Source organism: Sporosarcina gallistercoris, assembly GCF_014836415.1.
Lineage (GTDB): Bacteria > Bacillota > Bacilli > Bacillales_A > Planococcaceae > Sporosarcina > Sporosarcina gallistercoris.
Genome location: NZ_JACSQY010000001.1, coordinates 461,371 through 519,041, shown reverse-complemented (window position 1 = coordinate 519,041; position 57,671 = coordinate 461,371). Strand labels below are relative to the sequence as shown.

Annotated in this window: 58 protein-coding genes, 1 pseudogene and 1 other annotated feature (2 of these 60 only partly in view); of the genes and pseudogenes, 56 read left to right on the top strand and 3 right to left on the bottom strand. The window is 45.2% G+C overall.

All coding sequences use genetic code 11. The annotated features are described in order from the left end of the window. Both rsmD and coaD read left to right on the top strand, forming a co-directional pair. Window positions 1-138, top strand: partial view of a 16S rRNA (guanine(966)-N(2))-methyltransferase RsmD gene (rsmD, locus tag H9659_RS02635; RefSeq protein ID WP_191688387.1) — the final stretch only. 411 nt of this gene lie to the left of the window's left edge; the window shows 138 of its 549 coding nt (coding positions 412-549); its start codon lies off the left edge, out of view; its stop codon occupies window positions 136-138. Window positions 139-147: 9 nt separating this feature from the next. After that, window positions 148-627, top strand: a complete 480-nt coding sequence (gene coaD / locus H9659_RS02630; protein WP_191688386.1) for a pantetheine-phosphate adenylyltransferase — start codon at window positions 148-150, stop codon at window positions 625-627. 140 nt (window positions 628-767) lie between these two features. On the opposite strand, the gene H9659_RS02625 is transcribed toward coaD, so the two are convergent. Continuing rightward, window positions 768-1,658, bottom strand: coding sequence for a hypothetical protein (locus H9659_RS02625; RefSeq protein ID WP_191688385.1), 891 nt, complete (start codon window positions 1,656-1,658; stop codon window positions 768-770). 159 nt (window positions 1,659-1,817) lie between these two features. On the opposite strand from H9659_RS02625, the gene H9659_RS02620 reads away from it, so the two are divergent. Next, complete coding sequence (locus tag H9659_RS02620) at window positions 1,818-2,867, top strand: SepM family pheromone-processing serine protease (RefSeq protein ID WP_318240681.1); 1,050 nt, start codon at window positions 1,818-1,820, stop codon at window positions 2,865-2,867. A gap of 1 nt (window position 2,868) precedes the next feature. Here the strand turns inward: H9659_RS02620 and H9659_RS02615 are convergent, their stop codons facing one another. After that, window positions 2,869-4,083: a nucleotidyltransferase gene (locus H9659_RS02615; protein WP_191688383.1), complete on the bottom strand. Its 1,215-nt coding sequence runs from the start codon at window positions 4,081-4,083 to the stop codon at window positions 2,869-2,871. A gap of 131 nt (window positions 4,084-4,214) precedes the next feature. On the opposite strand from H9659_RS02615, the gene H9659_RS02610 reads away from it, so the two are divergent. From H9659_RS02610 to pyrE, 42 genes and pseudogenes are all read left to right on the top strand, one after another. Continuing rightward, window positions 4,215-4,748 (top strand): YceD family protein, encoded by a 534-nt coding sequence (locus H9659_RS02610; protein WP_191688382.1) that lies wholly within the window; start codon window positions 4,215-4,217, stop codon window positions 4,746-4,748. 24 nt (window positions 4,749-4,772) lie between these two features. After that, complete coding sequence (rpmF, locus tag H9659_RS02605) at window positions 4,773-4,946, top strand: 50S ribosomal protein L32 (RefSeq protein WP_025785164.1); 174 nt, start codon at window positions 4,773-4,775, stop codon at window positions 4,944-4,946. Window positions 4,947-5,054: 108 nt separating this feature from the next. Continuing rightward, on the top strand, window positions 5,055-5,813 hold the full coding sequence (locus tag H9659_RS02600; protein ID WP_191688381.1) for an enoyl-CoA hydratase/isomerase family protein: 759 nt from the start codon (window positions 5,055-5,057) through the stop codon (window positions 5,811-5,813). 131 nt (window positions 5,814-5,944) lie between these two features. Further along, complete coding sequence (locus tag H9659_RS02595) at window positions 5,945-6,160, top strand: biotin/lipoyl-binding carrier protein (RefSeq protein WP_191688380.1); 216 nt, start codon at window positions 5,945-5,947, stop codon at window positions 6,158-6,160. Between the two features lie 25 nt (window positions 6,161-6,185). After that, complete coding sequence (locus tag H9659_RS02590; protein WP_191688379.1) at window positions 6,186-7,739, top strand: acyl-CoA carboxylase subunit beta; 1,554 nt, start codon at window positions 6,186-6,188, stop codon at window positions 7,737-7,739. A gap of 58 nt (window positions 7,740-7,797) precedes the next feature. After that, window positions 7,798-8,688, top strand: a complete 891-nt coding sequence (locus H9659_RS02585) for a ketopantoate reductase family protein (RefSeq protein ID WP_191688378.1) — start codon at window positions 7,798-7,800, stop codon at window positions 8,686-8,688. Continuing rightward, window positions 8,685-9,077, top strand: a complete 393-nt coding sequence (locus tag H9659_RS02580; RefSeq protein ID WP_191688377.1) for a DUF3397 family protein — start codon at window positions 8,685-8,687, stop codon at window positions 9,075-9,077. Before H9659_RS02585 ends, H9659_RS02580 begins: the two co-directional genes overlap by 4 nt. Window positions 9,078-9,162: 85 nt before the next feature. Further along, complete coding sequence (gene bshC, locus H9659_RS02575; RefSeq protein WP_191688376.1) at window positions 9,163-10,770, top strand: bacillithiol biosynthesis cysteine-adding enzyme BshC; 1,608 nt, start codon at window positions 9,163-9,165, stop codon at window positions 10,768-10,770. Between the two features lie 181 nt (window positions 10,771-10,951). After that, entirely contained in the window at window positions 10,952-11,383 is a 432-nt protein-coding gene (gene mraZ, locus H9659_RS02570; protein ID WP_125102006.1) for a division/cell wall cluster transcriptional repressor MraZ, read from the top strand. Between the two features lie 49 nt (window positions 11,384-11,432). Continuing rightward, window positions 11,433-12,365 carry a 16S rRNA (cytosine(1402)-N(4))-methyltransferase RsmH gene (gene rsmH, locus H9659_RS02565; protein WP_191688374.1) on the top strand — a complete coding sequence of 311 codons (933 nt, stop codon included), beginning with the start codon at window positions 11,433-11,435 and terminating at the stop codon, window positions 12,363-12,365. 17 nt (window positions 12,366-12,382) lie between these two features. After that, window positions 12,383-12,751, top strand: coding sequence for a cell division protein FtsL (ftsL, locus tag H9659_RS02560; RefSeq protein ID WP_191688372.1), 369 nt, complete (start codon window positions 12,383-12,385; stop codon window positions 12,749-12,751). A gap of 38 nt (window positions 12,752-12,789) precedes the next feature. Beyond that, entirely contained in the window at window positions 12,790-14,952 is a 2,163-nt protein-coding gene (locus tag H9659_RS02555) for a penicillin-binding protein (protein WP_191688371.1), read from the top strand. Between the two features lie 76 nt (window positions 14,953-15,028). Beyond that, entirely contained in the window at window positions 15,029-16,924 is a 1,896-nt protein-coding gene (locus H9659_RS02550; protein WP_191688529.1) for a stage V sporulation protein D, read from the top strand. Window positions 16,925-16,981: 57 nt separating this feature from the next. Next, complete coding sequence (gene mraY / locus H9659_RS02545) at window positions 16,982-17,953, top strand: phospho-N-acetylmuramoyl-pentapeptide-transferase (RefSeq protein ID WP_191688369.1); 972 nt, start codon at window positions 16,982-16,984, stop codon at window positions 17,951-17,953. Then, window positions 17,954-19,309, top strand: coding sequence for a UDP-N-acetylmuramoyl-L-alanine--D-glutamate ligase (gene murD, locus H9659_RS02540; RefSeq protein WP_191688367.1), 1,356 nt, complete (start codon window positions 17,954-17,956; stop codon window positions 19,307-19,309). Between the two features lie 78 nt (window positions 19,310-19,387). Then, entirely contained in the window at window positions 19,388-20,440 is a 1,053-nt protein-coding gene (gene ftsW / locus H9659_RS02535; protein WP_263618283.1) for a putative lipid II flippase FtsW, read from the top strand. Window positions 20,441-20,460: 20 nt separating this feature from the next. Then, window positions 20,461-21,276: a cell division protein FtsQ/DivIB gene (locus H9659_RS02530; RefSeq protein WP_191688363.1), complete on the top strand. Its 816-nt coding sequence runs from the start codon at window positions 20,461-20,463 to the stop codon at window positions 21,274-21,276. Further along, window positions 21,221-21,982, top strand: a complete 762-nt coding sequence (locus tag H9659_RS02525; protein WP_318240675.1) for a DUF881 domain-containing protein — start codon at window positions 21,221-21,223, stop codon at window positions 21,980-21,982. Before H9659_RS02530 ends, H9659_RS02525 begins: the two co-directional genes overlap by 56 nt. Window positions 21,983-22,011: 29 nt before the next feature. Further along, window positions 22,012-22,725, top strand: a complete 714-nt coding sequence (locus H9659_RS02520; RefSeq protein ID WP_191688361.1) for a DUF881 domain-containing protein — start codon at window positions 22,012-22,014, stop codon at window positions 22,723-22,725. A 2-nt stretch (window positions 22,726-22,727) separates the two neighbouring features. Continuing rightward, a complete protein-coding gene (locus H9659_RS02515) occupies window positions 22,728-23,099 on the top strand; it encodes a small basic family protein (protein WP_025785139.1) in 372 nt (123 codons plus the stop codon). Window positions 23,100-23,190: 91 nt separating this feature from the next. After that, on the top strand, window positions 23,191-24,468 hold the full coding sequence (gene ftsA / locus H9659_RS02510; protein ID WP_191688360.1) for a cell division protein FtsA: 1,278 nt from the start codon (window positions 23,191-23,193) through the stop codon (window positions 24,466-24,468). 43 nt (window positions 24,469-24,511) lie between these two features. After that, the gene (gene ftsZ, locus H9659_RS02505; protein WP_191688359.1) at window positions 24,512-25,690 is read left to right on the top strand and encodes a cell division protein FtsZ; all 1,179 of its coding nucleotides are present in this window, start codon (window positions 24,512-24,514) and stop codon (window positions 25,688-25,690) included. A gap of 149 nt (window positions 25,691-25,839) precedes the next feature. After that, window positions 25,840-26,700, top strand: coding sequence for a sigma-E processing peptidase SpoIIGA (locus H9659_RS02500; protein WP_191688358.1), 861 nt, complete (start codon window positions 25,840-25,842; stop codon window positions 26,698-26,700). Next, window positions 26,690-27,400 carry an RNA polymerase sporulation sigma factor SigE gene (sigE, locus tag H9659_RS02495; protein ID WP_191688357.1) on the top strand — a complete coding sequence of 237 codons (711 nt, stop codon included), beginning with the start codon at window positions 26,690-26,692 and terminating at the stop codon, window positions 27,398-27,400. Before H9659_RS02500 ends, sigE begins: the two co-directional genes overlap by 11 nt. A 93-nt stretch (window positions 27,401-27,493) precedes the next feature. Then, on the top strand, window positions 27,494-28,279 hold the full coding sequence (gene sigG / locus H9659_RS02490) for an RNA polymerase sporulation sigma factor SigG (RefSeq protein WP_191688355.1): 786 nt from the start codon (window positions 27,494-27,496) through the stop codon (window positions 28,277-28,279). 77 nt (window positions 28,280-28,356) lie between these two features. After that, window positions 28,357-28,602, top strand: coding sequence for a PRC-barrel domain-containing protein (locus tag H9659_RS02485; RefSeq protein ID WP_191688354.1), 246 nt, complete (start codon window positions 28,357-28,359; stop codon window positions 28,600-28,602). Between the two features lie 68 nt (window positions 28,603-28,670). Then, entirely contained in the window at window positions 28,671-29,363 is a 693-nt protein-coding gene (locus H9659_RS02480) for a YggS family pyridoxal phosphate-dependent enzyme (protein ID WP_191688353.1), read from the top strand. Between the two features lie 179 nt (window positions 29,364-29,542). Then, window positions 29,543-29,836, top strand: a pseudogene (locus tag H9659_RS15720) (cell division protein SepF); the annotation flags it as partial. Window positions 29,837-29,855: 19 nt separating this feature from the next. After that, window positions 29,856-30,140 carry a YggT family protein gene (locus H9659_RS02470; protein ID WP_191688351.1) on the top strand — a complete coding sequence of 95 codons (285 nt, stop codon included), beginning with the start codon at window positions 29,856-29,858 and terminating at the stop codon, window positions 30,138-30,140. A 75-nt stretch (window positions 30,141-30,215) separates the two neighbouring features. Then, window positions 30,216-30,992, top strand: coding sequence for a YlmH family RNA-binding protein (locus H9659_RS02465; protein WP_191688350.1), 777 nt, complete (start codon window positions 30,216-30,218; stop codon window positions 30,990-30,992). An 88-nt stretch (window positions 30,993-31,080) separates the two neighbouring features. Then, window positions 31,081-31,587, top strand: coding sequence for a DivIVA domain-containing protein (locus H9659_RS02460; protein WP_191688349.1), 507 nt, complete (start codon window positions 31,081-31,083; stop codon window positions 31,585-31,587). Between the two features lie 52 nt (window positions 31,588-31,639). Beyond that, window positions 31,640-31,856, top strand: a binding site (T-box leader). A gap of 236 nt (window positions 31,857-32,092) precedes the next feature. Continuing rightward, a complete protein-coding gene (gene ileS, locus H9659_RS02455; RefSeq protein ID WP_191688348.1) occupies window positions 32,093-34,849 on the top strand; it encodes an isoleucine--tRNA ligase in 2,757 nt (918 codons plus the stop codon). Window positions 34,850-34,984: 135 nt separating this feature from the next. Beyond that, on the top strand, window positions 34,985-35,464 hold the full coding sequence (gene lspA / locus H9659_RS02450) for a signal peptidase II (protein WP_191688347.1): 480 nt from the start codon (window positions 34,985-34,987) through the stop codon (window positions 35,462-35,464). Continuing rightward, window positions 35,464-36,378, top strand: coding sequence for an RluA family pseudouridine synthase (locus H9659_RS02445; protein ID WP_191688346.1), 915 nt, complete (start codon window positions 35,464-35,466; stop codon window positions 36,376-36,378). Before lspA ends, H9659_RS02445 begins: the two co-directional genes overlap by 1 nt. Before the next feature lie 267 nt (window positions 36,379-36,645). Beyond that, window positions 36,646-37,188 (top strand): bifunctional pyr operon transcriptional regulator/uracil phosphoribosyltransferase PyrR, encoded by a 543-nt coding sequence (pyrR, locus tag H9659_RS02440; RefSeq protein WP_191688345.1) that lies wholly within the window; start codon window positions 36,646-36,648, stop codon window positions 37,186-37,188. 25 nt (window positions 37,189-37,213) lie between these two features. Then, window positions 37,214-38,527, top strand: a complete 1,314-nt coding sequence (locus H9659_RS02435) for a uracil-xanthine permease family protein (RefSeq protein WP_191688344.1) — start codon at window positions 37,214-37,216, stop codon at window positions 38,525-38,527. A gap of 149 nt (window positions 38,528-38,676) precedes the next feature. Beyond that, window positions 38,677-39,588, top strand: coding sequence for an aspartate carbamoyltransferase catalytic subunit (locus H9659_RS02430; RefSeq protein ID WP_191688343.1), 912 nt, complete (start codon window positions 38,677-38,679; stop codon window positions 39,586-39,588). Further along, complete coding sequence (locus tag H9659_RS02425) at window positions 39,554-40,828, top strand: dihydroorotase (RefSeq protein ID WP_191688342.1); 1,275 nt, start codon at window positions 39,554-39,556, stop codon at window positions 40,826-40,828. Before H9659_RS02430 ends, H9659_RS02425 begins: the two co-directional genes overlap by 35 nt. Before the next feature lie 39 nt (window positions 40,829-40,867). Then, window positions 40,868-41,644, top strand: a complete 777-nt coding sequence (locus H9659_RS02420) for a dihydroorotate dehydrogenase electron transfer subunit (protein WP_191688341.1) — start codon at window positions 40,868-40,870, stop codon at window positions 41,642-41,644. Then, the gene (locus H9659_RS02415) at window positions 41,641-42,555 is read left to right on the top strand and encodes a dihydroorotate dehydrogenase (RefSeq protein ID WP_191688340.1); all 915 of its coding nucleotides are present in this window, start codon (window positions 41,641-41,643) and stop codon (window positions 42,553-42,555) included. Before H9659_RS02420 ends, H9659_RS02415 begins: the two co-directional genes overlap by 4 nt. Beyond that, window positions 42,552-43,265 (top strand): orotidine-5'-phosphate decarboxylase, encoded by a 714-nt coding sequence (gene pyrF, locus H9659_RS02410; protein ID WP_191688339.1) that lies wholly within the window; start codon window positions 42,552-42,554, stop codon window positions 43,263-43,265. The genes H9659_RS02415 and pyrF overlap by 4 nt, the downstream gene beginning before the upstream one ends. Beyond that, on the top strand, window positions 43,265-43,894 hold the full coding sequence (gene pyrE / locus H9659_RS02405; protein ID WP_191688338.1) for an orotate phosphoribosyltransferase: 630 nt from the start codon (window positions 43,265-43,267) through the stop codon (window positions 43,892-43,894). The genes pyrF and pyrE overlap by 1 nt, the downstream gene beginning before the upstream one ends. A gap of 350 nt (window positions 43,895-44,244) precedes the next feature. Here the strand turns inward: pyrE and H9659_RS02400 are convergent, their stop codons facing one another. Continuing rightward, window positions 44,245-45,936, bottom strand: coding sequence for an Rqc2 family fibronectin-binding protein (locus tag H9659_RS02400; protein ID WP_191688337.1), 1,692 nt, complete (start codon window positions 45,934-45,936; stop codon window positions 44,245-44,247). Window positions 45,937-46,072: 136 nt separating this feature from the next. On the opposite strand from H9659_RS02400, the gene gmk reads away from it, so the two are divergent. The 11 genes from gmk to rpe form a co-directional block, all read left to right on the top strand. Continuing rightward, the gene (gene gmk / locus H9659_RS02395) at window positions 46,073-46,690 is read left to right on the top strand and encodes a guanylate kinase (RefSeq protein WP_191688336.1); all 618 of its coding nucleotides are present in this window, start codon (window positions 46,073-46,075) and stop codon (window positions 46,688-46,690) included. A 4-nt stretch (window positions 46,691-46,694) separates the two neighbouring features. Then, the gene (gene rpoZ, locus H9659_RS02390; protein WP_191688335.1) at window positions 46,695-46,919 is read left to right on the top strand and encodes a DNA-directed RNA polymerase subunit omega; all 225 of its coding nucleotides are present in this window, start codon (window positions 46,695-46,697) and stop codon (window positions 46,917-46,919) included. A gap of 88 nt (window positions 46,920-47,007) precedes the next feature. Then, on the top strand, window positions 47,008-48,216 hold the full coding sequence (coaBC, locus tag H9659_RS02385) for a bifunctional phosphopantothenoylcysteine decarboxylase/phosphopantothenate--cysteine ligase CoaBC (protein ID WP_191688527.1): 1,209 nt from the start codon (window positions 47,008-47,010) through the stop codon (window positions 48,214-48,216). Beyond that, a complete protein-coding gene (gene priA / locus H9659_RS02380; protein ID WP_191688334.1) occupies window positions 48,213-50,624 on the top strand; it encodes a primosomal protein N' in 2,412 nt (803 codons plus the stop codon). The genes coaBC and priA overlap by 4 nt, the downstream gene beginning before the upstream one ends. A gap of 26 nt (window positions 50,625-50,650) precedes the next feature. Then, a complete protein-coding gene (gene def / locus H9659_RS02375; protein ID WP_191688333.1) occupies window positions 50,651-51,172 on the top strand; it encodes a peptide deformylase in 522 nt (173 codons plus the stop codon). Further along, window positions 51,165-52,106 carry a methionyl-tRNA formyltransferase gene (gene fmt / locus H9659_RS02370; RefSeq protein ID WP_191688332.1) on the top strand — a complete coding sequence of 314 codons (942 nt, stop codon included), beginning with the start codon at window positions 51,165-51,167 and terminating at the stop codon, window positions 52,104-52,106. The genes def and fmt overlap by 8 nt, the downstream gene beginning before the upstream one ends. Further along, a complete protein-coding gene (rsmB, locus tag H9659_RS02365; RefSeq protein ID WP_191688331.1) occupies window positions 52,103-53,461 on the top strand; it encodes a 16S rRNA (cytosine(967)-C(5))-methyltransferase RsmB in 1,359 nt (452 codons plus the stop codon). Before fmt ends, rsmB begins: the two co-directional genes overlap by 4 nt. Before the next feature lie 27 nt (window positions 53,462-53,488). Continuing rightward, complete coding sequence (locus tag H9659_RS02360) at window positions 53,489-54,247, top strand: Stp1/IreP family PP2C-type Ser/Thr phosphatase (protein WP_191688330.1); 759 nt, start codon at window positions 53,489-53,491, stop codon at window positions 54,245-54,247. Then, complete coding sequence (pknB, locus tag H9659_RS02355; RefSeq protein ID WP_191688329.1) at window positions 54,244-56,223, top strand: Stk1 family PASTA domain-containing Ser/Thr kinase; 1,980 nt, start codon at window positions 54,244-54,246, stop codon at window positions 56,221-56,223. The genes H9659_RS02360 and pknB overlap by 4 nt, the downstream gene beginning before the upstream one ends. A gap of 13 nt (window positions 56,224-56,236) precedes the next feature. Then, entirely contained in the window at window positions 56,237-57,118 is an 882-nt protein-coding gene (gene rsgA / locus H9659_RS02350) for a ribosome small subunit-dependent GTPase A (protein ID WP_191688328.1), read from the top strand. 5 nt (window positions 57,119-57,123) lie between these two features. After that, window positions 57,124-57,671: the 5' portion of a ribulose-phosphate 3-epimerase gene (gene rpe / locus H9659_RS02345; protein ID WP_191688327.1), read on the top strand. Its footprint extends 121 nt past the window's final position; only the first 548 of its 669 coding nucleotides appear in the window; its start codon is at window positions 57,124-57,126; its stop codon lies off the right edge, out of view.

Sequence of the window (57,671 nt, the reverse complement as noted above, 5' to 3'; positions counted from 1 at the left end):
ATGGAGTTGTTGACAGATCATGCGATCATCGTTTGTGAGCATGAAAAGCAACTCGCGCTTCCAACTTCGTACGGTGAGTTTGAAACGGTTGGGACAACGGTATATGGAGCCAGTGCAATCACTATTTACAAGAAATGAGGGTCTATCATGTCTAAAGTGGCAGTGGTGCCAGGAAGTTTTGATCCGCTGACGAATGGTCATCTCGATATCATTAAGCGCGCGGTAAAAATTTTCGACGAAGTCTACGTAGTGGTCATGAATAATTCATCTAAAAATCCGCTTTTCACGGTTGAAGAACGCCAACAGCTAATTGCTGAAGCGACTGCTGAGTATCCGTCTGTGAAAATCGATTCTTCTTCAGGTTTGCTCATCGATTATGCTAAAAGCATAAATGCCGCAGCAATCGTAAGAGGACTGCGTGCCGTATCGGATTTTGAATATGAAATGCAGATTACATCGATGAACCGCTTTTTGGATGAAGACATAGAGACATTCTTCGTCATGACGAAAAATCAGTATTCTTTCCTCAGTTCCAGCATCGTGAAAGAAGTGGCGAAATACGGCGGGGATGTCTCAACACTCGTTCCGGAGACGGTCAATCGGGCATTGAAAAAAGTGTATACATAACAAAAAAACAATGGGTGGCAGTTTTGGTAGCCTCCCATTGTTTTTTGTGCTGTGCCTATTTGGATGCTAATGAGGGTTTTGCACAAGCTTTCTGAGAACACTTTTCAATTTATAGGGAGGAGGAATGTCCTGATTCCCACTCATAGAATGATATAAAGGAACACAGGGACTGCCAATACGCTCCAGATGCGACCGATGACGTAGGGTTTAAGGGACAGTTCGGCTGTACGTGCAATGACGAATACTTGCATGTGGATACTTAAGCCATTGATGGAAAGAATGGCAGCGATTAAATACGGAAAGAGTGGGGAACCATAAAAATGCTGCGTGGCGGACTGGACACCTGACGTCATTTCAAACAACGAGAGGACAGCTGTTTTCACAATCCCCATTTCAACGGTTGCAGCGGCTTGAATGACGCTTGTCAGTACATTTCCAAGTGATGAAAAAAACACGACGGTCGTGGCGACTAAAATGATGATGGAAGAGCTTTCTTTGAATGCGTCCAACAAAGGTGCAGAACTAGGCGGTGCTACCGGCACATTGCTGATCACTGGATGCTTTGAACGTCTAGACGCCATTAACAGGAGAACGAATAGGAAAAAGAGAATATTCGCGACGTGAATGGCAATGAGCAACTTCCAGCCGGCCATTGTATTCCCGAAAAGTTCCAACCCTACATACCCGACGATGAACATCGGACCTGGTGCATGACATGCAGCTAGAAGAAGGCTGCTTTCGTAAGTGGAAAGTTGTCCGTTTCGTTTCATCTCACTCACCGTTACCGCTCCAACGGGAAACCCTCCGAATGATCCGAGCGTATACGCCTTCACGTAGCGCATCCAAGTAGGAGAAGAATTTTTTGACACGGGTAATTTTAAGAGCCATTGGGTTAGAATGATATAAGGGAGTAAATAGGGAAGCAATGCCTGTACGAACAATTTCACTCCTGTCTCTGCTCCATCGTGGGCAATTCCAGGCTGCAATATGAATAACGCAATGAGCGCCCAAATCATAATGACGTTGATCATGCTTTTTTTGCAAGTATAGATGGCATTGTTATCACGCTTGCTGCTCCTTTCTCTATTGTGTGACAAGCTCAAACAAAAAACATTGTGCCGCTCATTTTTCAGATGGTACACTTAACCATATGTTTTGTAGGTACAGGCTATTAATGGAGGTGTAGGAAAATTACATTTAAAAGAATAGGAATAACCGCTATACTTACAATTTTAATAGCTGTGTTCATGCTCTATCCCCTAGAAAGCTACGTATCCCAACCTGGTGGAGCGTATGAATTGTCACCCCTTGTCAAAGTGGAAGACGGTGACGAAGATGATGAGGGAACGTTCAGTCTTATGACAATCTCTGTTGGGAAAGCAACACCGGCAACTTATTTATGGACAAATGTTTCAGACAAGATGAAGTTACTTCCTGCGAACAAAGTGAGGCGTCATGGAGAGAGTGATGAAGAATACAATGTGCGGCAGTTGCGTTTAATGAGTGATTCGCAATTCAATGCAATTACGGTTGCTTTTGAAAAATCCGGAAAACCGGTGGACATCGATTTTGCTGGAATTTACATTCAACATGTCGTTGAGGGGAGTGCCTCAGACGGGAAATTAAAAGCGGGCGATCGCGTTGTCGGGGTTGATGGCAAACCACTGATTGAACCTGATCAGTTTGCGACGTATATTACGGATCAGCGTAAAGGTGATACGATTCAAGTCGAAGCTGAGCGGGATAAGAAAAAATTCACAACGGATATTACGTTAAAAGAAATTCCTGATGCACAAGGGAAAGTGGGACTCGGGATTCAGTTTTTGGAAGACCGCTCATTGAAGACGATTCCGAAAGTCAATTTCAATACTTCTGAAATTGGAGGTCCCTCTGCAGGTTTGATGTTTACGCTGGAGATTATAAACCAGCTAACGCCTGAAGACATTACGAAAGGGTATACTATCGCAGGAACCGGTGAAATGATGCCAGGCGGTACAGTCGGCCGTATCGGTGGAATCGATTTTAAAGTCATGGCTGCAGATCGAGACGGAATGGAAATTTTCTTTGCCCCGGATGATGAATTGCCTGAAGAGGTGAAAGCTGCGAATCCAGGCATAACGAGTAACTACGAGGAAGCTGTGGAAACCGCAAAAAAAATAGGCACGAAAATGAAAATCGTGCCCGTCAAAACGGTGGATGATGCTTTGAACTATTTAGACAAGCTGAAACCTAAAAAATGAATTAGCCTTTGCGGATCGGAGGAATCCGATAGTCGAGTCCGAGTGCTGGGTGGATCGGATCGATTCCGAAAGCATATAAATCCGATACTGAAGATGAGAAGTTTGCAGATGGACTATCAAAATTCGCGAGTCGGCTCACTACAGGAAGTTTCAGCTCTTCTTTCCTTTCTTTCAAATATGCTTGTCCGATGGAGGTCATTCCTAGAAGTCGTAAATGGTCTGGCGCCTGCATGGATGCCCGATTTCGGTAAGTGAATCCAGTGTAGATATGAGTGAGCATGCGTTGAATGCGTGTCCATGTATAACGTTTGGATTTTACAACCCCCATGAATTGCTGGAACGTATCTGATTGTTTTGCTGCCTTATACAGAAGGTTTTCAATTCCTTCCGTAACGTCAGCGATTGTGCTAAGCCGTTCAGGGCCATCGCGAAGAATCTGGAGCCTGAGAATTGGATAAAAGCCCTCCCAGCTGCCAAAAGATTTCCGCTTCGTAAGCCATTCGTTCAGAGATCTATAGACTGAATCAGGTACGAATTGTTGAATATGTTCAGTGCTCCGGCGTTCAAAAAATTCTTTGCGAATACCTGTAGCGCTTGCAATCGGAGTATCATGTACAACGTCATCATGGTATCCCGCACCGAGGCGGGGGAGCGTTGCAGGCTCCATGGAAGTTCCGATTTCCTTCGCCGCTTCCATGTAGTGGAAACCGAGAATGTTGTTCGGTAACGATAAATCTACAGTTTCATGTTCGGCTTTGGTTGTCCGAATGAGTGTGGAGTATGCCCGGTTCAATGCTTTTGGATAACTCATCCCTTGTTGAACGGATTCACGGATAAGATTATCGTACTCAGATCGAACTGAAGTGATCCGGCTGAGTGTTTCGGTAAATGGAGCGATTGTCCCGTTCTCACTTCCAAAGCAAAAACTGGAACAGCCGGCTGCATCTAACAGTTGAATGGCGCCGGCTGCGAACGAAGGTGCGTTTGAAGTGGCACGTTCATACGGTAACTCGAAAACGAGGTCCACTCCGTTTTCAAGTGCCATTTCTGTACGTGTCCATTTGTCGATTAGAGCAGGTTCACCCCGCTGCAGAAAGTTTCCGCTCATTACAGCGATCACCAGATCGGAATCGGTTTGGTCTTTTGCGGAAGTTGCGTGATACAAGTGTCCATTGTGGAAAGGATTATATTCTACGACAATGCCGACAGCTTTCATCGAAAATCACTCCTAGTTGAATAATTCTATTCGTTTAGTATAATGAACTAAGCGTTCAAGTGACAAGAAAATATCTTGACATCTTTTTTTATCCGCTATATAATCAAAAGTGTTGTCTTGAGGTGATAGGCATGAAATGGTCAATTCATCAATTGCGTAAGTTCAGGCAGGGAGCAATGCCGCTTGACGAAGTGGTTGATCTTGGATCTGTAAGGGAAAGAAACCCGGAAATCCGGGCGATTTCGCCTGTTCAGTTAACAGGTAGTTGTACCGTAGGTTCGAAAAAGATATCGTTTCACTTCCATTTGGAAGGCTCGTTGACATTGCCCTGTGCACGCACGTGGGAAGATGTCCATTTTCCGTTCTCTATTGAGACGGACGAGCAATTCAGTTGGGACGAAGACGTCTTGGCACTAGACGATGAAATCCATCCGATTACGGGGGATGTAGTCGATCCAATGCCGCTCTTTGAAGAACTCATTCTTTTGGAAGTACCATTGCAGGTTTACTGTGATGATGCGGATACCATGACGGAAGCCTCCGGCACGGGTTGGTCGTACACGACTGACGAAGAGTACAATGAACAAATAACAGAAGAACAGGATAAGAAGGCGGATCCTAGACTTGCAGGCTTAGCAAGATTTTTTGAATCCGATAACGACTAGTCGAAATTAAGGAGGTGCCCTCTAATGGCAGTACCAAAGAGAAGAACATCTAAAACCAAAAAGAACATGCGCCGTACACATTACAAGTTACAAGTACCTGGTATGACAACTTGTGAAAACTGTGGTGAAATGAAATTGGCACACCGCATCTGTAAGTCATGCGGTCAATACAAAGGGAAAGTCGTTGTAGGCGAATAAGCAAGATTCTGCCGCAACTCCCTGATAGCATTTGCTATCTAAAGACTACCGTGAGACCATGGCTCACGGTAGTCTTTTTTAATACAAAAAAATGGAGGAGGCTTTTTCATGCCATTCAACATTACATCCGTTAACGGAGTCGTTACGTTTACGATCAATCGTCCTGAAGTCCGGAATGCGGTGAATCATGAAGTGATCGAAGGTCTAGAACAATTCATCAACCTGATTGAGTCAGACCGTTCGGTAAGATGGGGAATCATCGCGTCTGAAGGAGGGAGAGCATTTTGTTCAGGAGGGGATCTGGGAGAATTCCACGCCTTAGAAACGTCCGCACAAGCACTTCCGATGCTTTCTCGTATGACGGAGTTACTTTACCGGCTTGCGACTTTACCTGCACCGACCATTGCGCTGATGGATGGGGCTGCGGTTGGAGGCGGTTGTGAAATTGCTGCTGCATGTGATTATCGATTGATGCAGTCGGGGGCGAAAGCAGGATTCGTCCAAGGGACTCTTGCAATCACCACCGGGTGGGGCGGTGCGTCGCTGCTATATGAAAAAGAGTTCGGACATAGTCAAGTAATTCAGCTATTGACGGAATCTCGTGTTCATACAGCGGAAGAACTGGTTGAATGGGGTTGGATCACGGATACATATAGCGGTGATAAGCAAGTCGCGCTAGATCGATTCCTTGCTAAATTCGCACATATTGAGTCTTCAGTGCTGCAGGCTTATAAAACGGTTGCCATCAGGAAGTGGAAACAATCTGACTTGAAGAGCAGGATGATGGACGAGTGCAAACACTGTTCAATCCTTTGGGAATCGCATGCGCATCATGAAGCTGTGCGTCGTTTTCGCGACCGCACCTAAATCACTTCGTTAATTGAATATTCAAAAGATGAACGAATAGTTGAAAACGGTTTCAATGTTCAGATAAACTAGTAAATAGATATATGAATATCATCTATCTGCAACATCCAAAAGTTGAGGAGGAAAACAATATGGCTCAAGTACTTTCTACAATGACAGGGACAGTTTTCACGATTGAAGTTGAAGTGGGGCAAGAAGTGAAAAAAGGGGATGTCGTTGTAATCCTTGAATCGATGAAGATGGAAATTCCTGTTGAGGCTGAAATGGATGGGAAAGTGGCATCGATCGCTGTGAAAGAAGAGGATTTTGTTGACGAAGGGGACCTCGTTCTTACGTTTGAAGGATAAGCGAATTAGCTAAGGGGGAGTTCACATGACAAACCACACGGAAGAACAGAAGGGGTATAATCATAAGCTTGAACAGCAGCTCGAGAAAATCTTTGCAGGCGGACACTCTAAATATCACGAAAAAGCTGCTCAACAAGGAAAACTTTTTGTGCGCAAGCGTCTCGAATTACTGTTTGATAACGGAGAATATACAGAAGATGGACGTTTCGCGAATTGTGAAGCAGGAGATTTACCGGCTGATGGTGTCATCACCGCAATGGGGAAAGTCGGTGGCCAAACAGTTTGCGTTATGGCGAATGATTCAACGATCAAAGCGGGTTCATGGGGATCCCGGACAGTAGAGAAAATCATCAGAATCCAAGAAACGGCTGAAATGCATCGCGTACCTATGTTATATTTGGTCGATTCTGCAGGTGCCCGCATTACGGATCAGTTGGATATGTTCCCGAATCGAAGAGGGGCAGGGAGGATTTTCCACAATCAAGTGAGATTGTCTGGGTTCATCCCGCAACTTTGCATTCTGTTCGGACCGTCAGCTGCTGGAGGTGCGTACATACCCGCTTTTTGTGATCTTGTCATCATGGTCAAAGGGAATGCGTCGATGTATTTAGGTTCTCCGAGAATGGCTGAGAAGGTCATTGGTCAGAAAGTGTCGTTAGAGGAAATGGGCGGTGCCGAAATGCATTGTTCGGTCAGTGGATGCGGGGATGTATTGGCAGAGGATGAAGAGGAAGCGATTGCTGAAGCAAAACGGTATCTTGCGTTCTTCCCGGCTAATTTTACTGAACCCGCCCCTGTAGCGGAAGCTGTGGCGGCAAAAGCAGGCCGTACATTAGAAGAAATCATTCCTGAAAATCAGAATGCGCCGTTCAATATGTATGAAGCGTTGGATGTATTGATTGACGAAGGCAGTTTCTTTGAAGTGAAAAAGAAATTCGCACCTGAACTGATTACGGGACTCGCGCGTATCGATGGCAAGTCCGTAGGGATTATTGCCAACCAGCCGAAAGCAAAAGGCGGGGTGCTGTTCGTAGATTCGGCAGATAAAGGGGCCAAATTCATCAACCTGTGTGATGCTTTTTCCATTCCGTTGCTATTTCTAGCGGACGTCCCGGGATTCATGATCGGAACGAAAGTGGAAAAAGAGGGGATTATCCGTCACGGAGCGAAACTGATCATGGCGATGAGTTCTGCAACAGTCCCGAAAATTTCGGTTGTCGTACGGAAGGCATATGGTGCTGGATTGTATGCAATGGCAGGTCCAGCCTTTGAGCCGGATGTTTGTATTGCATTACCAACTGCACAAATTGCAGTGATGGGGCCGGAAGCGGCCGTGAATGCAGTGTATTCAAACAAAATTGAAGCGATTGAAGATCCGAAAGAACGCCGAGAGTATGTACAGGAAAAGCAGCAGGAATACAAAGAAGAGATCGATATCTATCGATTAGCGTCAGAAATGATTATCGATGAAATCGTGAAACCTTCTGATTTGCGAACCGTTCTGGCTGCACGTTTCGAGCTGTACAGTACGAAGAGTATCCCGCAGCCTCCTCGGAAGCACCCGGTTTACCCGGTTTAAGTGAAAAGAGAGCCGTCCGCCTATTGGGCGGACTTTTCTCGTGAAAGGAGGGAGGAGAATGGAAGTTGTCATTGCGGGAGCAGGAGCGATGGGGCTATTAATCGGTACATACTTGGCGGAAGCGGGGATATCCGTGTCGTTCTTTACAAGAAGGGAAGAACAAGCTATTGAACTACGAAATCATGGCGTGACGAGAGTACAGGATGGCAGTGACGGCACTTTTCAAGTTCATGCATTTTCGAATCTGGAACTTGCACCACAGCATGCTTTATGGATCCTTGCTGTAAAATCGAGGGATCTGAGTGATGTAGTGAACCGACTTGAAAACTCTGTCCGACCTGTTCATCTGATGTTCGTTCAAAATGGACTTCGCCACTATGACTTAGGAAGAGCAACTTCTATATCTTCCGTTTCAATTGCGTCCCTGACCCATGGTGCTCGGAAGATTGACGATCGAACTGTTGTCCACAATGGAGTCGGTATCATGAGTATTGCGGCACTCAAAGGGGACCAAATATGTCCCTCTCACCTCTTCATAGCGGATTCACCGTTTTTTCCGATGGCACAAGCACATGATGGGCTTCAAATGCTGCTGAAAAAGGCACTGATCAACTGCTGTATTAATCCGTTGACAGCGATTTTGGAGTTGAAGAATGGCGAGCTGCTCACTCTTCAATGGGCACATCATCTTATGCGGAAAATCTACAATGAATTGGCAGCTGGTTATCCAGAAGCGGTAAAAACACTGCCTTTTTCAGAAGTGGAAGCAGTGTGCAGAAAGACCTCGAATAATAGTTCTTCCATGCTAACTGATCGGAATAATGGTGTGCCGATGGAAATCGACACGATTGTCAGCGCAGTCCTCGAAGGACATGAAGAGAAAATGCCTACTCTTAGAGCATTGGAATTGCTACTGAAAGCGATTGATGAAGGGAAAGACGGTTCATGAAAGAGATTGTTCAGTTCTTAGTGTCTCTCATCATCATCTTGCCGTACTTGATGACACTTTTTTTGTTTTTCTCATTAAAAGTGAGCAGGAAATCTTCTGTGAGGTCGTTTCGGATTGCAGCGGACATAACAGTCCCTTTGTTGTTTCTGTCTGTGTGCGTCTTACTTAGAGTGGTCGCTAATATACATGCGGACTTTTTTCTGTTAGCTGGTGTTCTCGTAACTGGGATTGGTTTTGCTGTAGCCGAAAGAATTCGCAGTAAAGATTTCCGGATTCAATATATGCTGCGCAATTTTTGGAGAATGCTCTTTCTGATACTGTCGTTGTTCTACCTTGTTTTACTGTTGCTAGGCGTGGTCAAAAATGTGGTTGAGTTTTTAAAGGGATAGCCGGACAATAAGCGTATGTTTTTTAACAATGACTGCAGAGTGATATACTCTAACCATAAACAGATGGTAAAAAGGGGCTTGAACGATGGAAATTGCATCACGAAACGTACATAAGAGCGCTGTGATGGAAGCGTTTGAACATGATGTACTGTTCAACGAAACGTTCTATGATTACACACAAAGCGCTGACAGTTATACACAGCGACTCGCTGAATTGAATAGCCGCACGTTTCAACGGCAGGAGCTGGCACGTACAATACGTACATATATGGAGCCGTTCGGAATTTCAGATGTGGCTTCTGCTCATTTGGACGAGCTTTCTGAAGATGGAGTGGTAATTATCGGCGGGCAGCAAGCGGGACTTTTAACCGGCCCGCTCTATTCCGTCCACAAAGCGATTACAGTAATTTTGCTCGCGAAGCAGCGACGGAAAGAGATGGGTGTTCCGGTCATACCTGTTTTTTGGGTAGCTGGGGAAGACCATGATCTTGAAGAAATCAATCACATCTTTACCGAACAAGACGGCCGGCCGGTGAAACGGCAATATCCAGAGCGGTTCGTCTTGAAGAAAATGGCTTCTCATACCGACTATGATAGTGAGCAAATGGCTGACTACATCCGTCTCGTGTTCCGTGATTACGAAGAAACTGCATATACTAAGAAATTATTGGAAGATGTGCTTTATTCGGCTGGACAAGAACATACGTTTACTGGATTCTTTGTTCGATTGATGAATGACCTATTCCGGAATCATGGCCTTTTGTTCATGGATTCTGCAGACAAGTCGTTACGTAAACTTGAATCCATGTATTTTAAAAAACTTATTACAGAATCTGAAGCGATTGCTGGAAAAGTTGTGAGTAAAGAACGGTTGTTTAAAGAACAAGGCTTCGGAACCCCTATTCAAGCGGCAGAAGATGCAGCACACTTATTTTACGTTCACGAAACAGGTCGTGTCTTATTGAGCAGGAAAGGCGATCTGTTTGTCAATGATGCTGCAGCCCTTCAGTTTACAACTGCAGAATTGCTTGCAATCGCTGATCAGACGCCATGGTTGCTGAGTAATAACGTAGCGACTCGACCGTTAATGCAGGATATGGTATTTCCGGTTCTTGCATTTGTTGGAGGACCCGGTGAAATTTCATACTGGTCGTTGTTAAAAGACGCTTTTAACCATCTTGAAATGAAAATGCCGATACTCGTACCTAGAATTTCCATAACATTAGTCACTTCAGGAACACAACATGCTTTGGAAAAGTCGGAACTGACGGTGGATGAAGTGATGGCTGGAGAGGTCATCAGCAGAAGAACGCAATTTCTAGATGAGCAACGTGATGTTGAACTCGAACAGTTACTTAAAGAAACGGAAGAAGTTATCCAATCGCAGTACGACAAAATGGAACAGCATCTATCTGATAAGGACTTGGCACATCTTGCTGAAAAAAACCGTGCGTATCATTTGCGTCAACTTAACTATCTTAAGGATAAAGCAGAAGATGCCTTGTTACGGAAATATGCGGCTGCAATCCGGAATTACAGTCTGATAGAAGGGGATTTATATCCAGAAAGAAACCTTCAAGAACGTACGTATACACCTTACCCGTTTTTAAATGTATACGGACCTACGTTAATCGATGATTTGCTGGATGCATCGTTACCGATGGATGGACAACACGTTGTCATATACTTATAAGTGATTTGTAGAGCATCTCTAACGTACACTTTCTGTGCGTATAGAGGTGCTTTTCTTTGTAATACGTGTAACAATCTCACTAAATGAAGTACTATTGATACATTTTCATTGCAATTTGGGAAATTGGTGGAGGAAAGTGGGGGGATGTGGTACATTAAATTTATATAGTGGGGTGAAGGGTATGTTCATGGGCGAATATCAGCATACTATCGATACAAAAGGCCGTTTGATAATCCCGTCGAAATTCAGGGAAGATCTAGCGGATGGATTTGTGTTGACTCGTGGTCTTGACAATTGCCTCTTCGGATATCCGATGCACGAATGGAAAAAACTTGAAGAGAAATTGAAAGCGCTGCCCGTGACCAAGAAAGACGCCCGAGCATTTACACGATTCTTCTTCTCTGGTGCAACTGAAGTTGAACTGGACAAGCAAGGTCGTGTCAATATTCCATCTTCACTGCTTGGCTATGCGAAGATCTCGAAAGATTGTATGGTTATCGGTGTGTCCGGAAGGTTTGAAATATGGTCTGAGGAAAATTGGCAGACGTATTACGAGGAGTCCGAGGAATCCTTTAACGATATCGCAGAGAATATTATGGACTTTGACTTTTGATGGGTAAGTTTGAATTTGAAACGTTAATTTTAGAAAGCAGGCGGTACCGGTGTTCGATCATACAACTGTATTACTTCACGAGGCTGTAGAAGGCCTTTCCATACGACCTGATGGCGTCTATGTCGACTGCACACTTGGCGGCGCAGGACATAGTAAGGAGATTGCTAAGCAACTTACAGGTAAAGGAAGACTTATTTGTTTTGACCAAGATATGACAGCAATTGAGGCGGCGAAAGAAACGTTATCGGAGTTTTTGGATAGAGTGACATTCATCCACGCTAATTTCAGTCAGCTGAAAGAGGAACTTCATAAAATTGATATAGAAACTGTAGATGGGATTTTATACGATCTCGGTGTTTCCTCCCCTCAGCTGGATACACCGGAACGCGGGTTCAGTTATAACCATGATGCGCCGTTGGACATGAGAATGGATACCACAGCTCCGCTAACTGCTTTTGAAGTAGTGAACGAATGGAGTTATCAAGATTTGCTCCGGATCTTCTTCCGTTACGGAGAAGAGAAATTCTCGAAAAGCATTGCTCGGAAGATCGAGGATGCGCGAGCTGAAAAGCCGATTCAAACAACGGCGGAACTCGCAGAACTTATTAAGTCGGGAATTCCTGCAGCAGCAAGAAGGACAGGCGGGCACCCGGCGAAACGAGTATTCCAAGCGATCCGAATTGCGGTCAATGATGAATTAGGTGCAGCAGAAACGTCGCTGACCGATGCGATTGACCTTTTGAATCCGAAGGGGCGCATCAGTGTCATCACTTTTCACTCGTTGGAAGATCGGTTATGCAAAACGATTTTCAAGGAAGCTTCCTCTTTACCTGAACTTCCTCCCAATTTGCCTGTCATACCAGAAGGTCTTGACGTCAAATTGAAACTGATTACACGTAAACCGATTTTGCCAAGTGAAGAAGAAATAGAAGCCAACAAACGTGCAAGATCTGCAAAGCTTCGAATAGCTGAAAGAAAATGAAAAGGGGATGAGGATGAATGGCTCTAGAGCAACGTAAAATCCAACCGAATTACATACCGGAACAGGAAACTCAAGCAAATCCTGCATCGATACCTGCTCCGAAAACCCGGAAGATCTTCTCACCGGGTGAAAAATTTCTTGCTGTTGTATTCGTTGCGGCTGTTGTGATGTTTTCTACGATGGTGCTTCATACACAGGCGCAAATCAATGACACAAACAAAGAGATGCACGTTCTTTCAAACAAAATCGAGGAAACATCAAAACAGAATATCGAATTGTCCAACCAAGTAAGCGAGAAATCGACTTATGAACGTATTTGGGAGAAAGCGAAAGAACTTGGCTTGAATCTGAATGAAAGTAACGTAAAGGTCGTGCCTGGACGATGAAGAAAAAGAAATTTCGATTTCAAGGTGGAGCCTTTCTAATGCTGTTATTATTTGGAGGGCTCTTTTTCCTTTTGTTCGGAAGAATGCTCCAAATTCAAATTACCGGCCAAATCGATGGGCGGGCGCTTGCAGCGATGGCAGACCAAAAGTATTTAAAAGAAAGTGTATTACGAGCAAACCGTGGGCAGATTGTTGACCGTACGGGAGAAGTCATTGCGACGGATACACTCAGTTACCGGCTGGTCGCTATACTTAGTGAAGAGGCAAGCAAGGGTTCTAAAAAACCGCAGCACGTCACGGATTTTGACCATACAGCAGAAGTGCTCAGTAAGTATATTGATATGGAAAAGGAAGAGATCCTGAAACGGTTCACAAACGCTAAAAAAGGTACGTACCAAGTTGAATTCGGGAAGGCCGGACGCTCCATTTCGAATGAGACTGCCGATGCCATCAAGAAAGAAGAGCTGCCAGGTATCCGTTTCTTCGAGGATAAAAAACGGCTATACCCAAATGGGAATTTCGCTTCGTATTTAATCGGCTTTGCAATGCCGGAAGAAACTGAAGACAAAACAGTGAAAACTATCGGGAAAATGGGACTCGAAAAAACATACAATAAACAACTCACAGGGACTGACGGAAAAGCGGATTTCAAAACAGATCGATGGGGAATTCCATTGCGTGACTCGAAAAAGAACATTGAAGCACCAAAAGACGGTCAGACGATACAGCTTACGCTGGATAAAACGATTGAAAACTTTACAGAAGACGCACTCAATCGGGCTGAAGAGAAATATCATCCGGAAAAGATGCTGGCAGTTGTCGTGAATCCGAAAACCGGTGAAATCCTATCGATGAGTCAGCGTCCGTCATTCCATCCCGGGACACGAGAGGGGCTAACCGAAAATTGGCTCAATGAGGCAGTTGAGGAAACATTTGAACCAGGCTCGACAATGAAAATGTTCACCCTTGCGGCAGCAATCGAAGAAAACAAATGGGATCCGGATGCCTACTACAAATCAGGGCAATATGAAATTTATGACCAAACCATTCGCGATGTAAACAAAGTCGGCTGGGGAATGATCACTTTCCTTGAAGGTTTCCAGCGTTCTTCGAATGTTTCGATGGCATACTTGCTCGAAAAACTAGGAGATCAGACACTCATTGAATACTTTGAGGACTTCGGGTTCGGAAAGAAGGTTGGAATCGACTTACCGAATGAGGCATCGGGTATTCTGTTAGCGAACTATCCAAGTGAGCGACTCACGACGTCGTATGGGCAAGGCTCGACTGTAACGCCGATCCAAATGTTACAGGCAGCAACCGCCATCGCGAATGACGGGAAGATGATGACGCCTTATGTGATCGATCAAATCATCGATCCGAATACAGAGGAAGTTGTCGAGAAACATGAGCCTAGTGAGAAAAAGAGTCCGATTTCAGAGGAAACAGCAAAGCAAGTGCGTGAAATTCTGGCATCGGTGATTACTTCTGAAAATGGAACAGGTAAGAAATTCGCTTTAGATGGATATGATGCCGGGGGGAAAACAGGGACTGCACAAATCCCGAGAACCACTGGTGGCGGGTACATTGCAGGTGATGGGAATTATTTGTACTCGTTTCTCGGAATGGCTCCTATCGATGATCCACAGCTATTAACATATGTACTTGTTCAGAAACCGAAGTTACAAGCAGGTCAATATGGGTCAGATCCAACTTCTGAAATCTTTACATCCATAATGGAGAACAGTTTGAAGTATTTGAATATCACACCTGATGCCAAACAGCCGGAGAAGTCGCTGGAACTGAAAGATTATACCGGCAATTCTTCTGAAGAAGTGACAGCCAGTCTGACAAAGGCAGGCTTGAAGCCGATAGTCGTGGGACAGCCAGGCAAGGTAGCCCAGCAATCTCCTGCCGTCGATACCAAAGTTACAAAAGGATCGCTTGTGCTTCTCAAAACTTCCGGTGAAACGATACTTCCTGACTTTACAGGATGGTCCAAGAAACAGGTTCTAGTGTTTAAGAACTTCTCGGGTCTTGATATCCGCTTGAACGGTGAAGGTTTCGTTGTGAAACAAAGCTTGTCGACCGGGGCAGCCGTTTCCGAAAGTGATCCAATCGTAATCACATTGGAAGAACCTGAACAGCTCGACCAAACGAAGCCGGAAACAGAGGAAGAACCTGAAATTATTGGCGGTTGATGAATAGCTAAGCATACTCTCTCATAAATTAGCAATAAAACGAGAGGTGTGAAGCTCTTTGAAAGAACTAATCGGAATGCGGTCTAAAAAGAGACTGCGAGCCGTTTTCATTATTTTTTTAGTGCTGCTTGGAGCAACTGTGGGGAAATTATTTCATGCACAGATCATTAAACATGAATGGTTGAAGGAGCGTGCCCAAGCGAACTGGGATCGGGAAATTCCGTTCGGTGGGGTGAGGGGTGAAATTGTGGACCGCAACGGTAAGCTGATTGTCGGAAACCAGCTTGCTCCCACGCTTTACTTCATGCCGGCGCAAAATCCGGACCCTGAAGGCGCGGCAGCAAAACTTGCACCCATATTAAAAGTGGACGAAGTGAAGTTAGCTGAAAAAATGAGTAAAAAAGATTATATGGTCAAATTGGCCCCAGAAGGTAAAAACATTGCAAAAGCTCAAGCGGATGAAATTACAGCAATGAAAATTCCAGGTTTATATACTGGTGTGGATTTCATGCGAAGTTACCCAAATGGAGAATTGCTTTCCCGGCTTCTCGGATTCACAGGATACGACGGTGAAGGTCTTGCCGGCATCGAGTATGCGTATAACGAGTTTCTGAACGGAACAGGAGACAAAATCCGAATGTATACCGATGCAAGAGGAGTTCCACTGCCACACGTGGACGATGATTTCAAAGACGGTAAAGAAGGCTCCTCCGTAGTATTGACAATCGACGCCGAGATGCAGAAAATCGTTGAACGGGAACTTTCACAGGCAATGGAAAAGTATGATGCCAGCCAGGCACTCGCAATTGTGATGAATCCGAAAACAGGAGAACTACTCTCTTTAGCATCTACACCTACATTCGATCCTTCAAATTATCAGGATGCGAATCCTGCCATCTACAACCGTAACTTACCAGTTTGGATGACATTTGAGCCAGGATCCACATTTAAGATTATGACGCTCGCTGCAGGATTGGAAGAAAAAGTTATTGACTTGGACCATGAAACCTTCAATGATCCAGGTTATACTATGGTAGGTGGAGCTCGCTTGCGTTGTTGGAAGCGTGAAGGACATGGGCACCAATCATTTCTTGAAGTCGTTGAAAACTCATGTAACCCGGGTTTCATCGAAATCGGACGTCGTCTAGGGGAAGAGAAGCTATCTTCTTATATTCGTGATTTCGGTTTTGGTGAGTCAACTGAATCAGGAATTGCGGGGGAAGCAAAAGGAATCTTGTTTGCTGAGGACGCATTCGGACCTGTGGAGCAAGCTACCACCTCATTCGGTCAAGGGATTGCAGTCACTCCGATTCAACAAGTGCAGGCTGTCGCTGCAGCTGTTAACGGAGGGATGCTGTACAAACCATATATCGTCAAGGAAATTGTCGGGCCGGATGGAAAAGCCACTCAATCTTATGTGCCGGAGATGAAGCGCCGCGTCATTAGCGAAGAAACGTCTGCCGAAGTTCGGAGAGCATTGGAATCGGTTGTTGCAAATGGATCCGGACGTAATGCATTTGTAGACGAAATACGGGTAGGCGGTAAGACAGGAACTGCACAAAAGGTCCAGGATGGAAAGTATAAAGAAGGGGACTATATAGTCTCATTCATCGGTATTGCGCCTTCCAATGACCCTGAACTAGTCGTCTATGTCGCGATTGATAGCCCTAAAAATTCAGTTCAGTTCGGGGGCGTCATTGCTGCTCCGATTGTCGGAAGAATCATTGAGGAAATTGCTCCATTGGCAGGTATTGAACCACAAATAGATCAGATCGAAAAAGAATACCGCTGGGGCGATCCATTGACACAGCGCATTCCTGATCTAAAAGGAATGACGAAAGATGAAGTGGCAAAACAGCAATACACGCTCAAAATTGAATGGCATGGAAATGGCAAGAAAGTTAGCAAACAGTTACCTGTTCCTGGAACAGTAGTGAATGAAGAAGATGTCATTCACTTATACACAGAGTAATTGTACGAATACGACTGAACCAACAAATTGTTTGGGAACACAGAAGGAGAACTATACATGACGCTCGTCACAACAATCACGGCAATTGCCGTAACATTTGGCCTTACCGCTGTACTGGGCTATGCAATCATCCCGCTGCTGAGAAGGATGAAATTCGGCCAAAGCATTCGGGAAGAAGGTCCGCAAGCCCATATGAAAAAAGCAGGGACACCAACAATGGGCGGACTGATTTTCCTGGTTGCGATCCTTATCGCAACGCCTATTTTGTCTTACATAAATGGCGTGCTCACTACTCAGACAATTGTCCTGCTGCTTGTCTTGGTTGGATTCGGGATTATTGGGTTCATCGATGACTTCATCATCGTGGTCATGAAACGGAATCTAGGGTTGACATCTTTGCAAAAGCTGATCGGTCAGATCATTATCGCGATCTTTGCGTTTTTCCTATTGAAATTAGGTCCTTTCGATACAGTGATATCTATTCCGTTTACTGGATTTGAAATCGATATGGGAATCTTTTACGTCGTATTCCTGATTTTCTGGCTCGTTGGATTCTCGAATGCTGTTAATCTCACAGATGGATTGGATGGCCTGGTTTCAGGTACCTCATCTATTGCATTCTCGGCATTCGGTATCCTCGCAGTCTCTTACAACCAGCAAGATATTGCGATGTTTTCTTTTGTCGTATCAGGAGCCATGCTCGGTTTCCTTCTTTTCAATATGAAACCTGCTCGGGTATTCATGGGTGATACAGGTTCATTGGCGCTTGGTGGTGCATTGGCGATGATTTCAATGCTCATTAAGCAAGAGTTCTTGTTACTTATTATCGGGATTGTTTACGTAATCGAAACACTATCTGTAATCATTCAAGTAATTAGTTTCAAAACAACGGGCAAACGGGTATTCAAGATGAGTCCGATTCATCATCATTTTGAACTTTCTGGATGGTCGGAATGGAAAGTGGTACTTGTCTTTTGGGGAATTGCGCTCCTCGCTGCAATCGTACCTGTACTTATGGAGGTGATGTAAATGCACAACGCAGCTCAGTTTTTAGGCAAGAAAGCACTTGTCCTTGGATTAGCGAAAAGTGGTCACGCCGCTGCCTCGTTACTATCAGCTTGCGGAGCATCTGTTACGTTGAATGATTCTGCACCTGAAGACGGAAATCCGCTTGCTGAAGAGTTACGGACACAAGGAGTCCAGGTGATACGTGGTGGACATCCTGACAATATATTAGATTGTGGATTCGACTTCATCGTCAAAAACCCGGGTATTCCTTATACCAATCCTGTAATTTTACAGGCGGAGCAACTAGGAATACCAATTTGGACGGAAATCGAACTTGCGTATTTAATTAGCGAAGCGCCAATTATAGCAATAACTGGTTCAAACGGAAAAACTACGACTACCACGTTGCTATACCATATGTTGAATATCGGTGATCGGAATCCGCTGATTGCTGGTAATATTGGTACAGTTGCAAGTACGGTTGCTTCAAAAGCGTCAGCTGACGAAGTCATCGTTTTAGAAGCATCATCGTTCCAATTGATGGGCGTCGATGAATTCAAACCCCACATCGCAATCTGGACAAATCTATACGAAGCGCATCTGGATTACCATGGGAGCGCCGATGCGTATGCTGAAGCCAAAGCTCAAATCACGAAAAATCAGACGGAAACGGATTTCCTGATTTATAACGCAGATCAACCGGTCATTAAACGTTATATCGGAAATACTAAAGCTACTCTCGTTCCATTTACAACAAAAGGCAGATCCGCTGAAGGGATTTCTGCAGATAGTGAATCGATATACTGGTTAGGTGAACCGATTATCCCAAGAAAGAAAATTACCTTACCTGGTGCTCATAACTTAGAGAATATCCTGTCTGCGACAGCAGCTGCTTTGTTGTATGGCTGTGAACGAGGGGCGATTGAAAGTGTGCTCAGTTCGTTTACAGGTGTAAGGCATAGGATGCAATTTGTCACTGAATATGATGGGCGTAAATTTTATAATGATTCAAAGGCAACGAATACGCTCGCAACCAAAAGTGCATTATCTTCCTTTGAAACACCGACGATTCTAATCGCTGGCGGATTGGATCGCGGACATTCGTTTGAAGAACTGCGGCCACATATGACTCATGTGAAAGCACTGATCGGTATTGGTGAGACGGGTGATCGGCTCGTCCAGTTCGCGGAGTCATGCGGCGTTGGGATTGTTAAAGAGACAGGAACCCTTCACGCAGCAATCCAAGAAGCGTATAACGTATCCGATAAAGGAGACGTAGTCTTACTATCTCCAGCCTGCGCGAGCTGGGATCAGTTTCCTGATTTTGAAGCAAGAGGCGATGAATTTATAGAGGCTGTTCAAAAGTTAAAAGCGTGAACTGGCAGTATTCGTTAGTCCTGTAAATCCCACAGCGAAAGGATGCATCCACTGCTTTCAAAGTATAGAATGCTCTTTATGTTTTCAGCGGTAGCTCTCACGATAATCGGTGTGCTTTTCGTTCACTCAGCCGCAGCATATTGGGGAGAAATCCGGTACGCGGACGCCGCTCCATTTGCTGTAAAACAACTCGTTTACATAGGTGTTTCCATTACAATCGCCTATTGGATGATGCGGACACCTTTCCTATCGACAGAAAGGTTTTGGACGTTATTCTATTTGGCGGCTGTCGTGTTATTGACGCTCGTGCTCATCCCGGGAATCGGGGCGGAGAGAAATGGTTCGCAAAGTTGGATTGCTTTTGGTCCGATTAGTTTGCAGCCTGCTGAGTTTGTGAAAGTGGCTTTGATTGGGAAGCTTGCAATGAGTATGAAAAAGAAATCGGGACAGAAAGTATGGGATTGGCGCCACTTTGCATTAATTTTATTGCCTTTTGCTTTAATTATGATGCAACCTGACCTAGGCTCAGCCGTCATAATGATCGTTTCCGCATTTGTTGTCTTATTCGTTGCAGGCTATCCTTTGACTTTCTTTTCTTTGTTAGGTGTAACGGGGGTTGGAGCATTTGCTGCTCTTATAGCTGCAGCACCCTATCGTTTGGCTCGTATTAAATCCTACATCGATCCTTGGAGTGATCCTCTCGGGAAAGGGTTCCAAGGTATTCAGTCGCTGTTTGCAATCGCACCTGGTGGACTGCTCGGACATGGTTTCGGAAATAGCAGACAAAAGTATTTATACTTACCGGAACCGCAAAATGATTTCATCTTTTCGATTATTGCAGAAGAGACGGGCTTCATAGGAGCAACTGTAGTGCTGTTGCTGTTTGTTGGTTTGCTTATTGGTGCATTCGGAATTGCAATACGGACATCGGGATGGAAAGAATGCCTTATGGTATCTGGAATGGCATCCATTATCATCTTCCAGACATTTTTGAACGTCGGTGTTGTTTCAGGACTGCTTCCGGTAACAGGGGTCACATTACCGTTTATCAGTTATGGAGGCTCCTCGATGCTGACTACGTGGCTTGCAGTAGGTACCATCTTACATTTTTCTAGACAAAAAATAGATTGAGTGAAAAGGAGGGGGAGGAAATGGAGAAGGTTATCGATATTGAAGAACGGATTCCGTCTATGCGCAAAAAACGTCGTAAAAAAACCAATCGGAAGTTTGTGTTCATTCTACTCGTTTTTGTTATCATCCTCCTCGTCCTCCTTTACTTTCAATCACAAGCAAGTAAAATTGATGCAGTTAAATTGAATGGCGCCGTTCTTCATAACAAGGAATTTTATTTAAAACAGGCTGGTATCGCTAATGGTGACTCTCTTTGGGGGTTTAATGCAGCGGATGCTGCAAAACGTCTTCGTGCTGTCGAGGGCGTAAAAGAGGCTTCCATAGTGCGCAAATGGTTCCGGGATGTCGACATCACCATCCAGGAATGGAAACCCATCGCGTGGATTGATAGAAAAGGGCAATACGACCTCATTCTTGAAGATGGTGAAGTTTTTTCGCCTGATGCAGAACCTTCAGTGGACATTCCGATTGTGAATGGATTCGAAGATGAAGATGTGCGAAAACTTCTAGCGTCACAGTTGGTGGAACTGGACGATTCGGTTTATCAACTCGTTTCGGAAATAAAAGAACCGGATGACTCTGATGGGGATCATGTGATTTTGTATATGGACGATGGCTATGAAGTACATGCTGTTCTAGGATCACTTGCGGACAAGCTATCCTACTATCCAGAAATCGTGAATCAGCTGAACGGTTCCGAAAAAGGTGTCATCGACGTGGAAGTCGGAACGTATTTCACACCGTATAGTAAATTATATGGAAATGAAGACGAAAAAGTTGATGAACAAAATGCAGACGAAGAAAAAGGTGATGACAATGAGTCTGAGGACGAGTGATCGAAGAAAAAGGAATAACCGTATTTCTTATGCCCTCGTATTCTTAGTGCTTGGTTTCATATTTTCCTTTTCCTACCGTACGCTCGGTCCAGGTTCTGAAACGCAGCAGCTGCGCTCTGGAATCGATTCAAAAGAAGAGGGGTTCCGAGAAGAATTAATCGAGCAAAAAGAACGGAACAAACAATTGACTGATGAAATTACATCAAAACAAAAAGCGATTGCAGAAGTTGAACAGACGTTAAGTGATACGGAAGAAAATCATGATTCTCTCGTCAAAGAAGCGAGAAGTCTCCGATTGCTGCTTGGCGTCGTTCCAGCAAGTGGACAAGGGGTCCGCGTTGAACTGGCAGATGGCGACTACGATCCAGCCAAGCAAAATCCGAATGAATATATCGTCCATGAAAGCCAAGTCCTTATGGTGGTAAACGAACTTAAAATTGCTGGAGCTCAAGCGCTATCCATCAATGGACAACGGTTGAATGCAAATTCCAGTATAAAATGTACGGGTCCTGTCATTACGATCGATGGACAAACCTATCCCGCTCCTTTCGTGGTTGAAGCGATTGGGGATTCCGATGCGCTTCACTCGTCACTAACGTTAAAGGGCGGCGTCATGGACAGTCTGTTATTAGATAACATTGAGATGAAAATCGAGAAACAGAAAGAGATAATAATGCCTGCATTACGGGATGATATACAAGGATAATTCAATCCGGCGAGGAAGGATGAGTGTGTATGAAGCGTAAATGGATGTTCACTTTCATCCTGCTCATTGTCGGTTTCATGGTGGCGGTCCAATACAATACTGTTCAGCAGCCACAGGAGCGAGATACGAGGGACTTGTGGGCAATCAGGAACGAGTTGGCAAAAGAACGCAAACTCCATTCGGAACTATTGACAGAAGTCCGTGCGTTGGATCAAACGCTAGGGAAGTACAATGCGTCTGAAGGAGCCAGTGTAGGAAAAGCGTTAGCCGATACGGTCCACAGTTTACACGAACAAGCAGGAATGGTTGATCAAACAGGCCCGGGGATCATAATCGATGTTGTCCCTTCGGAGGAAAGTATTGCATTCGGTACCCCGCTTCATGAAGTCAGCCCCGAATTGCTGACCCGATTTGTCAATGAAGTGAACCGTTTCAAAGGAATCGACATGGAGATAGATGGAAAGCGTGTGACTGCGTTAAGTGCCATCCGGGACATTAACGGGGAGACAACGGTGAATGGATTGCCTGTATCGCTGCCCCCGTTCCAAATAAAGATTCTATCTGCGGATTTAGGGAGTAGTGAAAAGTTATATAACTTTTTACAATCCTCATCGATTCTCGACGACTTTTATCTGGAGGATTTTGTGCTCGAAGTTGGCCAACCGGAATCTGAAGTGAAGATAAATGGTCGTATTGAACAATTCGAGAACCACTTTCTCAAAGAACTGCCAAAGGGGGGCTGACGATGTGGTTACCAATACTGGGGTTAATACTCGGGGTGTCTCTAGGATTTCTCTCGGATATCCAGATACCTCAAGAATACGGTAATTATTTGTCAATTGCCGTATTGGCAGCACTCGATACATTACTTGGAGGCATCCGGGCTCATTTACAACGGGTCTATGATGACCAAGTGTTCATCACAGGATTTTTCTTCAATATTTTACTAGCGGCAGGACTTGCATTTCTGGGAGTACACTTAGGTGTGGATCTTTACTTAGCTGCCATATTTGCATTCGGAGTCCGGTTATTCCAGAATCTAGCCGTTATTCGACGGGTATTACTCACTAAATGGTCAGAGTATCGTAAAGTTTCTACGACAAATACTTCAAAATGAGAGGATTTCGAGAGGGGATGGCGAAAATATTTAGACAATGCAGTAAGAATACAATAGAATGGAAGAAGAGTCACAATGGGAGGTGCCAAAGATGAGTCAGTCAAATATGTATGTATCACTCGACATCGGGTCCTCTACTATCAAAGTCCTAATCGGCGAGGTGGATGGCGGATCCCTGCATGTGATCGGGGTCGGCAACGTTCAATCTGCCGGTATCCGTAAAGGATCCATTGTGGATATCGACGCAACAGTTCAATCTATCCGGAAAGCTGTGGAACAGGCAGAACGGATGACCGGATTACAAGTTACAGAGGTTGTACTTGGAATACCATCCAATGGTGTCACCTTGCAAGATGTTAAAGGTGTTGTTGCTGTTAACTCTGTGAACCGTGAAATTACAGACGACGATCTGGATCGTGTCATGGAGTCTGCACAAGTTATGTCTGTTGCACCTGAACGAGAAATTGTAAATATCATTCCGAAGCAATTCATCGTGGATGATTATGATGAAATAAAAGATCCGAGAGGTATGATTGGAGTTCGTCTGGAAATGGACGGCACAATGATTACGACGTCAAAAACCCTTGTACACAATATTCTTCGTTGTGTTGAGCGAGCAGGACTTTCCATTCGAGAAATCTATTTGCAACCGCTCGCTTCCGGCACGTTTGCGCTAACAGAAGATGAAATGAATCACGGTACTGCGTTCATCGACATTGGTGGCGGGTCAACAACGGTTTCCGTATTTTGGGACAATCGATTCGCCGCAACTACTGTACTTCCAGTAGGAGGGGATCATATTACTAAGGACCTCTCGATCATCTTGAAGACGCCGACTGAACAAGCTAGAAAAATCAAACACCAATATGGTCATGCATTTTATGATGATGCATCTGACGACGAGTTATTTGAAGTTCCAGTAATTGGTGCAGAGACAAAAGATCAGTATAGTCAAAAATACATATCGGAGATCATCGGCGTAAGGCTCGAGGAGCTATTTGAACTTGTCCTTGAAGAGTTGTATCGCTTGGGGATCCGAGATTTGCCAGGTGGAGTTGTGCTGACAGGTGGCACGACTAAAATGGATGGCGTGTTGCAACTGGCACGACATGTACTCAACACACGTGTCCGAATCCATACGCCAGAATATATAGGTGTTCGTGAGCCGATGTATTCAACCGCTGTCGGACTCATCCGGTATGCAAGTATGGAGGACGTTTTCTTCGGCGAAGGACATTCTGAACCAATGGGACAAGCGTATGAGGAAACAGCTGCTGCACCTGCTACACGGAAGAGCAACGGACCGAAACAAGAAAAAGATTCGCTTATCGGCAAAACCAAACGCTTTTTCGATAGTTTTTTTGAATAAATCGGGTTCCAAATGAGAAGTTGAATGATTAGGAGGAGAAGAGATGCTAGAGTTTGATACGAATATTGAAGCGCTCGCAGTCATCAAAGTAATCGGTGTTGGTGGCGGCGGGAATAACGCAGTAAATAGAATGATTGAGCATGGGGTACAAGGTGTTGAATTCATCGCGGTGAACACGGACGCACAAGCACTTAACTTATCCCAAGCGGAAGTGAAACTTCAAATCGGCGGGAAATTGACACGCGGTTTAGGAGCTGGAGCTAACCCGGAAGTCGGTAAAAAGGCTGCTGAAGAAAGTCGCGAACAATTGGAAGAGGCACTCCGAGGCGCTGATATGGTATTTGTCACAGCAGGTATGGGTGGAGGTACAGGTACTGGAGCGGCGCCTGTCATTGCCCAAATCGCCAAAGATCTTGGAGCGCTGACAGTTGGTGTTGTGACGCGTCCATTTACATTTGAAGGGCGTAAGCGTTCAACACAAGCAATCGGCGGCATCACTTCCATGAAAGAATCTGTTGACACACTTATTGTCATTCCGAATGATAAGCTGCTTGAAATTGTCGACAAGAACACACCGATGCTCGAAGCATTCCGCGAAGCGGACAATGTTCTTCGTCAAGGTGTTCAAGGTATTTCAGATTTGATCGCTGTACCGGGTCTTATCAACTTGGACTTTGCCGATGTCAAGACGATCATGTCCAACAAAGGTTCAGCTCTTATGGGGATCGGAATGTCCACTGGTGAAAACCGTGCATCCGAAGCGGCTAAAAAAGCGATCTCCAGCCCATTGCTCGAAACATCCATCGATGGAGCAAAAGGTGTGTTGATGAACATCACAGGTGGATCGAATCTAAGTCTATTTGAAGTACAAGAAGCGGCTGATATTGTTGCTTCAGCTTCGGATGAAGATGTGAATATGATTTTCGGTTCAGTCATCAATGATGATTTGAAAGACGAAATCATCGTCACTGTCATTGCGACCGGTTTCACAGATGATCAGATCACTCAAACGCGCGGCAACCGAACATCAGGATATGGTGGGGTCCGTCAGCGAGAGACACAGGCACCACAAAGTAATCCGACGCCAAGTAATCAGATTCGTCACGAAGAACCGCAGCACCAGCAGCAGATCCACCAAGAACCTGCTCGCGGTCAGCAACAGACACAACAAGACGACGGCTTGGATATCCCGACGTTCTTGCGTAATCGTCGCCGTAAATAATTTCGTTTTGCAAGCCTCCGGCAATTGAGCCGGAGGTTTTTTGTGTTCTTCTTTTGAACAATCTGTCGAACTTTTCTTTGAGGTCATTCCGTAAAGTGACAAAACTCGTGATGGAAAAATGGTAGTCTTGCAAACAAGGAGGACAGCCTATGTATGGGGAAGTCATGATTATTATCAATATGGTTTTCAATTATACCGTTCTGTCATTTGCCAATGCGACCGGTAATACAAAAATCCGCAAGAAGAGATTGGCGTTAGCAGCTTTTGCAGGGGCAATTCCGGCGGTTGCTTTCCCGGGTTCCTTCGTTGCGTCGTTGACTGCGTTTGCAATCATGACAAGCTGTGCATTCGGTTTTTCTGCACGTCTCTGGAAAGCATCTGTCGGATTAGTGATAATCGGTGCTTTTGTAGCCGGCGGACTGTTATCGGCACTTCCATTCAGTCAATGGGGGCAAAGTTTCCAATATCGATTGGTCTTCTATGTAGCACTTGCTTATGGCTGCCTCCAACTCGTAAAAGTGAAATGGCTCGATGTCCGTAAAATCAGCAGGTTCTCAGAATTTGCGTGCAGCTCAGTATTGCAGCTTTTCGGTTCTTCGATACAACTTCGCGTGTTCATAGATACAGGCAATAGCTGTACAGAACCGTTGTCCAACGAGGCTGTCCATTTTGTATCACTGCGAGCTATTCAGCAGATAATTCCTGATGACTTGCTCCATAGCCTGCAGCGAGTTGGGAACGAACAAGGCGCAATTCCTGACTTGTCACAATTTCCTGAACGATTTAGTAAGCAATTGCGTCTTATTCGGATTCAAACGGTTGATGGAGCGAATTGGGCTGTTGGAATTCGTTTTGACGACTGGGAATTGGAAGGGAATCGAGCACTTGAAAAAGGCTATATCGTTTTAACTGCTGATGATGCACGTTATCCACATAGTGCATCCGCAATCTTACATGTATCTGCCTTGGAAACTAGAGAAGAAGGAAGGGGAATGCTTCATGCTACATGAATTGAAGAAATGGCTATCAGTACTTGCTGGGATTTTTAAAAAGAAAAATGGTACGTACTATATTGGCGGACATGAATCGTTACCGAAACCTCTTACGAGAGAAGAAGAAGCGGAAACAATCGCAGCATATATGGCGGGTGACCAACAAGCGAGGGATCGTCTTATTGAAAAGAATTTACGTCTGGTTGTTTACATTGCCCGGCGTTTTGATAATACGAATACACATATTGAAGACTTGATCAGTATTGGGGCAATTGGTTTGATCAAAGCAATTGAAACGTTCAAAAGTGATAAAAACATAAAATTAGCAACCTACGCATCACGTTGTATAGAAAACGAAATCCTGATGCATTTACGTAAAACGAATCGCACCAGGTCAGAAATTTCTTTTGACGAACCTCTCAATTCAGATGCGGATGGGAATGAGCTTCTGCTATCTGATATTTTAGGGACGGATGAAGATATCATTACAGATGATGTTGAAAAGAAGATTGAGCGCCAACATATGATTGACGCTGTCACTACGCTTAGTGACCGGGAACGACACATTATGGAATGCAGATTCGGACTGACAGGGAAAATTGAAATGACACAAAAGGAAGTAGCTGACTTACTTGGCATTTCCCAATCGTATATTTCCCGATTGGAAAAGAAGATAATTTCAGAACTCCGCGATCGTTTGAACCATCCGATTGCCTAATGGTTGAAATTGGCGTTTCAGAAAACCGCATAGAACTCCACTCAGAGGATAAGCTATCTCGTACAGTCATCTACAGAATACGGAGGAATTCAGATGGTACGTACAAGAGTGGAAATTTGCGGTATAGATACATCTACTTTGCCGCTTCTGTCGAGTGAAGTCATGAAAGAAACATTCATCCGTCTGCAAAGTGGTGATGAATCAGCCAGAGACGAACTCGTAACAGCGAACTTGCGCCTCGTCCTAAGCCTTGTGCAGCGATTTGCCTATCGTGGAGAACAAGCAGATGATTTATTTCAAGTCGGTTGTGTAGGACTGCTGAAATCGATTGACAACTTCGATCTAAAACACAATGTCCGATTTTCGACGTATGCAGTACCAATGATTGTTGGGGAAATCAAACGTCATTTGAGAGATCATCATTCCGTTCGAGTGTCACGCTCGCTCCGAGATATTGCCTATAAAGCAATCCGTGCAAAAGAAGAATTCATCAACGAACACCAAAAGGAACCAAGAATTTCGGACTTAGCTAAAATGACGGACATCCCGGAAGAAGATATCTTATTTGCACTGGATGCTATACAAGACCCGATGTCCCTGCACGAACCGATGAATGGCGATGGTGGAGATCCCGTATATATGATGGACCAACTGCACGATAAGACAGTATCGGAAGAACGCTGGTCGACTTATGTGTCGATGAAGGAAACGATGACAGGACTGGATAATCGCCAGCAGCTGATTTTATCTAAAAGGTTTTATCTCGGACAGACACAGACGGAAATCGCTCGGGAACTTGGCATTTCTCAGGCTCAAATTTCCCGCTTGGAGAAGCAAGCGATCGCTCAAATTCGGGAAGGTATGGAACAAAGTAAATAAATAAGGACGCGATGCTACATTGCATTGCGTTTTTTTTGTACGACTATCTGCATAGAATATGAAAAAGGGGGATTTCTATGCGCTTTTCAGAATTTCAAAAAAAAGAAGTGATCGATATGCAACGCGGGAAATTTCTTGGGTTCATACAAGATGCGGCAATCGATATAACAAAAGGTAAAATTGATACGCTCCATATCGGTGATACGGAACGATCGCTGTTTATGGAAATGCGCATAAAAGACCAAAAACAGTTTGGTTATGATGAAGTTGTTACGATAGGAAAAGATATCGTACTTATTCAAAAGAAAGATGCTAAAAAGTGACTTATCGTTGATAACTAGGCGTCTGATTGATACAATAGAACAAAGTATCGAGAAAAGTAGTGATTAGGATGTTACCATTACAGCAGCGTATAAATACAATCGAAGAGACAATCTGCCAGGCGTGTGAACGTGTCGGCAGAAATCGTGATGAAGTCACGGTTATTGCAGTCACTAAGCAAGTGTCTGAAGAGCGTACACAAAACGTTTTGGACCAAGGGATCATCCATCTGGGTGAGAACCGACCTGAAGGGCTTCTTGCTAAACAACACGAGATTCCTCAAGGAGCTGTTTGGCATTTCATCGGAAATGTACAAAGTCGTAAAGTGAAAGAGATCATCGAGCGCATTGATTACTTGCATTCGTTGGATCGATTGAGTTTAGCGAAAGAAATCCAGAAACGTGCGGTTGAACCAGTTGACTGTTTCGTACAAGTCAATGTGTCCGGGGAAGATTCAAAATCAGGACTATCGCCAGCTGAAACTCAAAGCTTTATCGAGTCATTAAGCGGTTACGATAAAATACGAGTGATCGGTCTTATGACGATGGCGCCACTCACTGAAGATCAAGATACAATCCGAAAAGTCTTTAGAGAATTGCGGGAACTGAGGGATCAGCTTGCAGCTGAAAAGATGCAGCACGCTCCGGTAACCAAATTGTCCATGGGTATGTCGAATGATTACAGTATTGCAATCGAAGAGGGCGCAACCCATGTGCGAATTGGGACTGCACTCGTCGGTTCGGAGAGCGAGGGAGACGAATGAGCATAAAAAACAAATTCGAAAAATGGTTTTACCTTGATGAAGAAGAAGCGGCTGCGCAAGAAACAGCTGCCAAGCACCAAGTGGCTCCCACACAGCCGGAACGGAAGCCGAACAAACAGCCCTCTATGAAAAACGCCCCCTTGCCTAAGCAGAATCGCAAGGAACCTCAGACTGCCGGGAACATTGTGAGCTTACAAAGCGTCCAAAAGTCATCGAAGGTGATTTTAGTAGAACCCCGTGTCTATGCTGAAGCTCAGGATATATCAGAACATCTGACGAATAAGCGAGCCGTTATTGTCAATTTGCAGCGTATCGACCGTGAGCAAGGAATTCGAATTGTCGATTTCCTGAGCGGATCGGTATATGCACTGAATGGTGATATCCAACGGATTGGCACAGATATTTTCCTCTGCGTTCCGGAAAACGTAGAAGTGAATGGTTCGATCTCCGAATATTTGAATGAAAGAAACTGAATGAGGTGTACCAACTGTAATGGCAGAATTATTAATCCAGCTTTATAATGTAATTACTTATGCACTTTCCATCTATTCCATTTTGCTCGTCATCTACATTTTGATGTCATGGGTACCGGCTTCCAGAGAAACAAAGTTCGGTAGAATTCTTGAAAAGATTGCAGAGCCATATTTAGGGTTTTTCAGAAAATTCATTCCACCTCTTGGAATGATTGATATTTCCCCTATTATTGCCTTGCTTGCATTACGGTTTATCGGGCAGGGGCTTGCGCCTGTATTCAACTTCTTTTTACGTTTACTATAATGTGCTGAACTGAACAATCATTTCGTTGAACCAATCCTCACGCTGTGGGGATTTTTCTATAAGGAGACGTGTACAATGGATGGCATCTTACAACACTTTAGAAAAGAAGAGCAGCCCTTTATTGAAATGGCCTCGGACTGGGCGAGAGAGGTCGAGGATTCCTATTCCCCTAAATTGACCGATTTTCTTGATCCGCGTCAGCGCTTCATTTTAGAATCAGTTGTGAAAGGAAGTGGCTTACTCGTAGCGGAGGATGGAGGATTTGAGGGGGCGGAGCGGAAACGGATGCTTATCTATCCAGATTATTACGAACCGACTCGTGATGACTTCCAAATTGTTGTCTTTGACGTTCGTTACGCTTCCAAATTTCTGACGCTGGAGCATCCTGCCGTTCTTGGTGCGTTAATGGGACTTGGTTTGGACCGGGCGAAATTCGGTGATATCCGTTTGAGGGACGGGGACGTTCAATTGGCGAGTGTGATGGAGCTAAGTACGTATTTGACTGCCAATTTCACTTCAGCTGGCAAAGCAAAGCTCCATTTGACTGAGTTGCCGGATTGCGAGGACTGGATTGCGCTCGAAGAGGTCTGGACAGAAGAAACCCAAATCATCAGTTCACTTCGCCTGGATACAGTCGTTGCAGCATTATTGAATATTGCTCGCCAGAAATCGGGGACATACATTCACGGGGGGAAAGTGAAAGTGAATTGGCGCGTTGTGGAACAACCTTCATTTGAGTTGAATGAATCGGATATTCTTTCCATCAGAGGTCATGGCCGATATAAAGTGATTGCAATAGAAGGCAGGACTAAGAAGGACAAAATTCGTTTGGTTACTGGGAAGTTGGAATGATTTTTGTGGACAGACTTTAGAAAAAGCCTGTTTTCTGTTATAGTCAACGTTATAACGAATAACGAACATCAAAAGGGGAGAGACTTGCATGGCGCTTACACCAATTGATATACATAATAAAACGTTTGGAAGCAGATGGCGTGGGTACGATGAAGATGAAGTGAATGAATTTCTCGAGCAACTCATGAAAGATTATGAAAACCTGCTCGAAGAAAACAAGGAACTGACTCGTAAATTGAAAGAAACCGAAGAGCAAGTGGCGCATTTCAATGCTATTGAAGAAACGCTGCAGAAATCGATCATGATAGCTCAAGAAGCGGCAGAGGACGTTCGAAGAAATTCCACTCAGGAATCCAAGCTCATCATTAAAGAAGCTGAAAAGAATGCAGATCGCATTGTCAACGAAGCACTATCCCGTTCACGAGAAATCTCGATGGAGATCGAAGACTTGAAAAAACAGTCCAAAGTATTCCGTAATCGATTCCGCATGCTGATTGAAGCTCAGTTGGATTTAGTGAAGATGGATGATTGGGATACGCTTCTGGACTATGAACAGAACACGAAGCAACTGCAAACAGCTGCAGACCAAGAGTAACAGGCACTTGACTTTACGGGCTGTCCGCCCCTATAATATGGTTCATAATGAATGACAGGCATCGAAAGAGACAGTACTTTCCAAATAGGCTGTGAATTAGCGAGTCGGGGATAGTGGGAGCCCGATTGCAGGTTGGAAAGGAAGATCACTCTGGAGCCGGATTGCAGCAATGCAATCCCGGAGCACACCCCGTTATGGTGTTCGAGAGGCAGTCGAGAGGTTTCGGCTGCAACTAGGGTGGTATCGCGAGCACAATCCTCGTCCCTTTTACAGGGATGGGGATTTTTTGATGTTTTATATGTTAGGTTTTACTGTGTTGATTTCCGCTCCGGGCGGACGCTTTCCGAGGGGCTCGATCTCAGCCGCTTCCCTCGCTGCGCTCAGTCCAGGGTCTTCGATCTTCGCTGATCCCTCCGGAGTCGCCGCCCTGCGCTACAATCAACGGTTACTCCTACTATCAGCTATTTCTATGTTAAAAGTAACATACATCAAAGGAGGAATTGGAATGGATTATAAAGACACGTTACTTATGCCGAAAACTGACTTTCCGATGAGAGGCGGTTTGCCGACTAAAGAACCGCAAATGCAAGAACAGTGGGAGAAGGACAATATGTACGCGAAAGTGCAGGAACGGACAAAAGGGAAACCGACGTTCATCCTTCATGACGGACCTCCCTATGCAAACGGGGATCTCCACATGGGTCACGCGTTGAACAAAGTGTTGAAAGACATCATTGTCCGACACAAGTCCATGACAGGCTTCCACGCCCCGTACGTCCCGGGCTGGGATACGCACGGTTTGCCGATTGAGCAAGCGCTTGTGAACAAAGGCGTGAAACGCAAAGAACACAGCATTGCGGAGTTCCGTGAAATGTGTAAAGACTATGCACTCACACAAATCGACAACCAACGTTCACAATTCAAACGTCTAGGTGTTCGAGGCGATTGGGATAACCCGTATATCACGCTCAAACCAGAATTCGAGTCCCGTCAAATTAAAGTATTCGGCGACATGGCGAAAAAAGGCTTCATTTACAAGGGCTTAAAGCCAGTTTACTGGTCCCCTTCATCTGAAACTGCTTTAGCGGAAGCCGAAATTGAATATCAGGATAAAAAATCACCTTCGATCTATGTCAGCTTCCCGGTCCGTGACGGTAAAGGCGTGTTGGATTCAGATGTCAACTTCTTGATCTGGACGACAACTCCTTGGACGATTCCTGCAAACCTAGGGATTTCCGTACACCCTGACTTTGTTTATACTCTTGTTGAAGCAAACGATAAAAAGTTCCTAGTGGCTAAAGATTTAGTGGAGAGTCTAGCAACTGAATTAGGATGGGAAAACTACGCGGCTTCAAAAGAGTTCAAAGGACGCGAACTTGAACGCATTACTGCAAGTCACCCGATTTACGATCGTGAATCACTGGTTATGCTAGGTGAGCATGTAACAGCTGACGCTGGTACTGGCTGTGTTCACACGGCTCCAGGACACGGTGAAGATGACTTTTACGTGTCAAAACAATACGGTCTGGAAGTACTCTCTCCAGTTAACGATCGTGGCGTCATGACTGCTGAAGCTCCATTATTTGAAGGGTTGTTCTATGAAGATGCTAACAAAGCAGTTACAGAAAAGCTGAAAGAAGTGGGAGCACTTGAAAAGCTTTCGTTCTTCACACACTCGTACCCGCATGACTGGCGCACGAAAAAACCTGTTATCTATCGTGCTACTGCACAATGGTTTGCATCAATCGAATCATTCCGTGACGAGCTTCTTGAAGCGATCCGTAAGACGGAATTCACGCCTTCTTGGGGTGAAACCCGACTCTATAATATGATCCGCGACCGTGGCGACTGGTGTATTTCCCGTCAACGCGTTTGGGGTGTTCCGATTCCTGTGTTTTATGCAGAAGATGGCGAACCGATCATTACGGATGAAACAATCGACCATATTTCTGCATTGTTCCGTGAGCACGGTTCTAACATCTGGTTCGAGTGGGACACGAAAGAGTTACTACCGAAAGACTTCTCTCACAAAGGAAGTCCGAATGGTACGTTCTCGAAAGAAACGGATATCATGGATGTATGGTTCGACTCAGGATCAACCCATCAAGGCGTCCTTGAAGAGCGTGATGACCTATCTTATCCGGCAGATCTCTATCTCGAAGGATCTGACCAATACCGCGGATGGTTCAACTCTTCCTTGACAACAAGTGTTGCAATCAATGGAATCGCACCATATAAAGGCTTATTGAGCCACGGTTTCACATTAGACGGTGAAGGACGCAAGATGAGTAAATCAATTGGTAACGTTATCCTTCCATCTAAAGTGACAAACCAATTCGGAGCGGATATTCTACGTCTTTGGGTCTCTTCAGTGGATTATACTGCGGACGTCCGAGTTTCTGATTCAAACTTCAAGCAAGTTTCAGAAGTATACCGTAAAATCCGTAACACCGTCCGTTTCCTTCACGGAAATACTGCAGACTTCACACCGGGTACAGATACGGTTGCGTTTGAAGATTTACGTCCAGTGGATCAGTATGTGTATGTGAAGCTTCAGGATTTGGTTCGTGATGTGAGAACGGCATACGACCGATACGAGTTCGCAACTGTCTATCATGCGATCAACTCGTTCTGTACAGGTACATTAAGCTCGTTCTACCTTGATATCGCTAAAGACGTTGTGTACATCGAAGCTGCTGATCATCCACACCGTCGTGCGATGCAGACCGTGATGTATGATGCACTTCTAGCGTTACTGAAGCTAGTTGCGCCAATCTTGCCGCATACAGCAGACGAAATGTGGGCTTATTTGGAACATGAGACAGCAGAAAGCATCCAGCTTACGGATATGCCAGAAGCAAAAGAATTGGAAGCAACTGAACTTCGTACACAGTTTGACCAGCTGATGCTTGTCCGTGACGATGTGTTGAAAGCGTTGGAAGAAGCACGCAATAACAAGACAATCGGTAAATCATTGGAAGCGCACGTAACGGTAGCTGTCCGTGATGAACTTGCTCCACTCTTTGAAACGGAGGAAATCGACTTTGCTCAATTCTTCATCGTTTCGAAATTCAGCGTTGTTGCATCATCCGACATGTCTGAAAATGCAGTTTCACTTACTACAGGTCTTGTAGCTGTTGAAAAAGCAGCCGGTGAAAAATGTGAACGCTGCTGGACAATTTCAGAGACAGTCGGTGCAAGCAATGACTATCCTGAGTTGTGTGAGCGTTGCGCAGACGTTGTTGCACATCACTATGCATAAATAACTAAAAAGACGCTGCAATCCGTCTAATCGGGTCTTGCAGCGTCTTTTTTCATTCATCCTTGTTTGTACTTGCGCGTGATGGGTTAGGGTATGATAAACTAAACAGGATACTGCAGGACGGAGGGAACCGGGTTGTTCATTTATTATGGTATTGCGGCGCTTGTTATTTTGGTCGATCAGCTGACAAAATGGTTGGTCGCTACTAATATGGAAATCGGAGAACGAATTCCTTTGATCGAACCGTATCTTGGCTTGTTGTCTCACCGGAATCGCGGTGCGGCGTGGGGGATGCTGGAAGGTCAAATGTGGTTGTTTGCAATTGTTACGATTGTCGTTGTAGGCGGCATCGTTTACTATTTTCAAAAAGAAGGAAAGAACGAACCGTTATTTGCATGGAGTCTGATGCTATTGCTTGGAGGCGCTATCGGAAATTTTATTGACCGGATGATAAGGGGTGAAGTGGTCGACTTTGTCAGCGTACTTATCCCGGTCATGAACTATGATTTTCCGATATTCAATGTAGCAGATGCAGCTTTGACAGCCGGGGTTGTTCTCGTAATCCTTCATATGATTTTAGAAGAAAAAAAGAACAAGAAAGATAAGGTGGCATAATGGAACAGTTTCAATATGTAATTGAAGAAACGACAGCAGGGGAGCGGATTGACAAAGCTCTAGCATCTGTAAATGCAGACTGGTCCCGGACTCTTATTCAGCAATGGGTGAAAGACGGAATTGTCTTAGTGAACGGTAGTACCGTGAAACCGAATTATAAGGTGAAAGCTGGAGATACACTTACAGTTGATGAGCCGGAGCCGGAAGAACTTAATATTCCAGCAGAAGATTTGAATCTTGAAATTGTCTATGAAGACAGCGATGTCCTAGTTGTCAACAAGAGAAGCGGGATGGTGGTTCATCCGGCACCTGGACACACGACGGGAACGCTCGTGAATGGACTGATGCATCATTGCACAGACTTGTCCGGCATCAATGGAATCATGAGACCAGGGATTGTACACCGTATCGATAAAGATACGTCAGGGTTACTCATGGTCGCTAAAAATGATAAAGCCCATACGTCCCTTGTCAATCAGCTAGTGGAGAAATCTGTAACACGCGTTTATACAGCACTTGTTCACGGGCATATTCCGCACGATAATGGAACAATCGATGCACCTATCGGAAGAAACCAAAAAGATCGTCAAAGCATGTCAGTCGAAAATACAGGCAAGCATGCGGTGACTCACTTTAAAGTACTGGAGCGATTCGGGGACTTTACACTTGTCGAGTGCCGTTTGGAGACAGGAAGAACGCATCAGATCCGTGTCCATATGAAATATATCGGTCATCCGCTAGCGGGAGATCCGAAATATGGGCCGAAAAAAACGATCGAGTATGACGGTCAAGTCCTTCATGCCGGTACATTAGGATTTGTACATCCAGTAACAGAAGAGTATATGGAATTTACAGCGCCATTGCCGGAAGACTTCGAACAGTTGCTGAATGAAATGAAAGCTAAAAAAGGTTGACGTGAAGTATTCCAGCCTGTATGCTTGTTGTAGAAACTTCATAGCGAACCTTTAACGCCAATCCAGAGAGGTTGGGAAGGATGCACGTTGTTCAGAAGTCGCGCTTGCGGGCGTTGACTGCTGGATTATATTCACGCACGCAAACCTTCCTGCCCGAAAGACGGCCGGAAGGTTTTTTGGTTGGAGCATGTTTTGGAAGAAAGTATTCGGACTTAGCGGGAAAACTATGGATAAAGCCGTACTCAAAATATAAAGGAGGCGTTGGATATGGCAGAAAAAGCGAATATCTTGGATGAAAGTGCGATTAACCGAGCACTGACGCGTATCGCACACGAAATCATTGAACGGAACAAAGGCATCGATCATTGTATCCTAGTTGGTATCAAAACAAGGGGAGCCTTTTTAGCGAACCGACTAGCAGAAAAGATTGAAAAAATTGAAGGCAAACCAATCCGTATAGGCGAACTGGATATCTCACTGTACAGAGACGATCTTGGACTGAAATACGAAAACAAAGAGCCGCTCGTCAAACAGGTAGACATCAACTACAGCTTAGCAGATGAAAAAGTTGTGTTAATCGATGATGTCCTCTACACCGGCCGTACAGTCCGTGCAGCAATGGACGCCGTTATGGACCTGGGAAGACCTTCTTCCATCCAACTGGGAGTCCTCGTAGACCGAGGACATCGTGAACTGCCAATCCGGCCCGATTTCGTCGGGAAGAATATCCCGACTTCAAGTGAAGAAAAAGTAGTTGTGAACTTGGTTGAAACAGATTCGGAAGATAGCGTCACCATTCACTCCCGATAAATGAAACCGCTTGGAGGCACTTAAAATGGCAGAAAAAGTATTGGATATACATGAAAAACCAGCAAGTGGAAAATGGCTTGCATTAAGTCTCCAGCACATGTTCGCGATGTTCGGGGCAACAATTCTTGTGCCGCAGCTCGTTGGTCTTAGTCCGGCGATTGCATTACTTACGAGTGGTATCGCAACGCTCATCTTTGTCGTCGTAACACAAGGTAAGGTGCCGGCTTATCTCGGCTCTTCCTTCGCTTTCATCGTCCCGATCCAAGTCGCGACAGAAACGGGCGGAATTGGAAGTGCGATGATTGGAAGTATGTTTGTAGCTCTCGTCTACGCGATTGTATCCCTTGTCATTTGGAAGACTGGACATCATTGGATCATGAACATTCTACCGCCAGTCGTTGTGGGGCCGGTGATCATGGTGATCGGGCTTGCGGTTGCACCGACAGCCGTTGGGATGGCCAGCCGTATTGATGTTGACGGAGTGTCAACTTATAGTCTGCTTCACTTCTCAGCAGCGCTCGTCACATTGGCGGCGGCAATCATCTGCCTCATGTTTTTCAGAGGGGTCATCAGTCTGATGCCGGTGTTGATCGGAATAATCATAGGCTACCTTTACTCAGCAGCCATCGGTATTTTAAACTTCCAGCCGGTGCTTGAAGCAAAGTGGTTTGCAGTTCCTGAGTTCCTGATACCAGGAATCGACTATGACTTCGTTGTTACTCCCACTCTGTTGTTCGTCATGGTTCCCATTGCGATTGTGACGATTTCAGAGCATATCGGTCACCAGCTTGTACTTGGAAAAGTAGTGGACCGTGATTTCATCCAGGACCCTGGGTTGAATCGGTCGTTGCTAGGTGACGGGCTCGGTACACTCATAAGCGGATTGCTTGGAGGACCTCCGAAAACGACTTACGGCGAGAATATAGGGGTCATGGCAATTACACGAGTATACAGTGTCTATGTCATCGTTGGAGCTGCAGTGTTCGCAATCTTATTCTCCTTCATGGGGAAAGTAATGGCACTGATTGCAACTATACCCACAGCTGTGCTTGGTGGAATTTCAATCTTGCTCTTCGGGATTATCGCTTCATCCGGATTGCGCATGCTCGTCGATCATCAAGTGGACTTTGATAAGCAGCGGAATCTCGTCATTACATCTGTCATTCTCGTCATTGGAATCGGCGGTGCGTCCATCAACTTCAGCGAAACCTTCCACATCGAAGGAATGGCATTAGCTGCAATCGTTGGTGTCGTGCTAAATCTTGTGCTTCCGGGTCGTGAAAAGAACACATTGGCTGATGTCCAAGAGGAACCATTGCTTGTGGATAAGGAAAACTGAATACGTTAGACCTTTTAACATTGTACAGAGAGACAAGGAAAGGTTTATGTGACAGGGACCGTATAACGGACCTGCATACATAAATGGCCTTCCTATATGCTGGGAAGGCTTTTTTTAAACCTTCCCCTACCTAAGAGGAGGACGAAAAAATGGATAACTTACTTACGATGAAACAATTTAACGAAGAGAATATTATGGAGATCCTGAATTACGCGGAGTACTTGAAGCGTCATGGAATTCGGGAATTGCCCGGGAAATATTTAGTGAGCAACTTGTTTTTTGAGCCAAGTACACGCACAAAACTTAGCTTCGAGATTGCGGAACGAAAATTAGGACTGGAAATCATCCAATTCGATCCAGGCCATTCGAGTACGACGAAAGGGGAAACTCTTTTCGATACGGTTAGAACGCTAGAAGCACTTGGTGTAAATGCAGTGGTCATCCGGCACCCTGAAAAAGAGTATTACAAGCAGCTTGAAGGCATTAAAATTCCGGTATTTAACGGTGGGGACGGTACAGGCCAACATCCAAGCCAATCCTTATTGGACCTGTTTACTATCAAAGAGGAGTTCGGCTACTTCGAAGGGCTAAATGTGGTCATTGCTGGAGATTTATCACACAGCAGGGTTGCTGCATCGAACGCTGAAGCATTACAAAAACTAGGTGCAAACGTGCAATACCTCTGTCCGGATGAATGGTCCGGGGATTATGAAACAGTTACAAGCTGGGATGATGTAATTGAACAAGCAGATGTCGTCATGCTGCTGCGTGTTCAGCATGAGCGTCACAACGAAGAGATGAGCTTTACAAAAGAGGAGTATCACGCACAATACGGATTGACTGCTGAACGTGCAGCGATGATGAAAGAAGATGCGATTATCATGCATCCTGCACCGATCAACTGGGGAGTGGAGATTGCAGAATCATTGACTACTCATCCAAAGCTAAGAGTATATGAAGCGGTTGAAAATGGAGTTTACATCCGTGCCGCTGCGATGGATATGATTTTAAGAGGGGGAAATGTTCATGCACAAGCTGCTCCGAAATATTTGGCTATATGACGAAACGTCACAAGAGTTAAAGGATGTACGAATTCAAGATGGCAAAATTGCAGAAATCGGACGAAATTTAGAGGTGAATGGAGCTGAAGTGATTGAAGGTAACGGTTCTTGCCTAGCACCTGGATTTGTCGATGTACATGTACACTTACGTGAGCCGGGAGGCGAGCATAAGGAAACGATTGAAAGTGGAACGAAAGCTGCTGCGAAAGGCGGTTACACGACGATCTGTGCAATGCCGAATACGCGGCCAGTACCGGATACGATTAAAAATATCGAACATGTGAACGCGTTAATCGAAAAAAATGCAGTTATTCGCGTACTGCCCTATGCTTCGATTACAATCCGTGAAGCCGGGAAAGAGCGCACGAACCTGGCGGAGTTGAAAGAGCATGGAGCTTTTGCGTTTACGGATGATGGCGTTGGAATCCAAGAAGCAGGGATGATGCTTGAGACGATGCAAGACGCTGCAAAGCTGAACATGGCAGTCGTTGCTCACTGTGAAGATAATACGCTAATTTATGGTGGCGCGATGCACGAAGGAATCCGCAATAAGGAACTTGGCCTTCCGGGAATTCCGTCTGTTGCAGAATCGGTTCATATCGCACGGGATATCCTGCTTGCTGAAGCTGCGGGTGCCCATTATCATGTCTGTCACGTCAGTACAAAAGAATCCGTTCGCGTAATCCGTGATGCAAAACGTGCGGGTGTGCGTGTAACAGCTGAAGTGACACCTCATCATTTATTGCTCACAGAACACGATATTCCAGAAGATGATGCTGTTTGGAAGATGAATCCGCCTTTAAGAGGAAACGAGGATTTGGCTGCATTACGTGAAGGGCTGCTAGACGGTACGCTTGACTTCATCGCAACGGATCACGCTCCCCATAGTGCAGAAGAAAAGGCTGCAGGGTTCAAGAAAGCGCCATTCGGCATCACTGGATTCGAAACAGCCTTTCCGTTACTTTATACACACTTTGTGAAAAATGGTGACTGGTCGTTGAAACAACTTGTCGAGTGGTTTACGAAAAAACCATGTGACGTGTTTGACCTTCCGTATGGTTCGATTGAAGAAGGTGCTCCAGCTGATCTTGTTGTGCTCGATTTGACGACGGAGCAGGCAATCGATCCAACTACGTTTTTATCAAAAGGCAAAAACACACCGTTTGCAGGAGTGACTTGTACGGGATGGCCAGTTCTGACATTGTTCGCAGGAGAACCAGTCTTTTCAGAACAGAAATGAGGACCGGAACGATCGAGAGAATTAGAAGGGGGTTCTTGCATGATTGTGCAGAACAGAATGGCTATATGCGCAACACGTCAACTCGCCGATAATATTATTGAAATGGTACTTGAAGGGAATCTCGTGAACGAGATTGCCTCACCCGGTCAATTTGTTCATATACGTGTATCCGATACATTTGAACCGTTATTAAGAAGACCTATCTCAATCGCTTCTTATGACAAAAGACAGCAACGGATGACGCTGATCTTCCGGGCGGAAGGACGAGGTACACAGCTACTGGCTGCGAAACAAGTTGGAGACGAAGTGGATGTACTTGGACCGCTCGGAAACGGTTTCTCAGCAGACAATTCCGGACAAGGGGAGACCGCCCTTCTGATAGGAGGAGGGATTGGTGTGCCACCGTTGTACCAGCTATCAAAAGAATTGACTGCAAAAGGAGTCCGTTGTGTACATATTCTAGGATTTCAATCCGCTAATGCTGTTTTTTATGAAGAAGAATTTGCTGCTCTTGGAGACACACGAATTGTGACTGTAGATGGCAGTTCAGGTGAGCGGGGGTTTGTCACGGATTCGCTCGCAAAAAATCCAGTTGACTTCACGACGTATTACACATGTGGTCCGACACCGATGCTTCATGCAGTGCAACAAGCATTTCCAGAACACCAAGGATTCCTTTCTTTCGAGCAGCGTATGGGGTGTGGAATCGGTGCCTGCTTCGCATGTGTATGTGAAACACAAGCCGGACAAGACATGCCTTATGTCAAAGTTTGTTCGGATGGACCTGTATTTCCAGCGGGGGTGGTGGCGATATGAACCGATTAGCTGTTGAATTACCCGGTTTATCCCTTAAAAATCCGATCATGCCTGCATCAGGATGTTTCGGGTTTGGAAAAGAGTACGGAAATTTGTACGATTTGTCACAGCTTGGGGCAATAATGATTAAAGCAACGACGCTGGAAACGCGTTTTGGCAATCCAACTCCCCGTGTAGCGGAAACGGCTGCTGGGATGTTGAATGCTATAGGACTTCAAAATCCAGGTTTGGAGCGGGTAATGACAGAAGAGTTGACACGACTTGCACAACATGACGTTCCAATTATCGCAAACGTGGCAGGCTCTGAAACGGAAGATTATGTTCAAGTGGCAGAGGCGATTTCTAAAGCACCCAACGTCAACGCGCTGGAATTGAATATTTCGTGTCCAAACGTCAAGTGTGGCGGGATTGCCTTCGGAACAGATCCACAACTTGCAGCGGAGTTGACTTCAGCTGTAAAGGCGGTATCGAGTGTTCCGGTATATGTTAAATTATCACCAAATGTGTCTGACATTACAGTGATTGCGAAAGCGGTGGAGGATGCTGGAGCTGATGGGATTACGATGATCAACACATTAGTCGGCATGCGCCTTGACCGGAAAACAGGAAAGCCGGTCATAGCGAACGGAACAGGTGGACTTTCGGGACCAGCAGTGAAACCGGTTGCCATCCGAATGGTCTATGAAGTGAGTAAAGCGGTCAATATACCGATCATCGGAATGGGCGGAGTTGCTGATGCAGACGATGTCATCGACTTTTTATCTGCGGGAGCAAGTGCAGTAGCAGTCGGTACAGCAAATTTTGTCAATCCATTCGTTTGTCCGGAGATTATTCAAGCTTTGCCAACAATGCTGGATGAATTAGGACTTGAAACTATTACAGAGTTAATCGGAAGGAGCCATGCGGTATGAACACCTCCCCAATCATAGCATTGGATTTCGAACATCAAGAAGCCGCATTGTCCTTTTTAAAACCGTTTGACAGCGGTACATTTGTCAAAGTAGGCATGCAACTTTTTTATAAGGAAGGTCCGAGTATTGTGTATCGTCTAAAAGAGCAAGGGTTCGACGTGTTCCTGGACTTGAAATTACATGATATCCCGAATACGGTGAAATCAGCGATGACATCACTTGCATCAGTTGGTGCAGATTTAGTGAATGTACATGCAGCAGGCGGTTCGTTCATGATGGAAGCGGCGCTTGAAGGATTGGATAAAGGAACGGCAACGGGGATGAAGCGACCATCCATTATTGCAGTCACTCAGTTGACATCGACAACGGAAGAGCAGATGCAGCGGGAGCAACTCATTCAAACTTCGTTGAACGATTCAGTTCTTCACTACGCAAAACTTGCTCAATCTTCAAAGTTGGATGGCGTAGTATGTTCCGTTTTAGAGGCTCATTCAATTGCTGAGGCATGTGGACGCGAGTTTTTGAAAGTGACTCCGGGAATTCGTCTTGCAAATGACGCAGCACATGATCAGAAAAGAATCGCGACACCTGCGGAAGCGAAAAGAATGGGGTCGACACATATTGTAGTGGGTCGCTCGATTATAGGGGCTGCAGATCCGTTAGCAGCATACGAGGAAATTGCACGGCAGTGGAAAGGACTGAGTGAATAATGACAAAACAGGAAATCGCAAAAATTCTATTGCACGTTGGTGCTGTGACACTTAGTCCAGATGAGCCTTTCACGTGGGCTTCAGGAATTCAATCACCTATCTATTGTGACAACCGCCTCATCATGTCCGACCCAGGCGGAAGACGACGGATCGCAGAAGGAATGGCGGCATCCATCAAAGCTAATTACCCTGATACAACTGTGATTGCTGGGACTGCAACAGCGGGAATTCCACACGCAGCATGGATTGCGGATATTTTAGGATTGCCGATGGTCTATGTCCGCTCGAAAGCGAAAGGTCATGGACGCAGCAAGCAGATCGAAGGTAAATTGAAGCCGGAAGACCGTGCGATCATTGTAGAAGATTTAATCTCTACGGGCGGCAGCAGTTTGACAGCGGCAGATGCGTTAAAAGAAGCGGGCGTTCAAGTAGAAGGCGTCGTCTCCATCTTTACATATGGATTGGAAAGTGCAGATCATGCATTTGAACAGGCTGGCTTATCGTATACAAGTCTCACGGATTTCAATGCACTCGCTGAAGTGGCTACCCGCTCCGGAGCTATCCGAGAAGAATCCGTTGCCTCACTCCTAGACTGGCACCAAAAATTAAAATCAGGAACGTTGCAATAAATGACAGAAGCTGGCGTTTTACGCTGTGCTTCTTTTTTTGTGGAGATATTTTTTCGACAGCATTCGTCGGATGTCGTTTGGTGATGCAATGTGGTGTTGTCTGTAGTTTTCCGATGAATCTTCGAGGTTCTTGGCAGCGCTGAATGTTTTATGAGCGATTTTGTCGTCTTATGATCACTTTTTTGTGTTTATGAGCACAAAATGGGTTTTATGATCATAATTTGTGATTTATGAGCGTTTTCGACGATTTATGATCATTTTCTCAAGTTTATGAGCGAATTGGAGTATTTATGAGCACTCGCCCAGTGAAATAAGAAAACCAGCAAGGCGTGTAGCCTTACTGGTTCAATTCAAGCTTTCAATTTTCGTACGATGTCTTCATCAGGCGTAACAAAAATCGTCTTCTGCTCAAAATAAATGACAAACCCGGGTTTCGAACCATTGGGCTTTTTCACGTGTCGCACTTCAGTGAAATCGACAGGAACAGAAGCAGAGCCGCGAGCCTTGCTGAAGTAAGCCGCGAGTGTGGCAGCTTCTTGTATCGTTGCGTCGCTAGGCTCCGCGTCGTGGATCACAACGTGTGATCCTGGAATATCTTTTGTATGGAGCCAAATGTGATTGCGTGCGGCTAGCTTCGAAGTCAGCCAATCATTCTGCCGGTTGTTTTTCCCTACAGAAATTTTCACACCATCGGTCGACTGATAGGATTCAGGCATTGGCTTCTTCGGCTTCACTTTCTTCTTACCTTTCCGAGCTTTCATGAAACCGAGTTCTGCAAGTTCGTCACGGATTTCATCGATATCATCGGTAGATGCTTGCATGACTTGCTGTTTCACCATTTCAAAGTACTCGATGTCTTCGTGTGCCTTTTCCAATTGACTTGCCAGCTGAATTAATGCATTTTTTGCTTTCGTATATTTGGAAAAATAGCGTTGTGCATTATCGATTACGGATTTCCGCGGATCGAGCTGAATCGTGACAGTCGTGCCTTGCTCGTAATAGTTATCCACAACGGCTTCTTTTTGCCCTTTCTCAATGGCATAACTGTTCGCTGTAAGAAGTTCGCCGTAAAGTTGGAACGTATCAAGACGTCCCGCATCATTACGTTCTTTTTCCAGTTTTTGAACCTTCAATTTCAATTTCGCTATTTCGTTATCCAGCCACCGCTCCAAATCCGCTGCCTGCGCTTTCACTCGTTCTCTCACTGCACGAGCAAAATACACTTTGTCGAGCAACTCACCTAATGTCGGATACACAATCTCGGATTCTTGTGTAAACGTCAGCTCAGCTGCAGAAAATAATAACTTGCCGTCTTTTTCAACCGTATTCGGATGGAATGGTCCCTCTGAAAATATCTGAACGAAAGATTGATAGGTTTGAAATGCGGATTGTTCTGATGAATGAGTGAGTCGATACAGCAGTTCTTCAGCATGACCGGGCGAAAACCCTGACAGCTCCTGAACGACCGCTTTAGGCGTATCAAACGTCGGAAGCAATTGTTCAAAAACTTCTTGTGTGAGAGTAAAAGGATCCCGCTTATCTTGAGGAGGAGCCGGAATATAAGGTTGACCAGGCATGATTGTCCGATAGCTGTTCACGCTAGGTGGCAAGTGTTTCATACTATCGATGATCATTTCGCGTTCCGGATCAATCAATAAGAAGTTACTGTGACGGCCCATAATCTCAAAAATGATCGCGCGTTCCATATCGTCTCCAATTTCATTTTTCGAACGGATCGTAAACTTCAAAATCCGGTCGGTTCCTAGTTGTTCGACTGCTGTAATTGTTCCCCCTTCCAAGTGTTTTCGAAGCGTCATGCAAAACATTGGAGGTTCTTTAGGGTTCTGAATCGTTTCCTCTGTAAATTGTACGCGTGCATAGGAAGGATGTACCGAAAAAAGTAATTTTCGGTTTTGACCGCCTGCACGGATGATGAATACGGTTTCTTGTGCGTTCGGTTGGTGGATCTTTGTGATCCGCCCGCTTTCCATCATCTGTAGTTCGCGTTTCATCGCGGTTGTAAATAACCCGTCAAATGCCATGTGAATTCCTCTTTCTTTTCGTTTCCTCCATTTTAGCACTACACGCCAAACATATGGTATAATACGAATACAAACTTCGGATCGAACTGGATTAGGGCTGATTTGAATGGAGAGACTACATTAGAAGAGGGATTGCATGTTTAAACAACGAGGACTTTTGATTGTTCTTTCCGGCCCATCGGGAGTCGGAAAAGGAACTGTCCGGAAAGAGCTTTTTGCGTCTCCGGACACCAATTATGAATATTCGATATCGATGACGACACGTCAGCCAAGAGAAGGCGAAGTGGATGGCGTCGATTATTTTTTCCGTACGCGTGAAGTGTTTGAGGCACTGATTGAAGAAGGGAAACTTCTTGAACATGCGGAGTATGTCGGAAACTATTACGGGACACCACTTGACTATGTCAACGAGACACTCGATTCGGGAAGAGATGTCTTCTTGGAGATCGAAGTGGTCGGTGCTGCACAAGTACGGGAAAAAATGCCGGACGGTCTATTCATCTTCTTAGCTCCGCCAAGCCTTTCGCATTTAGAGCAACGGCTTGTCGGACGAGGGACAGAAGTTCTTGAAGTCATCGCATCACGTGTCGCAAAAGCGCGCGATGAGTTGGAGATGATGGACTTATATGATTATGTTGTGGAAAATGATGAGGTGACGAAAGCATGTGATCGCATCAATGCAATTGTTATGGCTGAGCATTGCCGTAGAGAACGTGTGGAAGAACGTTATTTAGCTATGTTGGAAGGGGAATAAAACAATGTTATATCCATCTGTTGATTCACTAAAAGAGAAAATCGATTCAAAGTACACACTTGTTTCAATCGCTGCAAAAAGAGCCCGCGAAATGCAAGAGAAGAAAGATGAACAACTGGTTTCCTACACATCCCATAAGAATGTCGGGAAAGCACTTGAAGAAGTAGCGGCTGGCATGCTTCACAAACGCAAGACGGACGCTTCCGTTGTCTACGAGGACGAAATTTAAACGTACTTGAGTTGAATACACATATGGAGGCTCCCTTAGAAAAAGTACTTTCTTTGGGAGTTTGTCATTTTCGGGGAGGATGAAGATGGTGTTAGCCAACAAAAAAGTTTTACTTTGTGTGACGGGTGGCATTGCTGTCTACAAAGCGGTAGCACTGGTTAGTAAGTTGAGTCAATCCGGGGCGCAGGTGAAAGTGGTAATGACCCGCTCTGCTATGGAATTTGTTCAGCCATTATCGTTTCAAGTGATGTCGAGGAATGACGTCTATTTCGATACGTTCGACGAAAAAGACTCGTCGGTCATCGCGCATATCGACCTTGCGGATTGGGCTGATCTCATCATTGTAGCTCCGACTACTGCGAATTTCATCGGGAAATTAGCAAATGGCATTGCAGATGATATGGCGTCTACACTCTTACTTGCAGCGACAGCTCCTATTTGGGTCGCTCCTGCGATGAATGTCCATATGTATGAGCATCCAGCGGTTCTTCGGAATATCGATCGTCTGTATCGGGACGGTGTACGATTCATCGAACCTTCCGAAGGCTTTTTAGCATGTGGGTATGTTGGAAAAGGGAGACTGGAAGAGCCTGAGCGCATTGTGGAATTAGTCCATTCTTTTTTCAATGAAAAACCGCAACTCCCGCTTACTGGAAAAAAGGTTGTTGTAACAGCAGGTCCGACATTGGAACGCATTGATCCGGTCCGGTATATTTCAAATTTCTCAAGCGGTAAGATGGGGTATGCGATGGCTCAAGCTGCCATCGAACTAGGTGCTGAAACAACTCTTATTTCAGGACCTGTTGCACTTGATCCGCCATTGGGCGTAAAACTTATCCGTGTTGAAAGTGCATCTGAAATGCTTGAAGCTGTTTTAGATCATTACACAGATGCTGATTACGTCGTGAAATCTGCGGCGGTGGCAGATTATCGGCCAAAAACATTCCATGACCAAAAAATGAAGAAAAAAGAAGGGGCCGCATCGTTGGAGTTGGAACGGACAACCGATATTTTGAAAACGTTAGGCGAGAGGAAAACTACACAACAGCTTATCGGATTTGCAGCGGAAACGACAGATGCCCTTACATATGGAAAAGGTAAGTTGGAATCGAAAAATCTCGATTGGATTATTGTCAATGATGTTACGAACCCGTCAGGTGGCTTCGGGAGTGATGTCAACGTTGTTACATTAATCTCCCGGGCAGGTGTTGAGATTCCGTTCCCAGCTATGGAGAAAAAGGAGCTTGCAAAAAAACTGCTGACAACTATTGTTCAAGAAGGACAAGATTCCCTATGATCGCCGAAGTGATCGTGGACGTCGCAGCATACCCGATAGATCGTCCATTTGACTATAAGATCCCTGAGCTGTTTGCTGGATTCGTTGAACCAGGGATGCGCGTAAAAGTCCCATTTGGTCCGCGGAAAGTAGTGGGCTATGTAATCGCTTTAAAACAAGAAAGTGACGTGGACATCAGTAAGTTAAAACCATTAGACGAACTCATCGATTTTGAGCCGATCCTATCTCCGGAATTACTCGAACTATCGGAGTGGCTTGCGACCGATACACTCGCCTATCGTATAGAAGCTCTTCAAGTCATGTTACCAGCAGCTATGCGTGCAAAGTACGAGAAATTCATCCAAGTAGAGGATCCGGATGCCATCACAGACACCGAATTCGCGAACATGTTGCGCGGCAGAGATCGGATTCCACTCAAGTTAGCGGATACGAAAGAGCTGTTGAAACAGCTGAAAAATTACGTGGATAGTGGTGCAGTCCGAGTGGATACACTCGTTAAACAACAAACGGCAGTGAAAAAGGTCCGGATGATCCATATTGCCGAATCAGAAGAATTACATCTGCTGCTAGCGTCAGTGAGCAAACAAGCGGTAAAACAGCGTATCTTGCTTGAGTGGATGATCGAGCACGCAGGTCAATCGATTGAAGCGGGGAAACTGATTGCTGAATCCGGTGTATCGTCCACCGTTTTGAAGACAATCATCGAAAAAGGGGCTGCACAAGAAAGAAAGACGGAAGTGTATCGGGAACCGGAAGCTTTCGAATTACGGGATACTGCCATTCCAAAACAGCTTACGAGCCATCAGCAACATGCAGTGGATGAAGTACTTGATGCATTCCGATCAGGTTCTGACACGACGTTCCTATTACATGGAATCACAGGAAGCGGTAAGACCGAAGTCTACTTGCGTACGATTGATGAGGTGTTATCATCCGGTCAAGAAGCAATTGTGCTTGTGCCGGAAATTTCGCTGACGCCCCAAATGACTTCCAGATTCAAAGACCGTTTCGGCGACCAAGTCGCAGTCATGCATAGCGCCCTCTCTGCAGGTGAAAAATATGATGAGTGGCGTAAAATTCATAGAAAACAAGTGAAAGTGGTCGTTGGAGCACGTTCCGCTATTTTTGCTCCGTTTGAAAAACTAGGGATCATTATTCTCGATGAAGAGCATGAGTCCACTTATAAACAGGAAGATTCTCCACGCTATCATGCTCGGGATGTCGCGATTTGGCGAGCGCAATTCAATCATTGCCCTGTTATTCTCGGGAGTGCTACCCCGGCACTTGAATCCTATGCGCGCACATCGAAAGAAGTTTACCGTCTACTCGAATTGCCTACTCGTGCAAAAGACCAAGCACTGCCGAACGTCACTATTGTCGATATGCGAGCAGAGCTGAAAGACGGAAACCGATCGATGTTTTCCGTCCCATTAGCGGAAGCGGTCCGGGATCGATTGGACAAAGGGCAACAGACAGTATTGTTTTTAAACAAACGCGGATTCTCTTCGTTTGTTTTATGCCGGGATTGCGGAACGACAATTCAATGTCCTAACTGTGATATTTCATTGACGTATCATAGGGCGTCGGAGAGTTTAAAATGTCATTACTGCGGTCATGAAGAACGAGTGCCACACGTCTGTCCGGAATGCGAAAGTGAACACATCCGTTTTTTTGGAACGGGTACCCAAAAAGCGGAAGAAGAAATCACTAAACTCTTCCCGGAAGCACGGGTCCTCCGGATGGATGTCGACACGACCCGCAAAAAAGGGTCCCATGCCCGCCTGCTTCAGAAATTCAGTGAAGGACAAGCAGACATTTTGCTTGGAACCCAAATGATTGCCAAAGGGCTCGATTTCCCGAATATCACGCTAGTTGGTGTTTTAGCGGCGGATACGACCCTCCATTTGGCAGATTTCAGAGCGGCGGAAAAAACTTTCCAATTGCTGACACAAGTGAGCGGCAGAGCGGGGCGCCATGATTTGGAAGGGGAGGTTTTCGTTCAAACGTACACTCCTGAACATTACGCGATTGAGCTTGCGAAAGCCCAAGTATATGAGCCTTTCTATCATATGGAAATGACTTCCCGGAAGCAGTTTGGCTATCCGCCATTTTTCTATATCGTCAATATTCAATTCAGCCATGAAGACTTAATGAAAGTAGTCGGGTATGCAGACAAAGCCGCTCGGTTTTTAGCGGAAGGGTTAAGTCCTGAAAGCGTCATTATCGGTCCTACAGCTTCTGCTATCAGTCGGGTGAATAATAGATATCGCTATCAATGTTTGATAAAATACAAAAAAGAACCGAAATTGACAGAGACGCTGCAAGCGCTCATCCGCTTTTACCGAACAGATTGGATAAAAGACGGATTGTTGCTATCTGTTGATAAATCACCTGTCGTTATCTATTGAATAACGATCTGAAAAGAGGAATTTGTTTGACTGTACTAGAAATTGTTAAATATCCAGCTGAAATATTAGAAACAAAAACAAAAGAAGTGACGAAATTCGACCGGGACTTACATCGGTTGTTGGACGATATGATGGAAACGATGATTGCTGCAGATGGTGTAGGGATCGCTGCGCCGCAAGTCGGACATTCCATCCGTGCTGCCATTGTGGATATAGGTGAAGGAGATCCTCCGATTGAACTGATCAATCCAGTCATTACTGCGATTGGCGGGGAAGATGTAGACTTGGAAGGATGTCTCAGCTTCCCGGATTTATATGGTGAAGTAAAGCGTCCTTTCTTTGTCCGGGTGGAAGCACAGGAACGAGATGGTTCCCTTTACGAACTGGAAGCGGAAAGCTTTGAAGCACGTGCAATTATGCATGAGATCGATCATCTGGACGGCATTTTGTTCAACACGAAAATCAGCCGGATTGTCGATGCATCGGAATTTGAGGAATTGGACGAGGAACTTGTTCAACTTGAGAAGGAAGGTGAAGGGATTGAATAAGCTTTTATTTATGGGGACACCTGATTTTTCGGCCCCGATTTTAAGAATGCTTCATGAAGAAGGCTATTCAATTGTTGGGGTTGTCACTCAACCTGACAGACCGGTTGGACGTAAGCGTGTATTGACGCCGCCTCCTGTAAAAGCGGAAGCATTGCGTCTTGGACTTCCTGTCATCCAGCCCGAAAAATTGAGAGGTTCCGCTGAATTGGAAGAGATAAAAGCACTCGCTCCGGATTTGATCGTTACAGCAGCGTTTGGCCAGATTTTGCCGAAAGAGTTGTTGGATGTTCCGAGATTGGGATGCATTAACGTCCATGCTTCCTTGCTTCCAGCTTATCGCGGTGGAGCGCCCATCCATCAAGCTATTATGGACGGATGTACCGAAACCGGTGTCACGATTATGTACATGGTGGAAAAACTCGATGCTGGTGACATCATTTCACAAGCGACAACCCCTATCTTATCAACGGATGATACAGGCACGATGTTTGAAAAGTTATCACTCATTGGTGAAAAGTTGTTGAAAGAGACATTGCCTTCTATTCTGGAAGGAACAAATGCACGTATACCACAAGATGAAGCACTTGTAACATTCGCGAAAAACATCTCTCGCGAACAGGAGAGGATCGACTGGGCACGTACAGGAACGGATATCCATAACCAAGTAAGAGGGCTTACACCGTGGCCGACAGCTTATACGACATTTGATGGTGAAAACGTGAAAATTTGGAAGACGGAAGCGGTACCAGTTGTAAAGAAAGGCGAGCCAGGCGAAATCATCGAGTTAACGAAGGATCGCATTCTCGTCAAAACAGGTGATGACACAGCGATTGCAATAACTGAGTTACAGCCTTCCGGGAAAAAACGCATGACTGCAACAGTCTTTTTGAACGGATCAGGTAGCCAGTGGAAAAAAGGAGATCTGTTCCTATGACAGCAAAGAAGAAAGACATATGGAGAGGAAACGTCCGCGATGCGGCGCTTTCCATCCTGTTAGAAGTCAGTCGTAACCAAGCATACAGTAATTTACTGCTGACACGTACGATGAAAACGTATGCCATTAAAGATCAAGATAAGCCGTTATTGACGAATTTGACATATGGTACGTTACAGCATCGTCTTACATTGGACTATTATCTGCAGCCTTTTATCAAAGGGAAACTGGATGACTGGGTACGTGAACTGCTGCGCATGTCACTCTATCAAATTGTTTACTTAACTAAAATCCCGCCACATGCAGCGGTCAATGAAGCAGTGGAAATTGCCAAGCGGCGTGGACATAAAGGGACTACAGGACTCGTGAACGGTGTTTTACGTTCGGTATTGCGCCAAGGCGTCCGTTCTATTGAAGAAGAGACGGACGAAATCAAACGACTAGCACTTGAAACGAGTCACCCTGAATGGCTCATCCGTCGTTGGATTGACCAATACGGCATGGAGGATACAGCTGAGATGGCACATGCGAATAATGTGCCCCCTACGAACACTGCCCGCATCAATACTGTACAAACAACTATTGAAAAAGCGTTGCACCAATTGAAAAGTGAAGGCGCGAAAGTTGAAATGGGTAAAGTGGTGCCTGAAGCGGTTTATTGTCACTCGGGAAATATCGCTAACACATATACGTACACAAAAGGCTGGCTCACTGTTCAAGATGAGAGTTCCATGCTTCCAGTTTACGCATTGGATGTCCATCCGGGAATGAAAGTACTCGATATGTGTGCAGCACCTGGCGGAAAAACGACACAAATTGCTGAACACTTAGGAGATACAGGGGAAGTGCATGCGCACGATCTGCATGAGCATAAGCTTGAGCTGATCGAAGAAAATGCGGAGAGGTTGGGACTCAAGTCAATTTGGACTTCAAGCGGGGATAGCCGTGAACTGAACTATACGTATGAACCGGACACATTCGACCGGATTTTAGTGGATGCTCCATGCAGCGGACTCGGTGTGATTCGCAGAAAGCCTGAAATCAAGTACAACAAAACCGAAGCGGATCTTGAATCACTGACAAAAATCCAATCGGAGCTACTGGAAACAGCTTGGTCACTCGTCAAGCCGGGCGGTAAAATTGTCTATAGCACTTGTACTGTCGATAAAACCGAAAATGACGGGGTGGTTCTTCAATTTTTAGAACGTCATCCTGAAGCTGTAAAACTAGTTCCGGAGTTTTTCGAACAAGCAGGACTTGCGACACCTAATGGAATGCTGCAAGTCTTACCACAACACTTCGGCAGTGATGGATTCTTTGCAGCGACGTTGCAAAAACCAGCGAGTATTGACTAAAACACGTACAGGGATGGGGGAAGCGCAATGCATTTCAGTGTACGAACGGACATAGGCAGGAAACGTACGTTCAACGAAGACCAAGCTGCTGTATTTGTACGGGATAACGGCTACGCGCTCGCTGTCATTGCTGACGGCATGGGTGGTCATCGAAGCGGTGATGTCGCAAGTGCCATGGCGGTACGCCTAATGGGAGAACATTTCAATGAGCTGAACGCAACGATGCCTGAATCTAAGGAATCATGGAATGCATGGCTCGATTCCATGATTCGTAAAGTGAACCAGTTGATTTTTGAGAAGGCGCAATCGTCTCCTGAACACGAAGGAATGGGAACGACGCTTGAAGCTGCAGTCATTGCAGAAGGAAATTGTTACATTGCACATGTTGGAGATAGCAGGGTCTATACAATTACTTCCGAGACGATCACTCAGCTGACTAAAGACCATTCCTACGTAAATGCACTTCTGGCAAGTGGTGAAATTACGGAAGAAGAGGCTGAAGTACACCCACAGCGAAATTGGATTATGCGGGCTGTCGGTTCTGAACGGGATATCGAACCGGAATTCTATCATGTACCTTTAACAAAAGGAGACTATCTGTTATTGTGCACAGATGGTCTAAGTAACAAAGTAGAAGCGGAAGTAATGAGGGAAATCATAGTCACTGAAAACACTCTTGACGATAAAGTGATTCAACTGATTGATCTGGCTAACACAAGAGGTGGGGAGGACAACATTACTGCGGTATTGCTTGCCTCCTCCGACCTTGGAGCTGGTGCCGTATGATCGGTAATCGAATTGGAGACCGCTATGATATCATCGGCACAATCGGTGAAGGCGGGATGTCTAAAGTATACGTAGCGCATGACGTGATTTTGAATCGGGATGTCGCGATTAAAGTTCTGAATTATGATTTTGCAAACGAAGAAGAATTGAAGCGCCGATTTCAGCGTGAAGCGCTTTCTGCTACCAGTTTGACCCATGCGAACATCGTCAATATCTTTGATGTGGGCGAAGAAGATGAGCTTCACTACCTAGTGATGGAGTATGTGAAGGGTCTGACATTGAAGCGCTTCATTTTGGAGAATGGCCCACTTGAACCTGAAAAAGCGATTCCCATCATGCTGCAGCTCGTTTCAGCCATTTCGAATGCCCATCACAATGGAATTATTCATCGTGATGTGAAGCCTCAAAATATATTGATGGATGAAGACGGGGACGTGAAGATTACAGATTTCGGAATCGCGATGGCGCTTACAGCAACCTCCCACACGAAAACGAATTCCGTACTCGGTACCGTCCATTACCTTTCGCCTGAACAAGCAAGAGGCGGGATGGCAACGAAGAAATCTGATATTTACTCGTTAGGGATCGTCTTTTATGAATTACTGACAGGGAAGCTGCCATTCTCAGCAGAATCTGCAGTGGCGATTGCGCTTAAGCATCTGCAAGAAGAAACCCCTTCGGTGAGGGCAGATTTCCCTTCGATTCCGCAATGTGTGGAAAATGTCATATTAAAAGCAACGGCAAAAGACGCAAGACATCGGTACGTATCAGCAGATGCGATGTATGATGATCTGCTGACAGTTCTCGATCCATCGCGTGCAGATGAGCCAAAGTTCGTCATCCCGTTTGATGAGGATGAGACACGCGCCCTTCCCATCATTAAAGATGCACCGAACTTACTCGATTCTGAACAAACAGTGAAAATGGAGCCGGTTCGGATAGAGCCAGATCCCGTGAAACAAGAGCCGGTCCAAAAAAAGAAAAAACGTAAAAAATGGCCGATTGTTGCAAGTCTAGCGATTTTGATCGCTGCTGCAATCGCTGTACTGTATCTCACAGGTGTGTTTGACCAACAAGTGGCTGTCCCTGACGTATTGGGGAAAGACGAAGCAGATGCAATCGCACTCCTGGAAGAAAAAGGGTTTGTTATTGACGACAAAGTACCTCAACCTTCCGAGGAGTATGAAAAAGGGGAAGTTTTCCGGACCATTCCTGAAGCGAACAAAGAACGCGATAAAGGAAGCGCAGTCAAGTTATACATCAGTACGGGAAAAGAGACAACGACGTTTAGCGACTATATAGGAAGAGACTATGATTCCATCAAAGAACGTCTGGAACCTTATAAATTCAAGTCGATTAAACCAGAAGAAGTCTATGATGATCAACCTAAAGGAACCATCTTGAGCCAAGACCCTGATCCGGATTCAGAAGTTGTTCCAAGTGAAACGGATGTGATTTTCACAGTAAGTAAAGGTCAAGAGACGAGAACTTTGGAAAGTTTGATTGGCTATACGGATGATCAGTTGACTCGGTACGCACGTTCTTCAGGTTTCAATATTACAGTTGTGAAAAAGAGGAATTCGGATACGATTCCCGCAGGGCAAGTTATGAAACAGGAACCTACTGCCGGCCAGTCGTTGCCTATCGGATCTGAAGTTAATGTGACGATATCAAAAGGTCCAGCTCAAAAGCGTGTTAAACTTTTTGTGAAGCGTGTCAAGATACCTTATGAAGTGATGGAAGACGATGGTTCTTCTGGTGATGGGGAAGAAGATAGAGTTCCTCAAACTGTTCGCATCTACATCCAAGACCGCGAAAATTCCATGACCGATCCTATCAAGGAATTTGACATAACTGAGGACGCTGAGGAGCAAATTACAGTAGAACTGGAAGAAGGTCAACGAGGCGGTTATAAAATCCTCCGAGGAACAACAATCATCGAAGAAAAGACGTTCGACTACAAAGATATTCAATAAGGATGGGGATAGGATGCCGGAAGGTCAAATTCGAAAAGCGATTAGCGGGTTTTATTATGTAAAGTATGATGGTGGGACAGTGCGTTGCAGAGGAAGAGGCGTATTTAGAAAGCGGAAAATCACTCCGCTTGTAGGGGACTGGGTAACCTACGTCCAAGAAGGTGAAGAAGATGCGACGATTACTGAAGTTCATCCAAGGAAAAATGAATTGGTCCGTCCGCCTGTCTCCAATATCGACTTGGCGCTGCTCGCGGTTTCAATTGTAGAGCCGACGTTCAGCTCCAACTTGCTGGATCGCTTTCTTGTCCTGGTCGAGTCCCATTATATTAAGCCAGTCATCTGCTTAACGAAGAAGGATAAGGCGAACGAAGCGGAACTCCAGGCTGCAGAGGAAGCTGCGGCGTATTACCGATCGATTGGTTACTCCGTCCTAATGACTGCGATTGACGAACCTGGCCTTCTTGAGAAATTGCGTCCTCATCTAGAGGGGAATACTACGGTTCTTGCGGGGCAGTCGGGGGTTGGCAAGTCGACATTGCTCAATACGCTTTTACCGAATCTGTCACTTGAGACCGGTGAAATTTCAGAGTCTCTCGGACGCGGTAAGCATACGACACGCCATGTTGAATTACATGAAGTGGCAGGTGGATTGGTTGCAGATACACCGGGATTTAGTTCTTTGGAGTTCGATACTCTTGAAAAACAGGAATTAGGCAGCTGTTTTCCTGAGTTTCTCGAAGCATCTGAACAATGTAAATTCAGAGGATGTCTGCATTTGAAAGAACCTTCGTGTGAAGTGAAAAGACTAGTGGAATCAGGCGAGATCATTCAAAGCCGTTACCATCATTATTTGCAATTCTTACAGGAAATAACTGACAGAAAGCCGAGGTATTGAGGAGTATGATTAAACTAGCACCTTCTATCCTATCAGCCGATTTTGCAAAGCTCGGACAAGAAATCAAAGAAGTGGAACACGGAGGCGCGGATTGGATCCACGTCGATGTGATGGATGGTCATTTTGTCCCGAATATCACAATCGGACCATTGATTGTTGAAGCGATCCGCCCTGTTACCACGTTGCCATTGGATGTCCACTTAATGATCGAAGAGCCGGACCGGTACATTGAACAATTTGCCAAGGCAGGAGCAGATTATATTACGGTGCATGTTGAGGCATGTCGTCATCTCCATAGAACGATTCAGCTGATCCGTTCTCATGGTGTGAAACCCGGCGTTGTTTTAAATCCGCATACTCCTGTCGAAACGATCCTCCACATACTAGAAGATATCGACCTTGTTCTATTCATGACGGTGAACCCTGGTTTCGGCGGACAGAAATTCATCTCTTCTGTTGTTCCAAAGGTCCAGCAGCTGTCGGACATTATTAAAGAGCGCAACTTGTCCATCGAGATCGAAATAGATGGCGGAATAACACCTGACACGATTGG

Excerpts from the sequence above, each read along its gene's own strand:
- H9659_RS02445 (WP_191688346.1), top strand. The coding sequence starts at position 35,464 with ATGGAACAGTTTCAATATGTAATTGAAGAAACGACAGCAGGGGAGCGG.
- H9659_RS02485 (WP_191688354.1), top strand. The coding sequence starts at position 28,357 with ATGCGCTTTTCAGAATTTCAAAAAAAAGAAGTGATCGATATGCAACGC.
- H9659_RS02525 (WP_318240675.1), top strand. The coding sequence starts at position 21,221 with ATGAACAAAATGCAGACGAAGAAAAAGGTGATGACAATGAGTCTGAGG.
- H9659_RS02400 (WP_191688337.1), bottom strand. The coding sequence starts at position 45,936 with ATGGCATTTGACGGGTTATTTACAACCGCGATGAAACGCGAACTACAG.
- rsgA (WP_191688328.1), top strand. The coding sequence starts at position 56,237 with ATGCCGGAAGGTCAAATTCGAAAAGCGATTAGCGGGTTTTATTATGTA.
- ftsL (WP_191688372.1), top strand. The coding sequence starts at position 12,383 with ATGGCTCTAGAGCAACGTAAAATCCAACCGAATTACATACCGGAACAG.
- H9659_RS02465 (WP_191688350.1), top strand. The coding sequence starts at position 30,216 with ATGGATGGCATCTTACAACACTTTAGAAAAGAAGAGCAGCCCTTTATT.
- mraZ (WP_125102006.1), top strand. The coding sequence starts at position 10,952 with ATGTTCATGGGCGAATATCAGCATACTATCGATACAAAAGGCCGTTTG.
- H9659_RS02590 (WP_191688379.1), top strand. The coding sequence starts at position 6,186 with ATGACAAACCACACGGAAGAACAGAAGGGGTATAATCATAAGCTTGAA.
- H9659_RS02470 (WP_191688351.1), top strand. The coding sequence starts at position 29,856 with ATGGCAGAATTATTAATCCAGCTTTATAATGTAATTACTTATGCACTT.
- priA (WP_191688334.1), top strand. The coding sequence starts at position 48,213 with ATGATCGCCGAAGTGATCGTGGACGTCGCAGCATACCCGATAGATCGT.
- rpoZ (WP_191688335.1), top strand. The coding sequence starts at position 46,695 with ATGTTATATCCATCTGTTGATTCACTAAAAGAGAAAATCGATTCAAAG.
- rpmF (WP_025785164.1), top strand. The coding sequence starts at position 4,773 with ATGGCAGTACCAAAGAGAAGAACATCTAAAACCAAAAAGAACATGCGC.
- sigE (WP_191688357.1), top strand. The coding sequence starts at position 26,690 with ATGCTACATGAATTGAAGAAATGGCTATCAGTACTTGCTGGGATTTTT.
- coaD (WP_191688386.1), top strand. The coding sequence starts at position 148 with ATGTCTAAAGTGGCAGTGGTGCCAGGAAGTTTTGATCCGCTGACGAAT.
- rsmB (WP_191688331.1), top strand. The coding sequence starts at position 52,103 with ATGACAGCAAAGAAGAAAGACATATGGAGAGGAAACGTCCGCGATGCG.
- H9659_RS02595 (WP_191688380.1), top strand. The coding sequence starts at position 5,945 with ATGGCTCAAGTACTTTCTACAATGACAGGGACAGTTTTCACGATTGAA.
- H9659_RS02555 (WP_191688371.1), top strand. The coding sequence starts at position 12,790 with ATGCTGTTATTATTTGGAGGGCTCTTTTTCCTTTTGTTCGGAAGAATG.
- H9659_RS02360 (WP_191688330.1), top strand. The coding sequence starts at position 53,489 with ATGCATTTCAGTGTACGAACGGACATAGGCAGGAAACGTACGTTCAAC.
- pyrF (WP_191688339.1), top strand. The coding sequence starts at position 42,552 with ATGAACACCTCCCCAATCATAGCATTGGATTTCGAACATCAAGAAGCC.
- H9659_RS02420 (WP_191688341.1), top strand. The coding sequence starts at position 40,868 with ATGATTGTGCAGAACAGAATGGCTATATGCGCAACACGTCAACTCGCC.
- ftsA (WP_191688360.1), top strand. The coding sequence starts at position 23,191 with ATGAGTCAGTCAAATATGTATGTATCACTCGACATCGGGTCCTCTACT.
- gmk (WP_191688336.1), top strand. The coding sequence starts at position 46,073 with ATGTTTAAACAACGAGGACTTTTGATTGTTCTTTCCGGCCCATCGGGA.
- H9659_RS02515 (WP_025785139.1), top strand. The coding sequence starts at position 22,728 with ATGTGGTTACCAATACTGGGGTTAATACTCGGGGTGTCTCTAGGATTT.
- H9659_RS02585 (WP_191688378.1), top strand. The coding sequence starts at position 7,798 with ATGGAAGTTGTCATTGCGGGAGCAGGAGCGATGGGGCTATTAATCGGT.
- H9659_RS02500 (WP_191688358.1), top strand. The coding sequence starts at position 25,840 with ATGTATGGGGAAGTCATGATTATTATCAATATGGTTTTCAATTATACC.
- pknB (WP_191688329.1), top strand. The coding sequence starts at position 54,244 with ATGATCGGTAATCGAATTGGAGACCGCTATGATATCATCGGCACAATC.
- ftsZ (WP_191688359.1), top strand. The coding sequence starts at position 24,512 with ATGCTAGAGTTTGATACGAATATTGAAGCGCTCGCAGTCATCAAAGTA.
- bshC (WP_191688376.1), top strand. The coding sequence starts at position 9,163 with ATGGAAATTGCATCACGAAACGTACATAAGAGCGCTGTGATGGAAGCG.
- H9659_RS02625 (WP_191688385.1), bottom strand. The coding sequence starts at position 1,658 with ATGATCAACGTCATTATGATTTGGGCGCTCATTGCGTTATTCATATTG.
- H9659_RS02550 (WP_191688529.1), top strand. The coding sequence starts at position 15,029 with ATGCGGTCTAAAAAGAGACTGCGAGCCGTTTTCATTATTTTTTTAGTG.
- H9659_RS02615 (WP_191688383.1), bottom strand. The coding sequence starts at position 4,083 with ATGAAAGCTGTCGGCATTGTCGTAGAATATAATCCTTTCCACAATGGA.
- ftsW (WP_263618283.1), top strand. The coding sequence starts at position 19,388 with ATGTTTTCAGCGGTAGCTCTCACGATAATCGGTGTGCTTTTCGTTCAC.
- H9659_RS02460 (WP_191688349.1), top strand. The coding sequence starts at position 31,081 with ATGGCGCTTACACCAATTGATATACATAATAAAACGTTTGGAAGCAGA.
- pyrR (WP_191688345.1), top strand. The coding sequence starts at position 36,646 with ATGGCAGAAAAAGCGAATATCTTGGATGAAAGTGCGATTAACCGAGCA.
- pyrE (WP_191688338.1), top strand. The coding sequence starts at position 43,265 with ATGACAAAACAGGAAATCGCAAAAATTCTATTGCACGTTGGTGCTGTG.
- murD (WP_191688367.1), top strand. The coding sequence starts at position 17,954 with ATGCACAACGCAGCTCAGTTTTTAGGCAAGAAAGCACTTGTCCTTGGA.
- H9659_RS02520 (WP_191688361.1), top strand. The coding sequence starts at position 22,012 with ATGAAGCGTAAATGGATGTTCACTTTCATCCTGCTCATTGTCGGTTTC.
- H9659_RS02610 (WP_191688382.1), top strand. The coding sequence starts at position 4,215 with ATGAAATGGTCAATTCATCAATTGCGTAAGTTCAGGCAGGGAGCAATG.
- sigG (WP_191688355.1), top strand. The coding sequence starts at position 27,494 with ATGGTACGTACAAGAGTGGAAATTTGCGGTATAGATACATCTACTTTG.
- H9659_RS02435 (WP_191688344.1), top strand. The coding sequence starts at position 37,214 with ATGGCAGAAAAAGTATTGGATATACATGAAAAACCAGCAAGTGGAAAA.
- H9659_RS02415 (WP_191688340.1), top strand. The coding sequence starts at position 41,641 with ATGAACCGATTAGCTGTTGAATTACCCGGTTTATCCCTTAAAAATCCG.
- ileS (WP_191688348.1), top strand. The coding sequence starts at position 32,093 with ATGGATTATAAAGACACGTTACTTATGCCGAAAACTGACTTTCCGATG.
- H9659_RS02425 (WP_191688342.1), top strand. The coding sequence starts at position 39,554 with ATGCACAAGCTGCTCCGAAATATTTGGCTATATGACGAAACGTCACAA.
- H9659_RS02600 (WP_191688381.1), top strand. The coding sequence starts at position 5,055 with ATGCCATTCAACATTACATCCGTTAACGGAGTCGTTACGTTTACGATC.
- H9659_RS02480 (WP_191688353.1), top strand. The coding sequence starts at position 28,671 with ATGTTACCATTACAGCAGCGTATAAATACAATCGAAGAGACAATCTGC.
- mraY (WP_191688369.1), top strand. The coding sequence starts at position 16,982 with ATGACGCTCGTCACAACAATCACGGCAATTGCCGTAACATTTGGCCTT.
- H9659_RS02530 (WP_191688363.1), top strand. The coding sequence starts at position 20,461 with ATGGAGAAGGTTATCGATATTGAAGAACGGATTCCGTCTATGCGCAAA.
- H9659_RS02580 (WP_191688377.1), top strand. The coding sequence starts at position 8,685 with ATGAAAGAGATTGTTCAGTTCTTAGTGTCTCTCATCATCATCTTGCCG.
- H9659_RS02430 (WP_191688343.1), top strand. The coding sequence starts at position 38,677 with ATGGATAACTTACTTACGATGAAACAATTTAACGAAGAGAATATTATG.